This is a genomic window from Staphylococcus caeli (assembly GCF_900097965.1).
In the GTDB taxonomy this organism is placed as follows: domain Bacteria; phylum Bacillota; class Bacilli; order Staphylococcales; family Staphylococcaceae; genus Staphylococcus; species Staphylococcus caeli.
In genome coordinates this window covers 57,672-115,342 of record NZ_FMPG01000006.1, presented here as the reverse complement: position 1 = coordinate 115,342, position 57,671 = coordinate 57,672, and the positions used below count along the sequence as shown (strand labels likewise).

Genomic DNA, 57,671 nt, shown 5'->3' with positions numbered 1-57,671 from the left:
GTTTACGTTGGTAACTATGATTTTTGGTATCAATCTAGTCAATTAGCTATGAAAATGGCACAAGATCAAAATAAGAAAAAAGAAGAAAAGATCAAAGAATTACAAGACTTCGTCGCACGATTCTCTGCGAATGCTTCGAAATCCAAACAAGCAACAAGTCGTAAAAAGCAACTTGAAAAAATTGAGCTTGATGACATTCAGCCTTCTTCACGTCGTTACCCATTTGTTAAATTCACACCGGAACGTGAAATTGGTAATGATTTATTATTTGTAGAAAATGTATCTAAAACAATTGATGGTGTTAAAGTATTAGATAACATTTCATTTACTATGGATCCAAATGATAAAGCTGTATTAATTGGGGATAGTGAATTTGCAAAATCAACATTACTTAAAATTTTAGCTGGAGAAATGGAGCCAGATGAAGGTTCTGTAAGATGGGGTGTTACAACTTCACGTAGTTACTTCCCTAAAGATAACTCTGAATTTTTCGAAGGTGTAGATATGAACTTAGTAGATTGGTTACGCCAATATGCACCTGAAGATGAACAAACAGAGACATTCTTACGTGGTTTCTTAGGCCGTATGTTATTTAGTGGTGAAGAAGTTAAGAAAAAAGCAAGCGTCTTATCAGGTGGAGAAAAAGTACGTTGTATGTTAAGTAAAATGATGCTTTCTAGTGCGAATGTGTTATTACTTGATGAACCTACAAACCACTTAGACTTAGAAAGTATTACTGCAGTAAATGATGGCTTGAAAAACTTTAAAGGTTCAATCATCTTTACGTCATATGACTTCGAGTTTATCAATACTATTGCTAACCGTGTTATAGATTTAAACCCTGCTGGTGCTGTGTCTAAAGAAATTTCTTATGAGGCATATTTACAAGAGACAGGCGTTTTAACAAAATAATTAATATTTTGAACTGTGAGATTCTATATAGAGTCTCACAGTTTTTTATGCAATTTGATATGTGCGTTAATTTTATAAGTTATTTATTTTGAAAAGTATTTTTATAGCTATATAATCAAACTATGTAAAAATAGGAGGAATGATGAGAATGGATAATTTAAATATGATTGATGGCCAAGTACTACCCCAAATAGGATTTGGTACATATAAGTTAAATGGTGCCCATGGTGTACATGCAATTACAAATGCTTTGAATCAAGGATATCGTCTATTAGATACGGCGTATAATTACGAAAATGAAGGTACTGTTGGAAAAGCAATTGCAAATAGTCATGTAACGAGAGATCAAGTCATTGTGACATCTAAACTTCCTGGTCGCTATCACGATTATGATGCAGCTATGGTTGCAATTCAAGAATCTCTATATCGTTTAAATGTTGAATATATTGATTTATATTTAATTCACTGGCCGAACCCTCGACAAGGGAAATATGTTGAAGCATGGAGAGCTATGATTGATGCACAAAAAGCAGGTTTGATTAAATCAATTGGCGTGTGTAACTTCTTACCTGAACATATTGAAACATTAGAGAAAGAAACAGGAGTGTTACCCACTGTAAATCAAATCGAATTACACCCCTACTTTAACCAACAAGATATCATCAAATTTCATCAAGAAAAAGGTATCATCACTCAAGCATGGAGTCCTTTAGGTCGTGCTTCAGAAGTTATTAAAGACAAAGATGTTGCAGTCATTGCGGAAAAACATAATAAAACTATTCCACAAATTATATTAAAATGGCATGTACAAAATGATGTAGTCCCAATTCCTAAATCTACTTCTATTGCTAGACAAATTCAAAATAAAGATATTTTTGATTTTACATTAGAAGAACAAGATATGGATGCAATAAATCAGTTAACACAAAAAGATGGCAGATTAAAAGGTCAAGATCCAGCAATATACGAAGAGTTTTAAAACAAAATGAGAGTTATCGTGCGATATCTATATATACCGAAGTATAATATTTCAACATAATTAACAAAAGTATTTTTAAACTGTTGTATTTTTCAGTAAATTTAAAAAATTTCGCAAAATTGGTTTACAGGCCATGTATGCGTATGTATAATGTGAAACATAAACAAAAATTAAATAAGGTTTTGATGAGGCGCATCAATCATTAGTAAAAATTAGGAGAACCTGACTGCTAGCAGCTAATTTTGAAAGGGTGAGATGCCGAAACAGTTATAATAGCAGCTTATAACACGTTGGACTTTATGGTTAAGAGCTAATAGTCTGTCATTATTTTAAAATAATGGAGTGCATCACTTGTATATATATTTATAGAACAGGTTCGCATTCCGAACTTGTTCTTTTTTTATAATACTGTGATTCTCCCCTGTTTAATGAGGAGGATATGGAATTGGAAAAAAGTGTTTTGAAATTTGGCGGATCGTCTGTCAGTGATTTTACAAAGATAAAAAATATCGCCGAAATGTTGCGTACGAGAGTAATGCAAGGCGAACAACTCATCGTTGTCGTCAGTGCCATGGGAAAAATGACAGATGAACTTATGGCAAATGTATCAACATTAACGACAAGTCCGAAAGATCAAGAGCTTGCCCTTTTGCTAACTACAGGAGAACAACAAACGGTATCGTACCTATCAATGGTATTAAATGATATCGGAATAAACGCTAAAGCAATGACTGGTTATCAGGCTGGTATCAAAACAGTTGGCCATCATTTGAAAAGTCGCATCGCAGAAATTAATCCTGATACTTTTGAACAAGCATTTAATACAAACGATGTACTCGTGATAGCCGGTTTCCAAGGCATTAATGATGCTTTTGAGGTCACTACTTTAGGACGTGGCGGCTCTGATACGACCGCAGTAGCATTGGCAGCAAGCAATAATATACCTTGTGAAATATATACAGATGTTGATGGCATCTATGCTACAGATCCACGCGTGTATTCACATGCTAAACGTCTCGATTATGTATCATATGAAGAAATGATGGAAATGAGTGCGCTTGGTGCAGGTGTACTTGAAACCAGAAGTGTAGAGTTGGCAAATAACTATAATATCCCTCTATATTTAGGCAGAACTTTATCAAATGTGAAAGGAACATGGATTATGTCACAAACAGAAATATTAGAAAAGAAAGCTGTAACAGGCGTTGCGCTTGATACACATATGATGCATGTAACAATTAGTTATCCCCTTCCAGATAATCGTTTGTTAACAGAGCTTTTCAACAAATTAGAAGCGGGTGCTGTAAATGTAGATATGATCTCGCAAATTGTTAATTTAGAAGGTTTACAGATGTCATTTACAATTAAAGACACAGACGCTATACAAATTTCGTCCATTTTAGAAGCGTTAAAAGAAAACTTTAGCGCATTGGGATTCAAAATAAATGAGGAATATGTCAAAATTTCCTTGATTGGTTCAGGTATGAGAGATATGTCAGGCGTAGCTTCAAAAGCATTTATTACTTTAATTGAAAACAATATTGCATTTTATCAAACGACAACGTCAGAAATTAGTATTTCGTGTGTTATTGATGCTGAAAATGGTGAGCGCGCAGTTCAAACCTTATATCAAGCATTTGATATTTAAATATTGATGTCAGAATTTTCGGAAATATAGCTTGAGTAATATTAAATCGATTTACTACCATGAATAATAAATAGAGGAGTGTATATATATGACAAGATTAGCAATTGCAGGTGCAACAGGATTAGTTGGAAGAAAAATGTTAGAAACAATTGATAAAAGAGCAATCCCCTTTGATGAGTTAGTGCTATTTTCATCAGCAAGATCTGCGGGTGAACAAATTGAATTTCAAGGGCAATCGTATACAGTAAGAGACCTCACAGATGAAGCGGCGAGTGAAGCATTTGATTATGTATTGATGAGCGCTGGCGGTAGTACAAGTGAACATTTCTCCCCTATTTTTGAACAAGCAGGTGCTATTGTTATTGATAATTCAAGTCAATGGAGAATGACAGAGGGTATAGATTTAATTGTTCCTGAAGTGAATGATCCTGTATTGGATAGAAAAATTATTGCCAATCCCAACTGTTCAACGATTCAATCTGTAGTACCACTTAAAATAATGCAAGAAGCCTTTGGTTTGAACCGTGTTGCATATACAACATATCAAGCTGTATCAGGTTCTGGAGTTAAAGGTAGACAGGATTTAGCAGAAGGTGCAAATGGTAAGGCACCAGAAGCATATCCACATCCTATTTATAATAATGTATTACCACATATAGATATATTTCTTGAGGACGGGTATACAAAAGAAGAGCAAAAAATGATTGATGAAACACGAAAAATATTAAAAGATGATGCTTTAAAAGTCACAGCAACATGTGTACGTGTTCCAGTTCAAGATAGTCATAGTGTGCATATGAGTGTGACAGTGAATAAAGATACGACGGTGGAAGCAATTCAACAATTATTTGAAAATGATACACGTGTCGTTCTTGTAGACAATCCGCAAAATAATGAATACCCACTAGCGATTCATTCAACAGGAAAAGACGAGATATTTGTTGGACGTATTCGCCGTGATGATAGTTTAGACAATACGTTCCATGTATGGTGTACTTCTGACAATTTATTGAAAGGTGCTGCATTGAATGCAGTTCAAATACTTGAACAAGTTATGGATTTGAAAGGAGCAAAATAAAATGGGACATATTTTTGAAGGTGTAGGTGTCGCCCTAGCGACACCCTTCACACATAATGAAGTTGATTATGATGCATTAAGAAATCACGTAAACTATTTACTCGATAATAATGCTAAATCTATCGTAGTAAATGGTACAACAGCTGAGAATCCTACATTAACAGATGAAGAAAAAGATCATATATTAGAGGTTGTTGTAAATGTCGTTGATGGACGTGTACCTGTGGTTGCAGGCACAGGTACAAATAGTACACAAAAATCAATACAGGCGTCAGTACGTGCGAGAGAAATTGGTGCAGATGCTATTATGTTAATTACACCTTACTATAATAAGACGAACCAACGTGGTTTGATCGCCCATTTTACAACAATTGCAGATGCAGTTAAATTACCTGTGATTTTATATAACGTACCTTCGCGTACAAATATGACTATTGATGCAGAGACTGTTGCAACATTAAGTGAAAATGAATATATTGTCGCATTAAAAGATGCAACGAATGACTTTGATTATATGGAAGATTTGAAACAAAGACTGAATCTTGACTCATTCGCATTATACAGTGGTAATGATGATAATGTTGTGGAATATTTTGATAAAGGTGGACATGGTGTGATTTCTGTTGTCGCCAATGTGATTCCGAAAGCATTCCAAGCTTTATACGATGATAAACAACAAGGTGCACATATAGAAGCTCAATTCCAACCAATTCAAACATTATTAGATGCATTATCCATAGATGTTAACCCTATTCCTGTAAAAGTACTGATAGCCCTAGAAGGGTTTGGAAATTATGAGGTACGTCTACCGCTTGTGCCACTTGAAGATAATGATCGTCAAACATTAGAAGCAGCATATAAAGCATTTAAAGCAGGTGAAAATGTATGAACATACTCTTAATTGGTTATGGTGCCATGAATCAACGTGTCGCACGTTTAGCCGAAGCCAAAGGTCATGAAATTGTAGGAATTATTGTAAGGGATGCTACAAAGGGTTATCCTTATCCTACTTTTGAACGTATAGCAGATGCTGAAAATGCAGATGTTGCTATCGATTTTTCAAACCCTGAATTATTATTACCACTATTAGAAGAAGAATTTAACTTACCGCTTGTCATTGCTACAACTGGTGAAAAAGATGAAATCATTCACAAATTAAAAACACTCAGTGAGTGTATGCCAGTATTTTTCAGTGCCAATATGAGCTATGGCGTTCATGCGCTTACTAAAATTTTAGAAGCAGCAGTACCGCTATTGCAAGACTTTGACATCGAATTAACGGAAGCGCATCATAATAAAAAAGTGGATGCCCCTAGTGGTACACTTGTTAAATTATATGATGTTATTGAAGCATTACGTGACAAGACGACACCAGTTTATGACAGACATGAACATACTGAGAAACGTACTCAAGATGAAATTGGCATTCATGCTATTCGTGGAGGCACTATTGTCGGTGAGCATGAGGTATTATTTGCTGGTACAGATGAAACTATTGAAATCACTCATCGAGCACAATCAAAAGACATCTTTGCAAATGGAGCAATTGGCGCAGCAGAAAAACTAATAAATAAAACAAATGATTATTATACTTTTGATAATTTATAAACAATAAGGAGCGAATTTAATTATGGTACAACATTTAAGCGCAGAAGAAATTATTCAATATATAAGTGATGCAAAAAAGTCTACCCCACTTAAAATCTATATCAATGGTCGTTTTGATAACGTTACTTTTCCAGATAACTTCAAAGTATTCGGTTCAGCCGATTCAAAAGTAATTTTCTGTGAAGCAGATGAATGGAAACCATTTTACGATGAGCATCAATCAATTATTGAAGAAATTGAAATTGAAATGGATCGTCGTAATTCAGCAATCCCACTGAAAGATTTAACAAATACGAATGCGCGTATTGAACCAGGTGCATTTATACGTGAACAAGCAATTATTGAAGATGGTGCAGTTATTATGATGGGCGCAACTATTAATATTGGTGCTGTTGTAGGTGAAGGCACGATGGTTGATATGAATGCGACGCTTGGTGGTCGTGCAACGACTGGTAAAAATGTACATGTTGGTGCTGGATCTGTATTAGCGGGAGTAATTGAGCCGCCAAGTGCATCACCAGTTGTTATTGAGGATGATGTGTTAATTGGCGCAAACGCGGTTATACTTGAGGGTGTACGTGTTGGTGCTGGCGCTATAGTTGCAGCAGGTGCAATTGTAACACAAGATGTGCCTGCAGGAGCTGTTGTAGCAGGTACACCTGCTAAAGTGATTAAACAAACAAGTGAAGTTGAAGATTCTAAACGAGAAATCGTTTCAGCATTAAGAAAATTAAACGATTAAAAATATATTATCAAGAAGATAGTTAAATATTTATTTAAGACATTTTCAACAATAGTATTTGTGAAGGAGGTATGGACGATACAAAATTATAAATTTGTATCTTACCTCCTCATTTTTATAATTAATAACCCATACATAGGAGTCATTAGACTACAGAATTTAATGAATTTTACTCAAAGGATTTGATTAGGATGAATGAATTAGAATTTGTAACAAGACATAGACGTTATTTACATCAACACCCAGAATTAAGTTTACATGAATTTGAAACGACAGCTTATATTGCCGAGTATCTAGATACATTAAATATTAAATATGAACGTCCATTAGATACAGGATTAGTTGCTTATTTGCCTGGCAACAGTCATCATACGATTGCATATCGTGCAGATATAGATGCCCTACCTATTTTTGAAGAAAATGAAGTAGATTATAGAAGCGAAATAGATAACGTAATGCATGCTTGTGGGCATGATGGTCATACAACTGCATTAATGTTATTTGTTCACCGCTGCAAAATACTAGCAGAACAAGGCGCCCTACCACATAACATTGTGTTTATATTTCAACCAGCTGAAGAAACAGGTGGCGGTGCAAATCGTTTGATTCGCGCAGGTGCATTTGAAAAGTATCCTATTGAGGCTGTATTTGGTGTGCATGTAATGCCTTTTGAAGATGAAGGACGCGTAGTAATTAGAGATGAAGAAATAACGGCAAGTGCGACGGAGTATCGATTTTATTTAAATGGACTTTCTAGCCACGTTGCTGATAAGGAACAAGGTCATTCGTGTGGTGAAGCGTTGCAACATGTTTTAAGTCAGGTTGGACAAATCCAACAATATCATCTAAATGGTTTGAAACGAAATATTGTTCACATGGGACACTTTGAAGCGGGTGAAGCGATTAATACTGTGCCTAGTCATGGTTATTTAGAAGGCACAATTCGAACATATGATGTTAAAGACTTACAAATTGTGCAGCAACAAATGGCTAAGATTGCAGAAAGCGTTAAATTACTTTTCAATGTTTCCTGTGAGGTTAAGTTTGAAGAAGGATACCCACCTACTTACAATGATCCACAATTACGAAAACATGTTGAAAATGGTTTGGAAAAAGCAGAATTTGAAGTCATTGATAAACCAACACCCTACTTATTCGGCGAAGATTTTAGCTTTTATAGCCAACTAGCACCAAGTTATTTTGTATTTGTGGGTGTTCGAGATGAAGCTAAAGGCTATGTTACTGGTTTACATACGGCACATTTGAATTTTAATGAACATATGTTAATCCGTATTGCAGACTATTATGAACAAATATTAACAACATATAGTGAGGTGTCAAAATAATGACAGCCATTTGGTCAGTAGATACCGCAATGTTTTGTGAAAATGCTAAGCGAGTAAAACAAGATAATAATATTATGGCAGTTGTAAAAAATCATGCTTATCACTATGGTTTAGAATTTGCAATAGAACAATTTTCTAAAATTGGTATTGATACCTTTAGTACAACATCCTTAAAAGAAGCTATGTGCATTCGTAAACTTGCACCGAATGCAACTATCTTCTTAATGAACGCAGTTTATGATTTCGATTTGTTACGCGAATATCGTATTCAAATGACCTTGCCTTCCCTATCGTTTTATTACGAACACTTTAATGATCTTTATGATATTGCAATACATTTAGAATTTGAAAATTTATTGCATCGTTCTGGATTGAAATCTATTGATGAAATTAAGGAAGTGCTACAGCATCATCGTCAAAATCAACAATCACGCAAAATGCATATCACTGGTTTATGGACGCATTTTGGTTATGCTGATGAATTTGATGTTCCAGACTACCAAATTGAACGTGATGCATGGATTGAGATTGTTGATACATTGATCGCAGATGGATATACGTTTGATATGATTCATGCTCAAAATAGTGCAAGCTATTTTCGAGAAAATAGTGTTTTAAAGCATCATACACATGCCCGAGTTGGTATTGCCTTGTATGGTTCCAGACCCTATCAATCGATTACTGAAGAGAGTATACAACAATCCTTGACTGTTAAAGGTAATGTAATTCAAGTGCGTGAAGTAAATAAAGGTGATTATTGTGGCTATAGCTTTGCGTTTGAAGTGATTAAAGACCATACGAAATTAGCCGTTGTTGATATTGGATATGGGGATGGTATATTAAAATCTAGAGCAAAACATGAAGCTTTAATTAATGGTAAACGTTATCCAATTCGAGCGCTGATGATGAGTCACATGTTTGTAGAGGTAGATGACGGTATCCATGCACGTGATGAAGTTATATTATATAATAAGGATATACGCGTTGATGAATTTACATTTAAAGGCGTTGGCGCTAATTCTGAACAATTAAGTGCTATGAATCACCACTCATTAATAAAGGAGTACAGATAAATTATGGTAGTAGAATATAATAGTAATGGTGAGTTAACTATGGGCGGTACAAGTCTTAAAACAATTGCACAAAGTTTTGGTACCCCTACAATAGTTTATGATGAAGTACAAATTAGAAACCAAATGAGACGCTTTCATAAGGCTTTTCAAGAAAGTGGCTTAAATTATAATATATCCTATGCATCAAAGGCGTTTACTTGCTTACAAATGGTTAAATTGGTTCAAGAGGAAGGTTTAGAGCTAGATGTTGTTTCTGAAGGTGAATTATATACTGCATTAGAAGCTGGCTTTGATGCACAACACATTCATTTTCATGGGAATAATAAGACCAAGCATGAAATTAGATATGCATTAGAAAATAAAGTTGGTTACATCGTGGTTGACTCGCTTGAAGAAATTGATCTCATTGATCGTTATGCTAGCGATCAAGTTAAAGTGGTGTTACGTCTAAATCCAGGTGTTGAGGCACATACGCATGAATTTATTCAAACTGGTCAAGAAGATAGTAAATTCGGCTTATCTATTAAATATGGTTTGGCTATTCAAGGTGTTGAAAAAGTACAAGCATCTAAACATCTAGAGCTTAAAGGTGTGCATTTCCACGTTGGTTCTCAAATTGAAGGTACAGAAGCTATGATCGAGACTGCTAATATAGTGATAAAATGGCTCAAAACAAATGATATACAAATAGAACTAATGAATCTTGGTGGAGGATTTAGCATTAAATATGTTGAAGGAGATGTGAGTTTCCCTATCGAATCTGGAATAGCAGAAATCACATCTGCCATTAAAAATATTGCACAGGAGACGGGTTATCCTGTACCGGAAATTGGTATAGAGCCTGGCCGCTCTATTGTAGGTGAAGCGGGCATTACGTTATACGAGGTTGGTACCATCAAAGAAATTCCAGAAGTAAATAAATATGTTTCAATAGATGGCGGAATGAGTGATCATATCAGAACATCACTTTATGATGCGCAGTATGAAGCTTTACTTGTGAATAGAAATGATCCAAAAGATGAAACGGTTACGATTGCTGGTAAATTATGTGAATCAGGCGATATTATTATTAAAAATGCTAAATTGCCAAGCACAGTAAAACGTGGAGATTATTTAGCAATATTATCCACTGGTGCGTATCATTATTCTATGGCATCAAATTATAATCAGATGCAAAAACCATCCGTATTCTTCCTGAAAGACGGTAAAGCTAGAGAAGTTATTAAGCGTCAATCTCTACGTCAGTTAATTATTAACGATACAAAATAAAAAAATGGTTGTCTCCCCTTTTTTCGGGTGACAACCATTTTTTATGTGCAATTCATCAGTTACGATACATATGAAAGTACATATACTTATACCAATATTAAGCCTATTAAAAAAAGAACCTTTAACAAGGTTCTTTAGATAGTCAATATTGCAATCTATATTATAGTTTTACAACGTTTGCAGCTTGAGGACCGCGGTCGCCTTCAACTACTTCAAATTCAACTGATTGACCTTCTTCTAATGATTTGTAACCTTCTTGGTTAATTGCTGAGAAGTGTACGAACACGTCGTTTTCTCCTTCAACTTCGATAAATCCAAAACCTTTTTCAGCGTTAAACCATTTTACTGTACCTTGTTTCATAAATGTGAAACCTCCAAGACTAATATTCATTCAATATGCTTATTCGCATATTACAAAAAATACAATGAAACAGTGTAAAGCTGTTAGTACAATATTCTTTGCAATATGGAATAAAAACAATTGCTTGACTAACATTATAAAGGATTTCTCTTTAAATTGCAAGACTAATGTGAATAAACTGTTTATTCAATTATAGGTAAATTATAAAAAACTTCATTATTATTTAAAACAATATAACTATAGAAAATTTGTAAATCTTCATCACAATCCTCACAAAATCCTAAATCACAATTATTATAAAAAGCATGAATATTATATTTTCCCACTAAATAATTATCAAAATTTTTTTTACTATCCATGATTAAATTTTGATAAGTGTTTAACATATCTTCATATGTCTCAAAATCATATTGTTTTATAATTTGCTCAGGCCAATCACTAAATAGCCACCAGCCTTCGTAATCTGCTCTAATTTTTGCAACTGTCCACATGTAATTCCACCCTTTCACAGCACATCTAATCATAAAGGATGAATGATTTTCGCATTCAATGCTCAAGATTTAGATTTTTAGTACAAATTGGACAAAAGTATTTATATCATTTGGTACATATACAATAAATAAAAATTTCTCATGTTAATATCATACTATAAGATTAAGTTTAACATTATCTTATTTTGAATCCATACAATTTTACCTTTGTGTAATATTTTAACGCGTTAGAAGTCAAAATCAAGTTATCTGACTCATACTTTTGACCGATAGCTTAATGTTGTATAAACGTAAATATTAGTTTTGTAAAGCAAAATTTCGTATAATATAAGTTAAGAGGTGATTATATGCAACGCAAACATATTCAAGTATTTGGAATGGTACAAGGTGTAGGTTTTCGTTATTACACTGAAAAAATAGCACGTAAATATAATATTGTAGGTACTGTGCAAAACGTCGATAACTTCGTGGACATATATGCTCAAGGTGATGAACAGAACTTAACACAATTTATTAACGCAGTTACTGAAGGTGCCTCTCCAGCGTCTCACGTTGAAGATTTTGTGATAGAAGCGTTAGATCCTGATGAATCATTGAAAAAATTTAGAACGATATAAAGGAAGATGAAATTTGAGATATAATATTTCTCGTATTTTGGGTACAATGGTTGCATTACCAGTAGCAATCATCGCATGGATTGTTAGCATATTTGCTTTAGATATTTATTTCATTTTTGATTTACTCATATCTGTAGCAACATTTATCATCTTTTACTTCCCTACACAAAGATTGACATCAAGAAAGTATTTGAATGAAATTGGTTTAACTCGGCGTGACTATCATTTTGTTAATGGACAGTTAAATAATGCGCAAGATAAAATAAGAAGAATCTTTAAGACCTTTGTCAATGTAAGATCTATTAAAGATTTTAGGCAAGTCAATGAAATTTACCGGATATCCCGAGCTATCTATTTTGCAGTTAAACAGCAGCCGGGACAATTTTTTAAGGTGGAAAGTTTCTTCTATTCTCATATTGATAATGCATTGAATTTAATTGAAGCATATACAAGATTATCTAAATCACCAAAAAAATCTAAAGAAGAAAAACAAAAATTAGAACAAACGCGTATTACACTAGATGAAGTTAAAAGAACGCTAGAAGCAGATTTGCGTAGAATTAATGAAGAGGATTATAGCCGACTTGATATAGAGATGGAATTGAACAAATTAGAGCAAAAACGAAATAAATAATATCGACTTAAAAATGAAATGGAGCGGAATTTTATGGTTAGAGAACAAGATGCTATTAATTCACATCCATTGGATAAATACATTGATGAACATTCAGCAAATGAAACTGAAATTGTTAAAAATGCTACACAGTTTTCTCAAGAAGATCAACGTAAAATTGATCAAATCAGTGAGCAAATTAAGCCAATGGATCATGATGGTTTGTTGAATTACGGAACACAAGCACAATCAAATATGTCACAGTTTTCACATCGAATATTAAATGAAGTAAAAACGACTGATGTGGGCCCTGTTGGCGACTCGTTAAATGGATTAATGAGCAAACTAAAGTCTGTAAATCCGGATGAATTAAATCCTGAGAATCAATCTAGATTAAAACGTATTTTCAGACGGACCAAAGCTTCAGTCAATGAAATATTTTCGAAAATGCAGTCTGTAGGTTCACAAATAGATCGCATTTCAATAGAATTAGACAAACATAAAAACAATTTAAAAAAAGATATCGATATGTTAGATGAGTTGTATGACATGAACAAAGATTATTTTGATGAGCTATCAATATATATTGAAGCAGCCAAAAAGAAACAACTTCAATTACAACAAGAAGAAGTACCTAAACTGCGCAATCAAGCTAAGACGACAGGTAATCAAATGGATGTGCAAGCAGCTTCTGATATGGAACAATTCATCGATCGTTTAGATAAACGTATCTATGACTTGCAATTATCACGACAAATTGCGATTCAAACTGCACCCCAAATACGCATGATTCAAAATGTAAATCAGGCACTTGCAGAAAAAATACAAAGTTCTATTTTGACAAGTATTCCGTTATGGAAAAATCAAATGTCTATTGCAGTCACATTAATGCGACAACGTCATGCAGTGTCAGCGCAAAAAGCAGTTACAGATACTACGAATGATTTATTATTGAAAAACTCAGAGCTATTAAAAGAAAATGCAATCGCCACTGCTACAGAAAATGAGCGTGGTGTAGTAGATATAGAAACACTTAAAACAACACAAAATGATATTATCGAAACCATTGAACAAACGTTACAAATTCAAGAACAAGGTAGAACAAAACGTAAACAAGCTGAATCTGAATTAAATGAACTAGAATCAGAGTTACAAAATCATCTACTTGATATGAAATCTAATAAATCATAAAGTAAAGCCCCGTATTACTTATAATAGTAGACGGGGCCCTTTTATTAGAACTAGTGATTTGTTTTAGATGAAATTTCTTCTAAGACATTTGACTTATCTTTTTTCAATTTCGTGTCAGTAACAATTTTTTGTTCAACTGCTAATTTATGTGCAATTTTTGGTGCGGTCCAAACTGCTGGAAGCATTATGATTGATATGGGGACAGCTGTAATAATAATAAATGACTGTATAGCATTAATACTGCCTTCACCAATATTGATTAATATAATTGAAATAACACCCATAATCACTACCCAGAATAATCTAATCATTTTCGGCGGATCACCCTCACCCGTTACAGACATTGAAATTGAAAATGACATTGTATCTGCAGTGGTAATTACAAAAATTAATGTCAACAATAATAAAACAATGACAAGTACTGTACCTATTGGTAAATGAGAAGCGATAGAAATTACAGCGGCTGGCAATCCATTATCTGCTAAAGGATTACTAATTGCCCCACTATTTTTAGTTTCATAGAACAAACCACTACCACCTAAAATAGAAAACCAAATATGTGATACAACAGCTGCTACAATAGATACTAGTAAAAATATCTCTCTAATAGTACGACCCCTTGATACACGAGCCACTAACATACCCATTAATGGACCATAACCAATAAACCAACCAAAGAAAAAGAGCATCCATGCGCCTGCCCATTTGTCATTGCCTCTAAAGGTGCTGATTTCTAAAAAGTGTGTGATATAGACACCATAAGATGATATGAAAGTATCGATAATAAAGCGACCTGGACCTAATAATAATATAAATACTGCAAGTGCGATTGCAAGCCAGACATTTAATTTACTTAAAAACTGAATTCCTTTATCGATGCCTGTTGTTGCAGAAATAGACACGATTATCATTAATCCACCTACAGATAAAATTTGAGTAACTAGATTATCTGGAATACCGAATATACTATGTAACCAGTAACTGAATTGGAATCCAAAAAAGCCTATTGTCCCAATTGTCCCTGCAACTGCGCCTAAAATACAAAATACATCAATGATCCATCCAATTTTATTCTTCTCAATCTTACTACCGAATATTGGATATAAAAGTGTACGTGGGCGCATTTTCATATTTTTATTATAATGTGCATACATGATAATAATACCAGTAACAGCGCCATAGACAGCCCAAGCAGTGAAGCCCCATGATGTGAAACTCTGCGCCATAGCTGCAGGAATTGCTCGTGTACTACTATCTTTGATTGCAGGATCCATTGTTGGTGGAACATCAATAAAGTAATACATTGGCTCAGCAGCAGCCCAGAATATTGCTCCTGCGCCTAATCCAGATGTAATGACGATTGCCGCCCATCTGAAATAACCCATTTCAGGCTTTGATGCATTACCAAGTCGAACACGACCATATTTTGAAAATGCTAAAAAAGCACCAACAGCAAATGTAGCTAATAATAAAACTTGCCAAAATGCTCCGAAATAAGTAATAGAAAATTGAAACCCTTTTTGAACGAAAGTTGAAGTAGCTTTAGTAAATATGGACGACATCAATACAAATAGTACGAGTATACCCCCACTAATTAAGAATACCGGCCAATCTAATTTTTCTTTCCAATGTTTAGAATTAATGTTATTCGACTCCTCTATAGTACGTGTATTCAAAATGAAAGTAGCTGAAGATTAACGCAATGGCTTGAATATGCGCCTAGCCATGCTGTCGATTTATTTTGATAATACACTTAAAGTAAAGAGTATAGCCTAATTTTGAAAACTAAGCAATTGCGTTTTCAAAATACTTTCTTAAAAACACTATTATAATTGGAATAATTTTGCATATAAAAAAGAAGTGAGACAGAAACCTCACTTTTTTAAAGATTAGATTTCTAGTATCACCCTAGCAAAGTTGAATATTTTTTGACAGTTTCATCTGAACTTCAGTCATTTACAGGCTAATTAAAAAATCTGAGACATCTATCTATGTCTCAGACTCATACAAATACCTATTCTTTTTCATATACAATCGGTTTTTGATTTTTTACCATTGTAGCTACAATATAACCAATAATAGTTGTTACAACTGCAATTGGGAACCATTCAAGCGAATATGCTTTTAATGGTAGGCTATCGATGAAACTCAATTTCAACCATCCTTCAGTGTGAATAACACTTAATACGGATACGATTGAAACAATTGTAACTGGTATTTGTTGTGCAATTGGTTTTGTAGGTACAAATCGTGCGAGTAAGATTAATAACACAGAAGTAATCGCGACTGGATATACAATACTTAATACCGGTACAGACATTGAAATTACAGAGTTTAATCCTTGGTTCGCTAATATAAAACTAATTAATGTAAAGATAATTACATAGGCTTTGTAAGAAATTTTAGGGAAAATTTTGTGGAAATATTGTGATACTGCAACCACTAAACCACAAGCTGTTGTTAAACAAGCAAGAGCTACAATAATACCTAACAAGTATTTACCAAACGTACCAAAGCCAACGCTTGCCATTGTTGTTAATAAATAAGTACCAATATTTTGATCTTTTGCAGTTAGACTAGCAATCTTTTCTGGCGATACAGCCATGTGATTTCCGATAAATCCTAAAGAAATATAGATAAACATTAACGCGATTGCTGCAATTATACCGGCCATTAATGTTTGTTTGAAAATCTTGTTAGCATGTGTGATACCAGTAGATTTGACTGCATTCACAACAATCATTGAAAAAGCAATCGCTGCGATGGCATCCATTGTTAGATAACCATTAGTGAATCCTTGTGAGAATCCAGTTAAATTTGAAGTAAATGCTTCACCTGCTTGACTGTGGTCATTATTACCGTAGTCAACAAATCCTTTAACTATCATAGCTAAGATGGTAATTAATAATAATGGTGTTAATAGTGATCCGATACGGTCAACCATTTTACTCGGATTAATACATAAATATAATACAATAAGGAAATATATTACTGTAAAAATAAATAAAGCTAAATTACTATTAGTATGTGCAATTGGTGTTACAGTCATTTCAAATGAAGTAGATGCTGTACGTGGAATTGCAAATAAAGGACCAATTGTAAGATAGATGATGATTAAAAATACTATCGAAAATTTTGGTGAAATTTTATTTAATGAGCCAATATAACCTTGCTTGTCTAATGCACCTACAACGACTCCTAACAAAGGTAAACCAATACCTGTGAGTGTAAATGCTAAAATAGACGGCCAAAAGTATTGTCCGCTATCTAGACCTAAATTTGGTGGAAATATTAGGTTCCCTGCACCAAAAAACATTGCAAATAAAGTGAAACCTATAATCCATGTGTTTTTATTCATATGTTGTTCTCCTTCTAACCAATAAAATAATATTATTCATTCTATCACGTTTCATAAGATAGCGTCTATATAAATTTCAGAATATTTAAAAATATGATAGCTATTTTTGAGAAATTATTTTTCTAGAATGATTTTAATAATAATTTTTTCAATAATGGAGATAATTGAGCTGGTAAATGCTCAACGCCTTCAACGAATAAAGCATATTGGCCATAAATATTATGAATGGTTTGTTCAATATCCTCAGTTATCGGTTCTTGACTTAAAAAGACATTAAATACTTCAATCCCCATTTTTCTAGCAGTTTCAACCGCTTCATAGGTATCTAAAATACCATCCTGACTATAGTTGTATGCCGAAGGTTCACCATCAGAAAAAACGATTAAAAATCTTTGATTGTGCGCACGACGCATGAGGCGTTCACTACCAATACGAATAGCCACACCGTCTCTATTATCATCTTGTGGCTCTAAAGCCATAATTCGTGGACCTTCTTTATCGAACATTGAACGATCATAGGAAATGATTTCATCAATGATGTTCGGCTGTTTCGATTCATCAGCATCAAAGGCATCTTCGTTAAAAGCTAAAATTTCATGTTTAACTTGTAAAGATTTTAAAGTCTCGTGGAATAAGACGACCCCTTTCATAGTTTCATCCATTTTATCTTGCATACTTGCAGAAGCATCAACTAATAAAGTGAATGTCGCATCAAAAGATTGGCTTAAATCTTGTTTTTTATAAAACAATTTATATTGATCATCTATAAACCAGTTCAATAAATTTTTCTGTAATCGACCTTTTGTTAGGTTATGACGTTCATCTTGATATTCTCTGTCGATTGTTTTTTGAATAATTTGGATTAGATCTTTCGTTTCAAATTGTACCTCTGATTCAACATCTCTATATGTTTGAAGATATTCTGGTTTGATATCAGGTATATTCCATTTGACATCAACATTTTGATTAATGCCTTTAAGTGCAAATACTTCGTTATGTCCTACTGAACCACCTTCATCATTATCAATAGTATTGGTAGATCCTTTACCTTTTTTTGTTTGCATATCTGTCATATCATCACTTGCGTCACCTTCTCTAGCAGTGTTGTTATCTGACATGACATCACTGTTTTCACCTTCATGTAGTTCCATTTCAAGATAAGCCCCGCCTTCAGAAGCACTATCTTGGTTATTGGATTCCATTTTTTCAGTCACCGTATCATCATCACTTTGTTCGTCAGAGCTTCCATCAACGTTACTGGCATCTGTTCGTTTTAAATCTTCAAATTTTAGTGATTCAATGGACGCATATACTTTTTTAGGTAAATGGTAATATTCATTGAGCATATCTTCTTTTAAAATATCATCTATTTGATACATAATCCGTTCAGCTAAATACATGTTATCCTCAGATGAATTATTATAAAAAAAGTTTGGTAAATACAAATACATATTGTTTAAAATATCATCAAGTTGTGGATGTATTTGAGGTACGTCATAGAAATTTTCTGTTATAAATGACGCTTCCAAGTATAAAAAGAGTAAATCTGTAAATGTAGTTTTAGTTTGATAGACTTTGATTTGCGTTTTCGTATAATTAAGCCGTATGTTATTGCGCAATTGGATTGCGGACTGCATGGATGGGCGTTGTTTAGCTATAGTATTCAATACACGTTGATCTTCCAATAATTTAAATAATTGTTGGAAAAATTTTGTATGTTTAAACGTTTGATTGCGAATCACGGTATTGACAATAGTTTCATCCATCATTTGATATCCATATGCAGCTAACAAGATATCAGTTTTCAACCCAGTAATTTCAATATCCTCTCTTCTATGAGACCAAAAAGAGCTTGTGATTAAAGTATTATTAATTGGATCATAATAAGGGAATTTTTGAATTTTAACATGTGTTTGTGGGTTTTTTAGCAAAAGACGCGCTAAATCTTGTAACATCATGACTTTTTTGGCATCTAGCTGTTCATCATTAAATTTGATAAAACGATCACTCATGATTATCCCTCACTAAAAATTTAATTCCACTGCATTTAAAATGGCTTGTTGTTCACGTTCATCCTCTAATTTATCAATAATTGTACGTTGAATCGCACGGTGAATTGGCATAATTGTAGCTAAATCACTCAAATCGATTAATGCACGAATACTTGCCGCTTCTTCAGATATTTGTCCTTGTTGTGTCATCGTACGTAAATCTTCGTTAAATTTGATGATTTTTTTAATTAAGTCATCATCTTTTAATTGGCTTTGTTGTTTTATTACATCACTGAGAATATCCCCATCTATATAATCAACTTGAATAACGACGAAGCGATTTTTTAATGCTTCATTCATAGGTAAGGTACCTATATACCCCACATTGATTGCTGCAATAACATTGAAACCTGGCGCAGCATTGACAACTTCACCAGTAAATGGATTTGTCAGTTTACGACGATAGTCAAGCACCCCATTTAAAATAGGCAATGTTTCAGGCTTCGCCATATTAATTTCATCTATATATAAAATATGCCCCTCTTTCATTGCTTTGATGACAGGACCATCGATAAATACTATTTCTTGTGAGCCATTTTCGTTAGTTTGAATCGTTTTAAATCCTAGCAAACTTTCAGCATCTAAATCTACCGAACAGTTAACTTGATGCATTGGGCGTTGCATCGTTTCACTTAATGTTTCTGCTAGTTTCGTCTTCCCTGACCCTGTTGGCCCCTTAAGTAGAATATTTTTATTTAAATGCATTAATGATTGCGCATCATTAAATACAGTTTCATCTTTATTGATATAGTAGTTGCCAGTCATAGCGTATAGTTCTCCTTTATAGATATTAATCTTAATCTAATGTTTAAATATTAAAAATAGACTGGGGCATCAATACGAAAACATATTTTGCCCAAGCCTTATTTGAAAATTCTATCTCAGAAACATAACAGTTAATAATGGTTAAATTTCTTTGAAATATTCTTTGTAATAACCGCCTACAAGTCCGGAGTTGTCAATGATTTGATAATACTCTTCCGTCTCGTTAATAACGTCATATTGTTTACCGACAGTAAGCATATCAGATACTGTGAATTTCTTCGCATCTGTATGTATAACTTCGATTTTTTTTATAGGTGTACGTTCTTTCCATGTTTCGTGTAGCATTGTAAAACCTCGCTTTGTTATTTGATTTCAAGTGTAAGTATGAACGTGATACCACTGTTTTCAGTGATTCTCAGTGATTTTTCACCATCTTGATCTAATGTTTGGTAAGGTATGCCAATCGATTCAAGTTGTTGTAATGCATTTTGAAATTGAGCTTTCGATTCTGTAGCAAACTCGATTTGTTCTACTATACCTTGCTCAGGCATTTTCAATTCTTCAGTTGAAGCAAAGATATGAATCTCGCCACCTAGACCACCATCACCGATTCGAAAGACTTGTACTTTATAGTCTGAGTCAGGATGAGGTGTATATTCTGCAAAATGTGTGAGTCCAAATACATTAGTTAAAATGGATTGGGTTAATAATAATTCATTTACTTTGACTAATACAGGGCCTAAACCTTGAATTTGATGTAATGGATTCACTGTACTGTCAAAAGTTGGTGTGCCTAATGGTGCGCCTGTATTGTGTTCATTGGAATATAGGTGGAACGATTGACCGTTATGGTCTTTGAACTCGATATAAGCGTGACCATTTAAATCTGTAATCGCACTATGTTCTATTTGCTTTTGATCTAAAATTGAAATATATTCATCAAGCCCTTCATCTGAAGGAACTCTTAAACCGATATTGTCAATATGATTATCTTCATTTTGATAATTTGGTATTTCGACAAAATGGATGCGTGTGCCTGAGCTCAGTTCGGCATCACCAAAACGTAGCGCATTTCCTTTAGATTCAACACTTAAGCCAAGTGTATCTTTAAATAAAGTTTTAGTTTGTTCTAAATTGTTTGTCCCAGTCGTTACACTTCTTAGACCATTCATTATATTAACCCCTTTATTGATCACTTTTCAATTTATTATAACGTATTTTACAGATGATTTATATCATGAAGTTTACGCCTAGAGTATATATTGTAAAATTGTTACAGAATATACATTGGACGAATTGAAAAAATGTATTAATATGGATATATAACAAGTTTTAAATTTTTTTAATAGTAAATTAAAAAATAGAGATAGCGTATGAGAAGGAGGTTTTGAGATGTCTGGTATATGGTTTGTATTCGGTATAACGGTACTCATTGCAGTATATTCAGGTATTACATTCTTTAGTAATTTGAGTAATAAAGCTAAGCAAAAAAATGCGAAGAAGAATAACATATATGGCATAATCTTTTTAGTATTTCTAATTATTGCGCTTATAGAATTATTTGTCTATATTGCATAACAGTTGTAGACGAACAGGTCTCTAATCCTGTTGTTTAATTTAATAAAAGCCATCCTTAATGACATCAGTTAAGGGTGGTCTATTTTTGTTTAAGAAAAAGGTGGATAGTTAGTTTTAGTAATAAGCAATAGTATATTAGAATTAGCATACAGTACATTAAGAATTTGCCGTTATATAAAAGTAATGTACCACTATTTAACAATGACAGCAGTTCGCTTATTGGTGGCATAATCCAAACAAACCATTTTAGAAATGACATGGAATCAACCAATGTGACTTTAGTAAGTGTAATTATGATAACGAACACTGTAAATAGCCATCGATATGGTTTACTTGCAAGATTTGTATTGGATACAAATGCACCTAAAAGTATGCCAAAAATACTCAAAAGGACATGAACTATCAAACTAATTACTATGAAATTGACAGTTATTTTCTTATCAAAACTATTTATTATTAATGGATAAACTATAGATATTAAAATAAGCGGAAAACTCAATAATATTAAATTAATTAATTTAAAGGTTAAATATTTCAATTTAGATGATAAATGTATATACAAGATATCCCTCTCATTTATTGAATCATGCTTGAAGTTCATGATGGTTAACCAAGTCATAGTTAACAATAAAAAAATAGCAGTTGACCCATAACTAGAGAGTATTGGCAGATCTTTATATATGTAATTTGCAATAATACTTAATAAATATAAAAATATTGGTGCTATCATTTGATAAGAATTAAAAAATTTTGTGTTTTCATATTTTAAAAATGAAATTAACATTTGCTTATTCCTTTACTTCTAAAATTTCAATTTCATGATTGATTAGTGCTTTTAGGATTTCGTTTGCTTGTGATTTTGGAACTTGAATTGTTAATAAATCATTTGAAATATTTATATTTGAAGTATTTATTTGGTTTAGTATTTTTAATTCATTAATGTTAGACATGTATGGAACTGTTATAGTCCTGAGGCTTGGCACTGAATGTACTGACTTGTAGGTATTATCTTCTAAATTTAAAATATGTGTAGCAAAGTTTGGAATCACTTCAGCTTCATGGGATGTATAAATAATAGTTTTATTTGTTGACAGTTGTTGTAAGTGTTTAATTAATTGAATTTCAGACGATTTATCTAGACCAGAGAATGGTTCATCAAGTATTAATATTGATGCATTCTTTAATAGAGATTGGATAATATTTACTTTTTGTAAAGTCCCTTTTGAAAGATTCTGAAGTTTTAAATCTTTATATTGAGTAATATTAAACATTTCACTATATTTAAACCAATCATATGTGTTGTGTCTAGTTTTGTGTAAATCTTGAATACTTTGCAAAAACATACTTACAGTCATTTTTATGTTATCAGGCAATAAATCAGGAGCATAACCTATGTTTTCATTGACATGTAATTGACCACTACTAGGGCTAATTAACTCGGCCATTAACTTAAGCGTAGTACTTTTTCCAATACCATTAGATCCTATAACTCTAGTAATAGAGTGCTTAGGTATTTTGAAAGAAAGGTTGTTAATAACCGTTTGGTGACCTCTAGTCAGTGAGATATTTTGAGCTTTGACAGCTAGATTCAATGACCTCATCCTTTATAATTATTAAAATCGTGCTTTACCATAAATCAGTTGCACAACGCCGCTTTTATAAATATTTGTTTGCTTCAATGTTAAGTTTAATCGATCTTGCACATTCTCAAATAAGGGTTTTCCTTTGCCTAAGACCACAGGGTGTACAGACAACCTATACTCATCTATCAAATTGTGTTCAATAAATGACGTGATTATATCTGCCCCTCCATAAAGCCAAATATCTTGTTCACATTGACTTTTAATCTTATTAACAGTTGACATTAAATCAGTAGTATTGATGAAGTGTGCGTGGTTGGTATCGTTTATTGATTGACGTGTAAATACATATTTTGCTTTACTATGTATCTTCTCCCACATTGAATCATCACCGTGTTCATTGTTACCAAGTACTTGTGAATATTCTCCCCATAGATCGTAGCTCTTTCGACCATAAATAATAGCATCAATTTGGTTTAAAAAAGCATCAAAGTCCATTTCTGGATCCATGATGCACCAGTCAATTTCGCCGTTAATACCTTCTATAAAACCATCTAACGTGACGGCTAAATCTAAAATCACTTTAGAATGTTGTGTCATCGTGTCACCTCATTGTTATATTATTAAGTTAAGTGTATTGAAATCTAGATAAAATTACAAAGAATATAAATTATGTTGCGTTTAATATAAATAGAAAAAACTGTCGTTTATTGAGATAACTTAAACGACAGTTCTTGTGTATACCGACATAATTAAATATTTAGATACTATTAAATTGGATGGTTTTATTGGATTCAGAAGATTTTTGTATGGCATCAATCATAGCAATAGATGGTAATGCATCTTTAACATGAACGAAGTTATCGTAATCATGCAGTATGACTCATAGAATTGAGCAATCAGCTTACTATGACTTGGTCCATAGTATGATTTTGAGTTTTTCATTTTAGCATCTTCAATGATTTTGACCTTGTTACCTTGCTCATCTGTGCGTGTCAGCATGTTATCTTTAATTGTGAATTTTCCATTTTCTAAAATAACTTGTAATTCAATACTAGAATTTCCAAAATTAGCATTAGTCGCAAAAAACATGCCATTTGCATCATTTTCAAATTTAATATGAGCGGATGCTGTATCTTCAACTTCAATATCATAATCTAATAATTGGGAAACGGTCCCTTTTATGGTATTAATTTTACCGCATAAGAGTTGCATTAAATCTAGTGTGTGTATCGATTGATTAATCAACACGCCACCACCAGCAGTAGCTATTTTTCCGCGCCAAGTTTTTTTGTGTAATAAGATTCAGGTCTATACCAAGTCACTAAGCCTTTGATACCGATGATATTTCCGTACGATTTGCTTTTAACAATTCGCTTGAGCGTTTGGAAGGTGTCATTATAACGATTTTGAAAACAGATGCCAATTTTTATATTGGGATATTTATGTTGTAATTTAATGAGCTCCATCCCCTCTTTAGCATTATTTGCTAATGGTTTTTCTTGTAGTACATGCACACCATGTTCAACGCAAGTCTTCGTTGCCCATACATGTAGATAATGTGGTAAACATACATGTACACAATCCAACTTTTCTGAACGTAACATTTCTTCAAGATTCGAATAGAAGTGTACATTTGGAATTTTATCGCTATACGTTGGATCCACATCACATACAGCAACTAATTGTGCGTTTGAATTGTATTTAATGGCATGAATGTGCACTTGTGATATATCTCCTAATCCCACTATACCAATGTTAAGCATTCGATTACCTCCAGTAATTATATTGACTCACTACTGCTCTGCATTAATTTGTGCTTGTAATGAATTTTTAAATTCTGTTGGATCTACAGGTAAGGAAACAGCTTTACCTAACCAACTTGATAAATACATTGCATTTACAAAGTTAACGCCATGGATACCGTCACTACCTGGATACAATTAAGAGATATGGTTCGGTTATCGCAAGATTTATAGTGAATAATGTTAGTTTGCTAATTGCAATTTATAAATAATTATATTATCAATCAATGATTCACAGACAAATAGCGAAGTACAAAAGTGAATTGTGCCCCGCTATTAGATAGATTATATAATTTATAGTTAATGGAATATAATGCTGAATGCGACATAAACTAATAAACATGCCATGACAATATTAAATAAAAGCTCGTGCTTAGCGATCCAAACTTTAAATAATGAGCCTAGAGCTGCCCAACTTAAAGTGCCTAAAAAACCAATAAAAGCTAAAATTACGACTAATAGTAATTGTGTAATCCAATTTGTGTAAACGGGCGTTACAAAAGTAGAAATTACTGTTAAAGCATAAATCACACCTTTTGGATTTATGAATTGTAATATCGTCGCAAAGCGTACGCTACTAAATTTAGCATCGAATCCTTTTTTAGTCCCATTGATAGAACTCATGAATATTTTATAGGCTAGATACATTAAATAGATAAATGCAAAAATTTTCATGAATATTTCTATTTTAGGAAACGCACTATGTAGTGTTGTGTTAAATATTTGTGATAAACATAAAAGAATTAAGAAACCAACACCCACACCAATTGAAAAGCGAAACGCTTTTTTAAAACCTAAATTTTGTGAAAAGAATAAAGCCATAATATTATTAGGACCTGGAGTAAAGCTTGCTACAACAGCATAAATCAACATACTAATTATTGTCATGGTTACCCCCCTATCGCTTAAAACGGTATAAAGTATAAAAATACGTTTTAACGTTTGTACTTTAAAGTATATCCTTTGTACGTTATATTGTAAATAGAGGTGACTTCAATTGAAAGAAATCAATGACATAATTGCTGAAAACTTAAAATTATACCGGAAACAAAATGGTTACTCACTTGAACATTTGTCTTACCTAACAGAAGTTAGTAAAACAATGTTGGGTCAAATTGAACGTAAAGAATCGATACCTTCTATAACTACACTTTGGAAAATTGCCAATGGCTTAAAGGTATCTTTTACTGAACTTACTCAAGAAAATGATAATATTGTAAAAAAACAAACATTGAACGACGTACAACCCCTGATGTCAGATAACAATAAGTACCGTATTTATCCATTCTTTAAATTTGATATTGAAAAGAAATTTGAAAGTTATATGGTAGTCATTGAACCTGGTGGCAGTATGAAAGGCGAACCTCATGGCGCCGGTACTTATGAATATATAACGGTATATGATGGTACACTAACGCTTATATTGGAAAATGAAGCAATTTATATCAACAAAGATGAATCTATTAAATTTAATGCAAATACATTCCACAAATATTCAAATAATCATGATACAACTGTACGGTTAAATATGATTATTCATTATTAGTGTATTAGAATTTAAATTTTTAAATAAAAGCTAACACTGGACGTTACGAATCCGGTGTTGGCTTTTTATAGTATTATGAAGTGGAAAATTGGAGGTGAACAAATACGTTAATTTAGTCATAACGCAAATCTGCTTTTTGATATAGCCAATTCTGTACTCAAATATTTTTGTTTATAAGAAAAATACCACGTTATTTTAATTAATAACGTGGCTAAAACCTTCAAAACTATTGTATCACTTTCTTTTCATACTCTCTTTTCCTAATATAAAATATGATAATAATAAACTAATAATAACCCATATAGCTGAAAATACAATTTTGCCAATCATATTTTCGGGAATTGGAACAATGTAAAATGCTATACACATCGTTAAAGACATAAAAATAGTGAATATCAAAGCATTTTTAAAAGTCATAAAATACTGATTATCCCAGCCATATCCTTTTATTACATAGTTACCTGAAGCGTCTTTAACTGTAAAAATTTTTTAGATAAATTCCTTTGCTTGTAAGTATATCAATTTTTATTGTAATCATTTCTATTATTCCCTGAGTGTTTATTTTTGTTTCATAACTGATTTACAATTTTATGTACTGCGTTGAATCAAAATATAAATTTTTTGATTGGGAATATATAGATAAATATAAAAATACAACGACGTTAAACGCCGTTGTATTAGGGTTAGTAAACTATTTTGTGTGTGAATTAAGATTCTAATAGTAAATCTTCTGGATTTTCAATTAAATCTTTAATTGTTTTCAAGAATCCAACTGCTTCTTTGCCATCAATGATTCTGTGATCATAGCTTAATGCAATGTACATCATTGGACGGTTTTCAATTGTATCTGCATCAATCGCAATTGGACGCGTAATAATTGAATGCATACCTAGTATAGCTGCCTGGCTACCATTGATAATTGGTGTAGACATCATTGAACCGAAGATACCACCATTGGTAATCGTAAATGAACCATTGACCATATCATCTAAACCAAGTTTTTTATCACGTGCTTTTTTAGCTAAATTACCAATTTCGTCTTCAATTTCTGCGAAGTTTTTCTTATCACAGTCTCTAACGAATGGTACAAGTAAGCCGTCATCTGTAGAAACAGCAACACCAATATCATAGTATTGTTTAGTTATCATATCATCGCCATCAATTTCCGCATTTACTTCTGGGTATTTTTTCAATGCAGCAACTGCAGCTTTAGTGAAGAATGACATGAAACCAAGTTTAGTACCGTCATGATCTTTGATGAATTGTTCTTTCTTACGTTTACGTAAGTCCATAACGTTAGTCATATCGACTTCGTTAAAAGTAGTTAACATTGCTGTATTATTAGAGACTTCTAATAATTTTTTAGCAGCAGTTTTCTTACGACGAGACATTTTTTCTCTAATTACTGGTTTTGTTGGTTTTTGAGATGCAGCTGGTTTACTCTCTTCTTTAGCAGCTGGTTGAGATTGTTGTGTATTTGTTTGTTTTTGACTTTGATCAACATGTTCTTTTCTTACAACATCATTTGAAGCTGCAGCTACTTCAGATAAATCAATGCCTTTTTCACGTGCATATTTACGTGCAGATGGTGTTGCATTAACGCGTTGACCATTGTCTTGTGATTTATCTTCAGATTGATTATTATTTGATTCTGAAGATTTAGCTTGTGCTTCGTTTGGCTCTGAAGATTTTGCATCACCTTTAGATGAGTCTTCTTTGGCTGGAGCTTCAGAAGTAGCGTTGCCACTGCCTTCACCTACGACTGCAATAGCTTGTCCTACTTCAACAGTATCGCCTTCATTTGCTAGTAATTCTTGAAGTACACCTGCTTCTTCTGATACAACTTCAACATTGACTTTATCTGTTTCTAATTCAACGATAGCTTCACCTTTGTCTACACTATCACCGACTTGTTTTAACCATTCTGCAATGGTACCTTCTGTAATGGATTCTGCTAACTCTGGAACTTTTACCTCTGGCATGCTTTACTTCCCCCTAGTTAATGTTTGTACTTTGCTCTATTATCATATTTTGAACAAGCTTGTGAATTTCTCCATCGCCTTCAGCAGGTGCTGAACGTTGGATACGACCATGGTAGCTTAAATCATATTTGTCTGTTGTCAATTCTTTTAGATATGGATAAACGAATGACCATGAACCTTGATTTTTAGGTTCTTCTTGTACCCAAGCTACATTTTGTAAGTTAGGTAGTTCATTCAATAATGCTTCGACTTCTTCTGCAGGGAAAGGATAAAGTCTTTCAACTGCTACAATTAAGATAGAATCATCTGGATTTTTTGCCAAATATTCTTTTAAATCGATAAACATTTTTCCTGATGCTAAAATAACTTTTTTAACAGCATCTTTATCATGAGCTTCTGGTAAAATTGGTTCGAATTTACCAGTTGTAAATTTACTAATAGGATCTGCAACCGTCTTATTACGCAATAAACTTTTCGGTGACATAACTACAAGTGGTCTCATAGATTCTGTACCTAAGTTCGCTGCTTGTGCACGTAATAAGTGGAAGTAGTTACTTGAACTAGATAAGTTAACGATTGTTGAGTTATTTTCGCCAGCAAGTTGTAAGAATCTTTCTAAACGTGCTGAAGAATGCTCTGGTCCTTGGCCTTCGAAAGAATGTGGCAAGAACAATGTTAATCCAGAACGTTCTCCCCATTTAGCGCGTGCACTAAATAAGAAGTTATCAAAAATCATTTGTGCCATGTTTGAAAAGTCGCCATATTGCGCTTCCCAAATTGTCATACATGATTTATTTTGAACATTATAGCCATACTCAAAACCAACTACAGCTGCTTCTGATAATGGTGAATTACGCACTTCAAAAGTAGCTTTTTGATCAGGCACATTGTGTAGTGGAACAAACTTTTCGCCAGTATCTGGGTCGTGTAAAACAGCGTGACGATGACTGAATGTACCACGTTCACTGTCTTGACCTGTTAAACGAATTGGCGTGCCATTTTGTGTGATTGTAGCAAAGGCTAACTGTTCTGCTTGAGCCCAGTCAACTAATCCTTCTTCACTCTCAAATGGTTCTTTACGTTTTTCCAATACTTTATTAAGTTTTTTCAATACGTTGAAATCTGATGGGTATGTGAGCATAGCATCATTAATTTCTTTTAATTGTTCAAAACTGATTTCTGTATCTGTACCTTGAATTGGTTCAGCAAGACTATCAGGTTTTTGCATATCTGGATTGTCCATTTTATCGTTTTTATCAATTTTATCGTGGGCTGCACGTAACGTTTTTTGAACACCATCAATAATATCGTTCATTTGATCTTCTGTGATAATATTTTCTTCGACAAGTTGCTTGCCATATAATAATTCCACAGATTCATGTTTACGAATTTCATGATATTGTAGTGGGTTTGTAATTGATGGTTCATCCATTTCATTATGTCCATAACGACGGTAACCGACTAAATCAATTACGACATCTTTGTTAAATTCTTTTCTGAAATCCATAGCAATTTCAATTGCTTCGATAGTTGCCTCAACGTTATCAGCATTCACATGCATGATTGGTACGTCATAACCTTTAGCAACATCAGAAGAATAAGTCGTAGAACGGCCATCTTCAGGTTCGGTTGTAAACCCAATACGGTTGTTCGTAATGATATGCAGAGAACCGCCTGTAGAATAACCTTCTAAACTGCCTAAGTTCATTGCTTCAAAATTAATCCCTTGTCCAGGATATGCTGCGTCACCATGAATTAATATAGGCATAGATTTTTGGAATTCAGTTGTTACTTCACCAGCTTTATCTGTTGTATCCTGATTAGCGCGCGTTTTACCTAACACAACAGGTGCTACAATTTCCAAGTGACTTGGATTATTCGCTAATGAAATACGTTGTTCGATACCATATGATTGCGTAGTTTTAACGCCACCTAAGTGATACTTCACATCGCCTGTCCAACCTGAAGTAAGTTGTAAGCTACCATCAGATGGTAAGAATTTCATTGGATCTGTATGCATGAATTCTGAAATCATCATTTCATATGGCTTTTCTAATACGTGTGTTAAGACATTGAGTCTACCACGGTGTGCCATACCAATTTGAATATTTTGAATGCCTTCTTCACTAGCAATCTTCAATGTTTGTTGTAACATTGGTACAAGTGTATCTACACCTTCAATTGAGAAGCGTTTTGCGCCAACAAAGTTTTTGTGTAAATATTTTTCAAAGCCTTCAACGTGGGCTAATTTTTTAAATAGTTCAATTTTTTGATTATCGTTTAAAGTTGCTTTATATGGCGTTTCAATTCTACGTTTTAACCATACACGCTCTCTATTATTATTAATATGCGTATATTCAAAGGCAATTGGTCCTTTGTAACGTTTTTCCATACGCAAAATTGCCTCATAAGCATTGTCATAAATATCTTTGAAATGCTCAGATACAATACCGGCAGAAATGGATTCAAGTGTTTTTTGATCCAAATTAAAGTCTTCGATGTTTAACTTTGGTAAATGCTCTCTATGAGGTCTATTTACTGGATAAATATCAGCCAATAAATGCCCATATTGACGTATATTATCAATGAGGCGCATTACACGTTTAATCGTGCTATCACCTTTTGTTACACTACTTTGATTTTCAGAATTTGTTGCGATGTTAGCTTCACCGTTTTTAATAGTACTGAATAGGACTTGTAAATCTTCTGGAACTGCGCTTGGATTTTCTAGATATATATCATATAAATCTAAAACGTAACCAAGATTTGCTCCGAAATTTACAGGTGCCTCGGAAACCTGACTTTCGTTGCTCATATTACACCCTCCACAAAATAGTTGAAACGCTTACAAATCAATAATAGCATTAAATATATACAAATTAAAGTACCAATAACTCACTTAGATAAAAAAACAGAACCTTAAAATTTATTGGTTCTATGTCTAAGTTTTATATAATATAGCGTAACACATTTTAAAAATGCGAAACAGGAATCAAATGCTATGTAACCAATCTTTATTTACCCAACTTTTGAGAAATTTAATCTAGGTCAAGAATATAATTAAATTTAAATAGAACAGAAATCAAATGCTTCATTAAAAGTTTGATAGTTCTACCCTCTGTATGGATATTTAGGATTGAAAAAACATGATTTAATATCATTTTCAATGCAGTCATCAACAGCCAAATAAAAAATCTGAGACATCTATTTATGTCCCAGATTTATCTATATAAAGTATTTGTCGTAATAATTAAAATGTAATTTTAAATGTCGTATATTTACCTACTTCACTTTCTACGTGAATCGTACCATGATTTAACTCAATGATTTTTTTGGCAATGGACAATCCAAGGCCATTACCGCCGAGTTTACGAGAACGTGATTTATCAACTCTATAAAAGCGATCAAAAATAAAATCAATATCCTCTTTTGGAATGCCGACACCATGGTCCGTGATTTCTATAGATATTTGTTTGTTTCTCAAATTAGTTTGAATATGAATGTATTTATTGATTTGATCATATTTCATAGCATTATCTATGAAAATAATGAGCACTTGTTCTAATTGATAACGATCTATTTTGATGTTAAGTGGTTTCGGACAGGCATCGAATTCAAAAGTATAATCGTTATGCAATTGTTTTAATGATTTAATGCGCGATGTAATCTCTGCATTAATATCTACGTTTTCAATATCGCCAGCTCTGGAATTATTATTATCTTTAGTGAGTAATAAAAGTTCTTCTACTAACTTTGTAATCCTTGCCATTTCCTCTAATGAGATATCTAGTGACTCTTCTAGTATTGCGGCATCTTTCTTGCCCCAACGATTGATTAAATTTAAATGACCTTGGATGATTTGAAGTGGTGTGCGAAGTTCATGTGATGCATCTTCGACAAATTGCCGTTGTTGATTAAATGATTCTTCGAGTTGGAACATCATTTCATTAAATGTCACGATTAAATTATCTGTTTCTTCGTAGTTTGTTGTTAATTCTACTTTTTCTTGGAAACCATCACGACGAATCTGTTGCATTTTATTCGACATTAAGATTAAAGGCTTAGTGATTTGAGATGAGAAGAAATAGCTTATTATTGCCGTTATAAATGTGGCGATAATACCAAATATTAATGCTATAAAATATAAAGAACTTACTAGAGCATTATAATCATCTAATGAATGTACAATAACGCTATAGCCATGGAATTTGGGCGAGTCGATTTGATCTGTAATGATGAGATATTCTGTATTCTGATTGTTTCTAATTGCAATGTGATTAAGATTATTTGGAACAATGTTCGGTGAATATGTAATTGAGTTGTCATTCGATGTTTCTATAATCTTGTGTCCATCGTCATCAAACAGCATTACTTTTTGAAAATTACCTAAAGATGCATTTAAATCCAGTGGAGATACTCGATTGATGTTCTTGGATTCAAATAACTTTACGATGTCTTCGGAACTTCGTTCAGCTTCATTTAATTCATTATGTCTTAGTGATGTACTTAAAAAGTAAATGATAATAATGCTGAAAATAAAAATGGTCAAAAAAGTGATTGTTGTTGTAATCAGCATCCATTTTGTTTTTAATTTACGTTGCTTCATTGTCTTATCACGTATCCGACACCACGAACGGTCTCTATAGTTTTATCTTTTCCAAAAGGCTTCAGTTTGTTTCTTAAATAACGAATATAAACATCTACAACATTTGTTTCTACTTCCGTATCATATCCCCAAACATCAGTGATAATTTGTTCTCGTTGTAATACGTGATTCCTATTTTCTGCAAGTAAATATAATAGATCATATTCAGTTTTAGTTAAGTCAAGTCTTTGACCATCGACTGTGACTTTGAATGCGTCTTTATCTATAATAATACCATTGATATTTAAAATATTCTTTTGTGGTTGTCTACGTAACATCGCACGAATTCTTGCAAGTAATTCTTCAATATCAAATGGTTTTACGATATAGTCATCTGCACCATAATCTAAGCCAGCAACTTTATCATAGGTATCACTTTTAGCCGTGATAATAATGATTGGAGTTGTTTGATTTTGACGAATTTGGCGACATATTTCTAAACCATTAATATTAGGTAACATTAAATCTAATAAGATTAGATCATAGTCATTTGTTAATGCACGTTCCAAGCCTGGACGGCCATCATATTCGATATCAACTTCATAATTTTCATGCTCTAGTTCAAGCTCTATAAAACGTGCGAGATTTTGTTCGTCTTCCACTATTAAAATTTTTGTCATATTGCAGCACCTCATGTATATATTAAATGAAAATGACATTTGTAGAAAGTCATTATAAAAAATAAATGGGAAAGATTTTATTAAAGTAATTATCAGACTACGAAGTAAGTTGCATATACTTAGAAAGAACAAATTTAAAAATTTATAGATTTTTAATTGACAATCATTCTCAGTATTGTATAATGTAATTGAAAATGATTATCAATACCAAAGATAAGACATTCCCCCCACACATATTACGTTCTTATTTGGATTGATCATTTTCAAAAATATCCCCTTTTATATGCCCGTAAAAGACTAACGTTGCGAGACAACGTGAATATAGAAACCGGTTTTACTTAGTAAAATCGGTTTTTATAATAAATTTTGACACAATAAAGGCAGGTCGTTAAGTAATATATCTTAACGATCTGCCTTTTTTAAATACTAAAAAATTTATGTGAGTAACTTATGTCTTAAAATAAGCGTTGAAAGCACAATGCAGAACGCCCCGCCAATGATACCTGCAATGATATCAGTAGGATAATGAACGCCTAAATAGACACGTGAAGATGAAATCATAATAATAAATAATGCAGAAAGGCCTATCATAAACGCTTTTGCTTTACCATCCATCACGCGATTTGCAATATACATGGTACTACCAAAAAAGGCGGTAGAACCCATTGCATGTCCACTCGGAAAACTAAATCCAGAAATATCAATCAGTCTCAATAGAGTTGGGCGTTCTCTATCGAAAATATTTTTTAGAAGCGGATTTAACGTACTAGATAAGCTCATTGCAATTGCGAAAAATAATGCCTCGATATTTAAGCGTTTAAGCATTAAATAAGCTACAAGTAATAGTGATAAACATACCATTGCCCAAACTTCACCAACTTTAGTCACACCGAGGAAGATTGTTGTCGTGATAAAGCTCTCTGATGAATATATGAATTCATAGACTTCATTATCAATCCATTTTCCTAATCGTGATTCATGGAAGAATGCAATGATGCCAAATATTAATGTAAAAATAATGAGTAATGATATTCTTTTCCAATGACTCATTGCATAGAACCTCCTAATTAATTTAAAGCATCTTTAACAATTTTTTGGAATAAATCTTGTCTTGTATAACTTTCTTTATAAGCATCCATTTGCTTAATAATTGTATCACGGTTTGTTTCAATAGCGTTCAGTTCAGTAATCAATGCATTTTCAGTCAAGGTGTCTTCAGGTATCGTTTTACCAAAACCTTTAGATTCAAAATACTTTGCATTGTCGATTTGATCTCCTCGTGATTGATCTAAACCTAAGGGAATTAACAACATTGGTAGTCGTAATGCTAAAAATTCATAAATGGCATTAGACCCTGCACGACTAATTACTGTATCTGTAATTGCAAGTAAATCTGTGAGGTCATCTTTTACAAATTCAAACTGAACATAGTCAGGATGATTTTTGTAGGAGTCGTCTAGTAATCCTTTACCAGTTAGATGAATAATTTGGTAGTTCTTTTGCAATGAAGCAAGATTTTCTCTAATAATTGAGTTTAATTTTTTACTACCTAAACTACCACCCATGACTAACAATACTTTCTTGTTTTGATTAAATGCTGTTAATTGGTACCCTCTATGTTTATCGCCAGTTTTTAAATCTTCTCTCACTGTCGCACCAACAAAGTCTGCCTTATCTTGCGGCAGATATTTTAAAGTATCTTCGAATGTAGTATAGATTTTCTTGGCGAATTTTAATGAAATTTTATTGGCGAGACCAGGTGTTAAATCTGATTCATGAATAATGGTAGGTATTTTTAATGTTCTTGCTGCGATGACAACGGGAACAGATACAAATCCACCTTTTGAAAACAGGATATCTGGTTTTTCTTTTTTTAATATACGTCGTGCATCCAGAATACCTTTTAAGACTTTGAAAATATCTTTAATGTTATCCCATGAAATATATCGGCGTAGTTTGCCACTTGATATTGCATGGTATTTAATTGACGGTAATTGAGATTCAATCATTTCACGTTCAATCCCATTTTTAGAACCGATATAAAAGGCATCATACCCCTCTTCTATGGCTGTTGGAATTAAACTTAAATTTACAGAAACATGTCCAACGGTGCCGCCACCGGTAAATGCGATTTTCGTCATAGTATAACCTCTATTCTTCTAAATTTTTATAATAGGCATAAAATGGTTCCCCTTTATTATATGGGTGATAATCTATTTCTGCTTCGCCTACTTTAGTAAATCCAAATTTTTCAAACAGTCCTTGTGCACGTTTATTTAAAGCAAACGTGTCAGTGATTAAAACATGTATTTGATGCTCCAATGCCATATTAACAGCAAAATCAAATAACTGAGTCGCCGCCCCTTTGTATTCTGAAGAACCTGCAAGTCTATGAATCACGTATGCACCATTTCTGTTAACTGGCCATTCTATTTCATCATACCATTCTGACTGCTGTTGGTCGATAACTATAAATGCATAAATTTTAGAATCTTCTTCAAGTACAAAAAGTGTTTCTTTTTCGATATCTTGCTCAAAATGTTCTTCTAAAGGATAATATTCGTCCCACTGATCATTATTATCTTGCTTCATTATAGATTTTGCTTCTTCAACGATGCTTAAAATACTAGATAAATCATTCTTATTAGCTGTTCTAAATCATAAATGGATTACCCCTCTAAATTAATTTAATTTCTTCAATAATGTATTTAAAACAGTGTCTTTTTCATTTGCTTTATCAACGAGTTGTTGTGTGAATTTTTCATTCGTTTGTTTAGTGAATTTACCATCCACATTTAAGTTATTATCTCTTTGGAAGGATTTAATTACATTTTCTAAAGAATTATCAAAGTCGTTAGACTCATTATCTACTTTATAACCTAATGCAGTTAAACCTACTTTCATAGTTTTAACATGTTTACTATTGTCACCCAACTGATATGTTTTGTCGTTTGGAATGACATTAAGTGATTCATATGCAGGACTATCAATTTTCACGTCAGGTTTAATCCCTTTACCGTGTATATAATGAGCTTTTGGAGTAAGCCATTTCATGTTAGTGAATTTTAATAAGGAACCATCTTTAAACTCATGTGTTGTTTGTACAATACCTTTACCAAAAGTTTTGGAACCATATACTTTTGCTTTATTGTGGTCTTTCATTGCTCCTGTAAATACTTCTGATGCACTCGCTGATCCTTTATTTACAAGAATGGAAACATCCATATCTTTTGCTTCTTTTGATGCATCATTTGACGTCTTGATAGCTTCTTTGTCTTTGCCTTTTTCTAATTGGAGAACTGTTTCGCCTTTATCTATGAAGATATTCGCCATTTTAACTGCTTCATCCAATAATCCGCCTGGGTTATTACGTAAGTCTAAAACAATCTTGCGTACGCCTTCTTTGTGCGCTTTGATGATTGCAGATTTTAGTTCGGCTGATGTACTGCTTTGGAACTTGTTAATTGTAAAGACGCCTACATTTCCATGTTTTTTGTATTCTACACTTTTAACATGAATTTTATCTCGCTTAATTTTAATATCATGTGATTGCCCACCGCGTTCAATAGTTAATGTAACATTGGTGCCTTGTTTACCTCGCACTTTTTTTACTATGACTTCTAATGGTTGACCTTTAATAGATTTGCCATCAACTTTAGTTACGACATCTTTAGGCTTGAGACCGGCCTTTTCGGCTGGTGATTGTTTCATAGGACTGGTAATTTCAATTTTATCATTTTTCTTCTGCATTTCCGCTCCGATCCCAACAAAATCTCCAGAAACATCTTCATTAAAGGATTGTGTTTCATTCTTAGTCATATAGTCTGAATACGGATCATCCAATTCTTTTACCATACCGTCAATAGCAGCATTTGATAATTTTTCAGAGCTTTGATTTTTATAATATTCATTGTTCAGTGTTCGATAGACTTCTTCTATTTTTTTTACTTCTGATCTTTGGTCATTCGTCAAACCACTTTTCCAATGACTAATACCAATCGTCGCAAATACAGTAACTATGGCTGTAATTAGAATAGTTGCAATTAAGATCCATATTAACTTGGATTTTTTAAAATTTAAATATTTGGTTTGTTTTTCTTCTTCGTGTTGATTGTTTAATTCATTGGTGTCTTTACTATCTGACATGTAATCACTTCCAATACTTATGTAAAAATGAATGCTTTGAAATTTAATTTGAAATAAAATGAGCTGGGATTGAACCGATTAGTTTAATCCCAGCCTTTAATTGCTACTTAATATTTTAGTGGACACAGTCTTAAAATGACAAGTTTCAATAAATGAGACAAACATTAATTCATGCCAATAAAGACAACTGATGATTAACCTACTCTGATTTATGACTATCATAATGTCAGCGATTTGGTATTACTCCATTTAAGTCAAATATATATGATAAAAGTCATTATTAAATATAGAAATAAATACTAAGACATACATTTAATTATATAGAGTCTTCAGACATTCTTGATTTTAAAATTTAAGCCATTCAGTATATTCTTCATATAAATCATCAAATACTGATAAGGAAATCGTATAGTTGCCTTGTGTTTCAATATAATCTGATAATACATGAAAGTCTTTTTCATGCTTTGGAAAAGACAAATCATCAAATATAGCTTCTGCTAACTCACCTTTTTCATCTTTACGACCACGTGCCGTAAGTGCAAAATGGTAAAATGAATGATTTTTCATTAATTCATTGTCACATCAATAATTTTTGTTTCACCTTTTTTAACTGCAGCTACAGATTCAACTGAAATATCTGATGTATTATCAGAATTTGTAATGATGATTGGTGAAATTACTGATTTTGCGTTTGTTTTAATATAGTCTAAATCAAATTTTAATAATGGATCGCCAACGTTAATTGAATCCCCACTTTCAACTAAAACTTCGAAACCTTGTCCGTCAAGTTGGACTGTATCAAGGCCGATATGAACTAAAATTTCTAAACCATTTTCAGCTTTTAAGCCTATTGCATGTTTAGTTGGAAATACATTATCAACTTTACCTTCGATTGGTGATACAACTTCACCTTCAGTAGGATTAATCCCGAAACCTTCTCCCATCATCTTTTGCGCGAAAACAGGATCTGGTATATCTTCGATTTTTACATACTCACCTGTAATTGGTGCATAAATTGCACTTTCTTTGTTAACTTCTTTACCTTTACCGAATAATTTTTTAAACATAATATGTTCTCTCCTTATTTTTCAAAATGTGGTATTAAATCTTCATAACCAAGCTCTTCTAACTTTTCAAATGGAATAAATTGTACTGCTGCAGAATTTATACAATACCTTAAGCCACCAGTTTCTTTAGGACCATCATTAAACACATGACCTAAATGACTATTTGCATCTTCAGAACGTACTTCTGTGCGTACCATCCCAAATGTTTTATCAACGAGTTCAATAATTTCATCATCATCTAGTGCTTTAGAGAAACTTGGCCAACCACAATCTGATTCAAATTTTTCTTCAGAAGTAAATAATGGTTTGCCAGAAATTTTATCTACGTAGACACCTTTTTCAAAGTGATTCCAATATTCATTTTGAAAAGGTGGTTCTGTACCATTTTCTTGTGTAACTAAATATTCCATTTCATTTAAATCATTTTTATTCTTTTTAATCATGCTGTTTCCCCCAATGTTGTTCTATAAAGCCTTTACGTCCAGACCCACGTTGATATTGTTCGTAATGTAGTGGGTTTTTCTTATAATAATCTTGATGATAAGTTTCTGCTGGATAAAAGTTTTTATACGGTTTAATGGGCGTAATCACAGGCTTATCGAACACGTTTTGTTCATTTAATTGCTGTATTTTTGCTTCGGCTGCTTTTTTTTGATGTTCATCATGATAAAAGATAGCTGGCTCATAATGTTCACCGCGATCAAAAAATTGACCAGTATTATCTGTTGGGTCAAATGTTTTGAAGTATATATCTAAAATATTTTCGAAGGTAGTGATTTCAGAATTATATGTGATTTGTACTGCTTCAACATGTCCAGTTTGATTTGTGCTCACACTTTCGTATGTTGGGTTATCAGTATGACCGCCACTATAACCAGAGACAACATTTTCAATACCAGGGTAAGATGTAAATGGTTTAACTAAACACCAGAAACAACCACCAGCTAATGTCGCATAAGCCATATTATACCTCCTATATCTATTTTGTCATAAAATTACCATTATTTTAAGAAAAATGCTATGAAAATGATTATATATATATTAAGACTGATTAGCATATGAATTAAATAGCATATCGACTGTAATAAATTAGGATTTTAAGACAACTAAACCGATGGCGCCCTGGCCTGTATGTGTTGTGATTACCGGTGTGGTCACGTTAGTATCAAATTGACTGAAGTTAAATTCTTCAGAAAAATGTTTCTTAACCTTATCCACAAACTCGATAATATTTGCATGAGCAATACCTATAGACTTTATTTTTTTATCACCTATAAATGCACTTACTTCTTTTTTCAGAAATTGTACGCTTGCATTTTGGGTACGTGAATTGTGTATGAGTTCAATTTTTCCATTTTCAAGAGTGCCAATGGGTTTGATTTTCATCATATTGCCTATCAAGCCTTTAGTTTTACTGATACGACCACCTTTAATGAGTTGATTTAACTGGCCGATAACTACATAAAGTTTTATGTTATTTTGTAATTCTGATACTTTTGAGACGATTGTTTCAGTAGATAAACCTTCATTACACCAATCTACAATATGTTGAACTTGATAGCCTAAACCAAAAGATATTGACTTGGAATCAATGACAGTGACGTTACTCTCAGTCATCTCACTTGCTTGTAAAGCTGTTTGATAGGTACCACTTAATCCTGAAGTCATATGAATACTAATAATCTCAGAGCCATCTGCGCCAAGTTCATCATAGACTTCGATAAATTTCCCGATTGATGGTTGACTGGTTTTAACATCGGCATTATCTTGAATTTTTTCAATATAAGCTTCAGATGATATGTCTATTTGATCTACATATGATTCACCGTCAATAGTTAAATTCAAAGGTATAACATGGATATTATTTTCCGATAAATAGCTATGTGCTAAATCTGATGTTGAGTCGGTTACAATTTTCTTTTTCATCATATATGTCCTCCTATGAACTTGACTTACGCGTTAAATGTAAAAAAGTATGAGGTATCTTATTTTTATCATCTAATTTACCTTCAATGGATGAAGCGATATCCCACGTTTTAAATGTATAAGGTGGAAAGAAAGTGTCGCCATTAAATTTATCTTCAATGACGGTGATATACATATCATCTACGTTATCAATCATTGCCTCAAAAAGTGTTTGACCACCAAATATGAAGACATGACCAGGCAATTTATATATGTCTTCAATGGAATGAATGACGTCCACGCCTTCATGTTGAAATGATTTATTTCTAGTTAAGACAACATTTCGTCTATTAGGAAGCGGTTTCCCGATAGATTCAAATGTTGAGCGACCCATGACGAGTGTATGTCCAGTAGTCAAAGCTTTGACATGTTTTAAATCACTTGGTAAATGCCAGGGCAATTGATTGTTCACACCAATTACACGTTGCTGATCATGGGCTACAAGAATTGAAAGTGTCATATTGTTCCTCCAAATATTGAAATATAAGTTATATTTATAATTTTGACATGTTTTAAAAACTACTTATTCAAGTTTGTCATTCAATTATACAGCAATTGGTGCTTTAATTGCTGGATGCGATTGATAATTTACAATTTCAAGATCTTCAAAGTCTATATCAAAGATTGATGCGTCAGAATTGATTTTTAGTTGCGGAGGATTATAACTATTTCTAGCTAATTGCGTTTCGACCGCTTCCATATGATTTGAATAAATATGTGCATCTCCGAATGTATGCACAAATTCACCTACTTCAAGGCCGCATTCTTTTGCGATTAAATGAGTTAATAAACTGTAACTTGCAATATTAAATGGCACACCTAAAAAGATATCAGCGCTGCGTTGATATAATTGGCAGCTTAATTTGCCGTCCTGTACATAGAATTGAAACATTGTATGACACGGTGGCAACGCCATTGTATCAATTTCAGTCGGGTTCCATGCAGACACAATATGACGTCTTGAATTTGGGTTGTTTTTGATTTGATTAATGACAGTTTTCAATTGATCAAAGTGATTACCTTGAGCATCTTGCCAATCTCGCCATTGTTTACCGTAGACATTACCTAAATCTCCATATTTTTGAGCAAAATCATCATCATTTAGAATACGATCTTTAAATTTTTTCATTTCAGCTTTATAGCTTTCGTTAAATGCTACATCTACTTGAGCTCTATGTCCGAAGTCAGTCATATCTGGACCATCGTAATCAGATGACTGAATATAATTTTCAAACGCCCATTCATTCCAAATATTATTATTATATTGCAGTAAATATTTAATATTTGTATCACCTTTTATAAACCATAGTAATTCTGTAGCTACTAGTTTAAACGATACTTTTTTAGTTGTGAGTAAAGGAAAGCCTTTAGTTAAATCGAATCTGAGTTGGTGACCAAATTTCGAAATTGTTCCTGTGTTTGTGCGATCATCTTTTTGCTTACCAATCTCTAAAATTTCTTCGCACAAATCGTGATAAGCTTGGTCAAAAGAATTTAACATAACCATCTACTCCTTCCAATTTTAATTTTATTTAATCTTATTGGATTATAGAAATAAGATAAAGGATTTACCATTGATTGTGTAAAAGTAGTATATGTTGAGTAAATTATACATCATTTTGTGAAAACGTTATATACGATAAGTATAATTTAAAAAATTAATGCCAACTATCCATACTCAATAAATAAAGAGGGATGACATAAGTTGGCATCCGATGATTTATATTAATTATAGAAGCAAAGACTACAAAGACATCAATTTAATATTAATTAACTAAAGTCATTATAATCAAAAAGTATTACTCACAATGATCATCAAACGCATCTTTAATATCCATACATATATCTTGAATATCTCTACCTTCAATATGCTCGCGAGGAATAAAGTGTTTTAACGTTTGTCCTTTAAAGAGCGCGTATGATGGGCTTGATGGTGCTTGTTGAATGTATGCACGCATTGTTTCTGTTGCTTCTTTATCCTGACCAGCAAATACTGTAACTTTATTTGTTGGTTTTTTGTCATTTTGTTCAACAACTGTAACTGCAGCTGGTCTAGCTAACCCAGCTGCACAACCACATGTAGAATTAATAACTACAAAAGTGGTTTCGTCTTCTCCGACATTATTCATGAATTCTGATACTGCTTCTGCCGATTCTAGACTTTTAAAATCGCGGCCAGTAAGCTCACTACGCATTTGTGTTGCTAGTTCATTCATATATGCTTCGTATGCATTCATTATTATCTCTCCTTTGTCAATCCTAAGTATTGTGTATAAAACTTGTTTCTAGGACTTGTCTCTATTTGCAATTTGTTTCCAAACAGAACCTAATGCTTCATCTCCATTTTCAATTCTAGCAATGGCCATTTCAATTTGAAGTTTTACTTCATATGCAGAATCTTGTTCGTGAGCGCGTAGTGTTTCCAATTGTTCAGGTCCACCTTCGTCAAATAGGAACATAGCTGCACGCCATCTAACTATTTTATGTGGATCATCTAATGCTTTTTCCATTTCTGGAAGTGCTTGCTTAAAACCTAAATCACTTAAACAATCGCCTGCTGTTCTTCTAACCGCCGGGCTCTTGTCATGTAAACCTTTAAACAAGTATGGTAGTACGGCTTCGTCTTCAATCATACCAAGTAACACAATCGCTTCACGTCTTAAGGGTGTTTTTTCTTCATCACTAATCACATCACCTAAAAGCGGGAAGTCCTCCAATGTCGGTTTAGGAAATGATTTCAACATTCTTAAACGTTCTTTCCAGTCATCAGTTGCTTGATAAGTTTCTAGAGATACATGTTGATACTGTTTTTCTTGCATAATAACATCAGTATTTAAGGCATGTTCAACAAGTGTATTTAACTCACTTTCTGGATATAATGCTAATATTTCTTCAAAAACTTCACTCATGACGTCATCTATTTCTCCATAACGAACACCTAAATCTTCCCATTTTCTAAGAAATACGATATTATCGTCATCTTTTTGTGCAGCAAGCATACTATCAATGTAAATTTCAGGAAGTTGCTTACGTTTCTCTTCAGATTTAGTTGTAAGTTTAACTTGATAAGGTATATTTTTGAATTTTAATACTTCTGCGCTTACCTCACCATAGTGGTCATCTGGTAAATGATTGTTTAAATCGTTATTATCATTATTGAGTGAAGCGGTAATTTTTGGAAGTAGCGTTTCCCAATCATATTTCCCTTTTTTATCTATAGCAAGAAAGTCCATGACATAAAATATAGATTTCACACCTTCAATAGTGAGTATGTCATTAATGAACTGTGGTTGATCATCTTTTATTGTATTGTAAGTATTTGATTTATTATCATGTCTTTTTTCACTCAATACAATTTTCATTGTGTTTGGACTTGGTGTAGGTTCTACGCGTAGAATTTCCATAAAGAAACCTCCTTATTATATTTCGTTTAGGGTATCGGTTACTTTAGGTAGTAAATCATCCCATACAACATCGGATTTTTTATCCACAGATATAAAATTCATAGCCTGAAAAATAGAAGCTATACCGTCTATTTTTAAAATTTCATTAATGTAATCTGGCTGATCATCCTTTACCTTTGAATATGTGTTAGGTTTAAAATCATCACCTGACAACTGTAATACAATTTTCATTGTATTTGGATTTGGTGTTTGTGTAACTTCTTTAATTTCCATGAATGAGCCTCCTGTTTATTGTAATTCATTGCCTAATTGTTTAATTTCTTTCCCAATTGAACACTCACTGATACAAAAATGGTGAGCTTGTGTCTTGCCTTCAGTTTTTTTAATGTGTTGCTTAAGTAAACATTGATTACAATAGGTATTCATTAAATGATCTATTGTAGCAATAGCTTGTTTTTCCGAATACGTTAGAATAACATTCACGCTCCTATATTACTCAAAAATAACATCAGGCTACAGACAAATTTTGTGCATAGCCTGATTCTATCAATTAATTTTATAAACTGCCAATGGTAGCGGGATATAAATCTAACATTATAATTTCAATTCATAACCCTATTAAAACATTTTTAGTGACGTGCTTAAATAATTCTAAGAAAAAACATTATTTTAAAGTTCATCCTGTGATTAAATAAGTGATGTTTGAAGTAATTATAGCATTTGTATGGACTATTGTTTAATCATTAAATTCGCAATTTAGTTTATTACAAAATGTTGGTTGATTTATCACTAAACATACTTGTAATTTTAAAATTATCTGATAAAATTACTAGGTTGTTGTTTTGCGGTTTCTAAACACCCGCATAATCAAAATTTAGGAGGGAATTAAATTGTTTAATGAATTATTTGGTGTCGTCACTTTCATAGTGACCTTTTTACTTTTAGTCGCAATGTATCGTTGTTTTGGAAAACATGGGTTGATTGCTTGGATTGCCATAGGAACTATAATAGCGAATATTCAAGTTATCAAAACGATAGATATTTTTACGATTTCTGCAACTTTAGGAAATGTGATGTTTGCTTCCATTTATTTAGCAACAGACATTTTGAATGATATTTATGGTAGAAAAATAGCTAAGCGTGCTGTGTGGATTGGATTTAGTTCAACATTAGTAATGATAATTGTTATGCAGATGTCATTGCATTTTACGCCATCCCCTATAGATACATCACAACAAGCATTAGATTCGATATTTAACCTAGTACCTAGAATTGCTTTAGGTTCGGTAATTGCATATATAATTGGTCAACATTTAGATGTACTACTATTCTCGCTAATTAAAAAGGTATTTAGTTCTGATAAAACATTTATACTAAGAGCGTATGGAAGTACAATTATAAGTAATATTATTGATACTGCCTTATTCGTGTTGATAGCATTTTATGGATCAATGCCTAATGCAGCAGTGTTTGAAATTTTTATTACAACTTATCTATTGAAAATGATTTCAACGATATTTAATGTTCCATTCGGTTATTGGGCAAAATCAATGTACCGTAAAGGAAAAATTAGTAAGTTGGACGAAGGCTATTAAAAAAACTCTGGAATCGGTTATCTACCGATTTCAGAGTTTTTGTTTTGTATTGTTTTGAGTATTTGATCTTTTAAAAACTCGAATTTAGTATATCCATCACGATCTAGGAAATGTCCATTATGTTCAATCTGTTGTGTTGTAATGCCTAACGCTTTCGATAAACGCTTTGTTGCTTCTATGTCGACAATAGGATCTTGGTTCCCTCCGATAGAAATAATATGTTGTGCAAAAATGCTATTGTAATCGATTTGTGTTTGGGACAAATAATGATTTAATTCTGGTATATTATTTAATGGTTCGTTAAAACCAGAAACTAAAAAAAGACCTTTAATTTTTGGATAATCATGAAGTTGAGTTAAATAACTTAATACTGATACGACACCTAAGCTATGTGCAACAATTATTGTTTCTGCGTTTAAATTATTTTGCAGACGCGCTTGTATTGCATTAAACCACTGTTTGGCGTCAGGATTTTTAGAATTTGGCAAATATACAATGTCGACATAATAATCATATTTATTCATTTCTGAAGCTAACCATTCAAACCAATGGCTTTTTGTTGTGGCTTGATAGCCATGTATGATAAACATATTTTTCATAAATACTACCCTTCTTTCATGTTTAATTCCGACTTTAATAGTAAGAATATAATTAGAGTCTATCACATTTCATATTAATAGAACATCTTATTAGCATTGATTATAGAAATATAGTTTAATTGCTATTAATTTGTTAGTATAAATATAAATCTAGTTTATGAGGGTGAAGTTATGGCAAAGATATATTTCGATGCTGCAACATCTGGTAATCCAGGTGAAAGTGCTTGTGCTGTAGTACTGAAAACAGACAGTGAACAGATACATCATACGAAGCAATTGGGTATCATGGACAATCATAGTGCTGAATGGGCGTCTTTTGTATTTGCCTTAGAATGCGCATTGACGCATCAAATTACGACGGCCTTGGTTTATACAGATTCTAAATTAATTGAAGATAGTATCAATAGAGGAAATGTTAAAAATGAAAAATTTAAACCGTATTATCGACAAATTTTAGAATTGGAACAACAATTTGATTTACTTTTTGTGAGGTGGATACCAAGAAATCAAAACAAAGAAGCGAACCATCATGCTAAAAACGCCCTGTACAATATTATAAAACTAAACAAGAAATAACTTGTAACTATAGAAAAGCACCTGTTCGAACATATACGAACAGGTGCTTTTTGGTTAGTCATGTATTAATCGTTTGCATGGTTGTGGCTATATTTCTCCTACTGTTAACCAAAGTGTGTCGATAAATATTTTCTTGAGACATATAACTCGTGTTCTTGACATATCGTTAATATCTTAGAAAGCTCTGTCCCAAATTGCATGGACGTTAGCAGATCACCAGTATTTAATGGAACTTCTGTGTGTATTTCTGCCAGTGTTTTAGAAAGTTTCAAGTTATCTATGTTGGCTTCTATCTTAGTACGTTGACCAGGTGTTAATTGTTCCAGCGACTCTAAGACTGATTCGACAGAGCCATAATTTTGAATCAATTTAATTGCTGTTTTTTCACCGATACCTTTAACACCAGGGTATCCATCTGCTGTATCTCCCATAAATGCTTTAACATCAATGAGTTGTAGAGGCGTAAGTCCATATTCACTTTGGAAGCGGTCAAGTGTGTAACGGTTATAAATATTAAACCCTTTTTTGGTTAACCAGATTTCAACATTATTATTAATGCATTGTAATATATCTCTGTCACCAGTCACGACATAAACTTGATTTTCATCCGAATATTGTCGCGCAAGCGTACCAATGACATCATCTGCTTCATAATTTTGAACACCTATATTTACAAATCCAAATTGATTAGAGATTTCTTTAACGTAATCGAATTGTGGAATGAGTTCTTCAGGTGGTGCAGGTCTGTTTTGTTTGTATCCATCAAACATATCATTTCTAAAAGTTGATTTACCCATATCCCAACAAACTGCAACATGTGTTGGTTGAATTTCATTAATTGCTGTAAAAACATGGCGGACAAATCCTTGAACGCCATTTGTAGGTATACCAGATGAATTACGCATAAATTGTTTATGGAGACTTGTTGCAAAGAAATGGCGAAATAATAGTGCCATTCCATCAATTAATAATATTTTATTAGACATTTGTAGTACCTCTTTTTTCTTTACAATAAAGTTTTTAGTTGGGCATTCGTTTCTTGTAATTGCATGATCAATGCGTCATCAATGTCGAAGGCTAAGAGTTCATTAATTTGTTGATGTACATCTTGCTCAAAGTCATTGAATTTATCTTCTGCTAAACCGCTCATTTTAGCAACAATATCATTGAGAGCTTGTCTTAAATCAGCTATACATGAAGCTAATAATGTAATGGTTTCATACGTAATTTGTTCTTGTATAGAACTCTGTGTTTTTGGTTGCAAAATGTTCTTTTTAGTTAAAGTTTTTGGTAATGAATGAATCATTTTTTCCAAATCGATTTTTAAAAATGGTTCGTTGAGTTCTATTTGACTTTTTTTGAATTCTGGTTCAATAAATACATGTAATTGTTCTAACTTTTGTTTTAGTGGTGCAATTTCTGTATGCAGCTGTTGATGGAAATATTTTTTTACACGCTCTACCAGCAATGATTGTTCTAAATATAAACGTTGGTGTATTTGATCTAAGTATACTTTAGTTGATTGACGTTTTTCATCATTGAAATTATTGTTTTTAGTCATCTGTCCATTATAAATAGATTTAACTTCATCTTGTAGTTGCAGTTTTAATCGTTCATTCAAGTGATAAACTTGGTCTTCAACTTCATTGTAAGCACGTTGTTCAGCAATTTGAAGAATGTTACCACTGAATATGGTATTACTTTCATATTTTTTTAATTTTTGTTTGCGTTGTTCTATTTGTGATTTATTGTTTTTATATTCTTCAATCATTTGTTCATAAGCTTCTGAAATATGTGTCAGTTGGTTAAGCATTTGTTGCTGTAAAATTGTTTTAGATTCTATTTGTGTAAAACGTTGTATGCTAGATTGTAATTTAGTGATACCGTCATCATTTGATTTTAATGCTTCTCTACTAGATACAGCAAATATTTCTGAGTCCATATTTACTTGATTTAATGCGTCTTCGACATAATCGATAACAGCATTTAAATCTTCTTCTGTTTCTGCTAAATCTGTTGCATTGACAACCATTTTAAATGCTTGATTATCATTAAGTTGATTCATTTCTTTCATATGTTCAATGAAGCGTTTGTCATTATCAGTAAATGAATGGTTGAAATAGCTAACATAAAGTATTAAATCAGACGATGTAAGAATTTTTTCGGTTTCATTGGTATGACGTTGGTTATTTGAATGCAATCCAAGTGAATCGACGATAATTTTATCTTTTAACCAATCTAAAGGCAATTTCAAATGTACTGTATTTACAAAAGTTGCATATTCGTCTTCAGCACTCCACTTTCTAATTTCATCTTGTTCAATGGTATGTGTTTGACCTTCTGCTAACATCTTTTCATACATATCATAATGTTGCTCGACAGCATTAACAAATGCTAATTTATTTTTTTCTAAGTTTGCTTTTAGTTTATTTGTATTTTTATTTAAAAATGCCTCGATACTATCAAATGATTTATTTTCTACTTCAAACACATTATTAAGTTCTTCTAAAAGTTGTTCAGAAGATTTTAAGGTAATTTGGCTATCTTGACCGTATGTTAATTCAGTCATGGCAGCAGTTGTTGGATTTGGCGAGCTGACTAAATAGTGGTCGCCTAGTAGTGCATTGATTAAGCTACTCTTACCTGCACTAAATGTTCCAAATACCCCAATTTTAACTATCTTTTTATCTAATCTTGCTAATGTATCTTCAATATCTTGTTTTGTTTGATCAAACAATGGGACGTTTTTGATAATATCTAGTGCATTTTTAATATTTTGTGTACGGTCTTGAGAATCAGTATTTAAGCTTGCTTCATTTTTTTTGTGTTTTTGAGTTTCATTGGTTGTAGATTTTGGAGTGTAGCTAATTTCTTTTCTATCTATCAGTTTATCGAGCGAATCATCTATATGGATATAATAGTGTTTATAATTATGAGTTTCTAAAGATTCTCTTAAACTGCGCATTTCGATAAATTTTTCATAATCATTGTAATCATCCTCTTGCTCTGTGCCAATATCGTTAGCTTGTGCATGTTGAATGGCTTTTTTAAATAACGGATCCGACGCCTTAGCAATAAATTGTTTAATAGATTTCATCAAATCATCACAAAAAGTTAAGACATATTGGTTACTAATAGAAATCTGCATTTGATATAAATCAGTTATTAATTCAGGCGGTATTACATAATGTTGATTGAGAATTGCATCATTGATTTCAGAATCATTGATGAATCGAGTTAAAAATGACATGTCTTCTCTTAAGGGTTGACGTATTTCTTGATTTATTTTTTCTTGTAGTATCTCAAGTACATCATTCAAGCGTTGTTGTTGAGTTTCTTCTGTTTTCTTCTTCTTATTAAACAAGCCACCAACTGAGAAATCTTTGGTACGACTCTCTAAATAGATACGAATTGTTTCTCTCGTATCATGTGTCATAATATACGCATTTTCAATAATTGCTTTACGCTTTTGTTTTAAAAATTCGTATAATTGGTCTGGGTTATTTAATAATTTAGCTTCTTCACTCACTTCTTGATGCTGCTTGAAATTAAGATAGGCTTGGTCAAAATCAGCTTCATTAATATCTAATTTATCTAATAAATCTTGAATTTCATATTGGATGTAAGATAACTGTTCATCTGTTATAAAATTAACGATACGTTCAACATAAGATTCTATCGTTTCGCGTTGTTGATCTTTTTCAACTAGATAGGAAGAAAGTGCATCAATTTCATTGAATGGATGATCATATTTCGATACATAAAATGTACGGTCCAATCTGATTTCCCAATCTGTAATTGATTTTTCAACACGTGCTTTAAATGTGTCGAAAGTAATTTCATCTTCATTGTGTTTATCGATTTGATTAATGATAAATACGACAGGGACCCCTGCACGATTAAGCTGTTTCATAAATTGGAAATTCAAAGCAGATTGAACATGATTATAATCAACGGTATAAAACAGTATGTTACTTGTATACATGAACGTTTCAGTGCTTGATTGGTGTGTTGAAACATTCGAATCCACACCTGGCGTATCTTGTAATGTAAATCCTTTGGTGAACTTATCGGACGGGAATTTGATTTCTACAGACTCTACATCAAAATTTTCTCGATTCATCTGTTTGACTTCATCATAGTTATTTAAAATCGTGTATTGCTGATTATTTAAATTTGCGATGATTCCAGGTTGATCAGATACAGAAACGATTGCGGTATTACTAGTTGTAGGAACTGGTGAACTTGGTAATATTTGTTCTTCAAGTAATAAATTTATGAGTGTCGATTTCCCTGCAGAAAAATGACCAACAAACGTTGCGGTATATTGCTCTAAAAACACTTTTTTAATTACTTGATTAACAATGTGTACAAGATTGCTATTATTTGATTTTTCGACTTCTTTTTTTAATTTATATAAAATATCGAGTTGTTGCGTATTAGACATCTTTCGTATCCCCTTTATTACTTTTATGTAATTAATACTTATTGTATAACAAATGATTGCATGTCTAAAGGAAGTATTTGAATTTAATGTGTATTATAGCCTTTATTTTTGAATCTTCGTTAATATATTAAAAGCGATGAAAGCTGAGCCCATTGTCGTACTCACTTTTCATCGCTAACATATTTTATGTGATGTGTTTTTTTATTATCTGTTTTCTACAACTAATCAATGATGTGACGATTTAGGTTAATCACAGATTGTTTTATTGTAACGTGTTCTAATACCATCTTGGTTTTTTGAAATCAGTATTTGGTTTATGGATTCCGATATTATCTTTGAGATGTAATGTTGGATTTTTGGCAATTTGAACAGCTAGTGCTGCGACGCTTTTCCGAGATACTTCAGTACCTTTAAATGATTCATCTTTTTTTGTAATTTCGTAGTCTATTTCATTTGTATCAGTTAACCATGCGTGTCTAAATATTGTATATTCTAGGTTTGAATTTTCTATTATTTCTGCGGCCTGTCGATATGTTGATAAATAGTCATTTGTTTGTGCTTGTACCCGCGTACCAAAATAACCTGGAACTTCATTGTAAATACCAAGAGATGTGACAAATATTAAGCGTTTGACATTATTTTTTTGCATCGCGTCAACAGTAGTTCTTGCTGCTTCTGCCAAATCTCCTGACAATGCTGCGAATACGATATCTACATCTTCCATAGCTCGGGCTACAGCTTCAGGATTTGTAGCATCTCCTTCACGAACTCTGATTCGATCCGAAGCATAATCCGGTAAACGATTAGCATCTCTTAGAAATAAACGTAATGTATAAGATGTGTTTTCTAAAAATGAGTATATTGTTGCCTTTGAAATTGCACCATTTGCCCCGATAATTAAAACTCTAGTGATCTAAGCACTCCTATTTGATAGTATTGCTACAAACTTATATAAAACGTTATTTAGTAGTTAAAAATTTTAATAATCTCATTTATACAAATATCCATTTTTGAAAGTACTAAACGTATCTTGAAATCATCTAAATTTTCTTAAATAAAAACCCCTAATCCAAAATTTGATTAGAGGTTAAATTAAGGTGGTTATCTAATTACAGGGTTTTTATCTTTCTTGATTTTATAATACTGAGAAATACTATAAATGATAATTCCAATCCAAATAAATATAAATGTAATCAATTGGTCGATATCAAAAGGCTCTTTAAATAAGAATATTCCTAAAATAAACATAAGTGTAGGTCCGATATATTGTATAAATCCTGTCAATGATAATGGAATACGTCTTGCTCCAGCTGAAAATAATATTAATGGAATAGCAGTTACGATACCAGAGAAAATAAGCCAAAAAGAAGATAGATTTGCTCCAAATGACATGCCCCCACTGTGCCATATATACCAAAGATAGATAAAGCCAGCTGGTGCAGTAACAATACATTCAATAGTAATGCTACTAACTGCATCGATTGGAACCACTTTTTTAATTAAACCATAAATCCCAAAAGAGCCAGCAAGTAGTAAAGAAATTCCTGGGAAGACTCCAATTTTCACAGTCATATAAAGCACGCCAACTACAGCTAGAGCAATTGCAAGCCATTCAAGTTTATTAAAACGCTCTTTTAAAAATATGAACGCAAGTAAAATGCTGACTAAAGGATTAATATAATAACCTAAACTAGACTGTAATACGTGACCATTTGTTACGGCCCAAATAAAGGTTCCCCAATTTATAGTAATCACATATCCCGCTGCAATAATTGCAATTAATTGAATTGGATTTGCAAAAAGTTGGGTGACATCTCTTTTGAATGAAGATTTATATTTACTTGAGATAATGATTAGCAACATAAAAATCATTGATAAGACAATTCTAAAAGATAAGATTTCAAAAGCACCAATATTTTTAATTAAATCCCAATATATGGGTAAGATACCCCATAAAAAATATGCTCCAAATGCAAATATAATCCCTTTTTTAAATTCACTATTCACTTGTAACACCACTTTCCCTAATAAATCAAATGATTGTACTATTTACGTGGCTCTTTTTTGCCCCAGTATTGATAGTAAGTACATTCAATATAACCGTTAAATAATTTTCTACGTTTAGTTGCTTTTTTATTAGCTAAAAATTCAAACTCTGTATTACTCGTTAAAATATATGTTGATAACTGTGGATGTTGTTGCATTAATTGTCCTATATAACGATACATTTCTTCTACTTTATCTCTGTCCCCAATACGTTCACCATATGGTGGGTTACCGATTAATGCAACTGGTGTTGCTTCTTCGATAGTCAACGTATTAACATCCTGGACGCTAAAGTGGATAATATCTGCTAATCCGACTTCTTCAGCATTCCTTTTAGCAATCTCAATCATTTCAGGATCAATATCAGACGCATAAATTTCAAGTTTACGATCATAATTTGCAGCTTGGTCAGCTTCATCTCTCATTTCATCATATAAACGGTCTGGCATAATATCCCATTGTTCAGAAACGAAATCGCGGTTGAAACCAGGAGCAATATTTTGAGCAATTAAACAAGCTTCTATTGCAATTGTGCCTGAACCACAAAATGGATCAACTAATGGTGTATCCCCTGTCCAATTGGCTAATCGAATTAAACTCGCTGCAAGCGTTTCTTTAATTGGTGCTTCACCTTGTGCAATTCTATAGCCACGTTTATTAAGACCGGATCCTGAAGTATCAATAGTTAGAAGTGCCTGATCTTTTAGGATTGCAACCTCAACTGGATATTTTGCGCCTGTTTCATTTAACCAACCACGAGATTGGTATGCATGACGTAAGCGTTCGACAATTGCCTTTTTTACGATTGCTTGGCAATCAGGAACACTATATAATGTGGATTTGACACTTCGACCTTGTACTGGGAAGTTACCATTTTCTTCGATGAGTGTTTCCCATGGTAATGCTTTCGTTTTTTCAAAAAGCTCATCAAATGTCGTTGCTTTGAATTGACCAACTACAATTTTAATTCTATCGGCTGTTCGTAACCACAAATTACATTTTACAATCGCAGTTTCATCACCATCAAAAAAGATTTTGCCATTTTCGACAGTTGTTTCGTAACCAAGTTCTTGTACTTCCTTAGCTACAACTGCTTCTAATCCCATTGGACATACAGCTAATAATTGATACATTGTTTTGCTCCTTCTTAATTAAAGATTTGTTTTTATTTTATCAAAAGTTATTTTAAATAGATATGACATCGACTTAGGTTTCATTGAATATTATCTGCCAATATCATCTTCACAACAATGAAAAAAGCTCTCCGATTTGGGAGAGCTTGGGTCTAGTGATGATATTTCTATAAGCCATGTTTTGTACCATTGTACTGCTAACGTGTACTAGAGACACTCGTACGCAGGTGGTAACCATCTGTCTACACACTTTTTATAATAGTGTGTCTTACTTATACGTTGAATTCCGCTAAATAAGTGCTCCTACCTAATTTGGATTGCTCACTCGAGGGGTTTACCGCGTTCCACCTTTTATATTTCTATAAAAGCTACGTCACTGTGGCACTTTCAAACTATTCTAACCATATCTAGAGACTTAGGTTATTTCATTGCCGTCAACTTAATGCCTTGACTTATTGTTTCATCAAGCACGAACACTACAATCATCTCAGATTGTGTGAGCATGGACTTTCCTCTATATCACTATAGCGATTACCCGAAACACCATCTTTAGAATTATATCATTAATCATGCAGCTAAACAAACAAAAAATTAATTAGTCTGATTAACTGCAAATATAACTCATACATATACAATTATTGTATGAACGAATACAATAATTGTATATGTATTTGGACTTATAAATTTCATATTACAAATAAGAGTGGGACAGAAATCCATTTCTCTAATAAAGATTTCGTAGTCCCACCCCGGCAAGGATGACTAGTGTTGAAATGTTTACCTGAGCTGAAGCTCAGGCATAAGTCTCACTAACTTAATAAATTAAAGCAGTGAGACTTTATATTTTCAATTCAGTCATCTATTGCCTAATTTGATAAGAGCCTGAGACATCTATTTATGTCCCAGGCTCTAATTATAGACATACATTTAATGTGATTCAAAATGTAGCATATAAGTACTTTTATTTTCCGAATACAGCTTTTTCTAAGTTAGATATTCTTTTTAAAATATCGACATTGTTATTGTTGTTGCCACTGTTCGCATTAGTTGAACTATGACTTGAAGAGAAGTTTTTATTTTCCTGTGGTCTCGATGTAGCAACACGTAGTCTTAACTCTTCAAGTTCTTTCTTTAACTTATTATTTTCTTCAGATAATTTTACGACTTCATTATCTAAATCTGCCATTTTTTGATAATCAGCTATAATATCATCTAAGAAGGCATCAACTTCTTCCCTTCTGTAACCACGAGTCATTGTTTTTTCAAAATCTTTTTCGTAAATATCTTTTGCTGATAATTTTAATGAAACTTCTGACATTTTTTCTCCACCTCATTCGAAACTTTGTTCTTGAGACCACTGTAAGTCGTTGATAAATTCGGTTAATTCATCAAACGTCACAATATCACAAGTATAATTTGTTTTTTCCATAAAATCAACTAACATCTGCTTAAAGAACTTAGGACTTGCTTCTTGCTCTTCATCATAAATTAAAAGCGTTAAATCCGTATGATCTAGCATAAATTGATCGGTCTGCTTAAATTGATGTGGGCCCTCATATGGTGTGTGAAATACGCTATCTACATAGTCGGCTTGTTGAGCAATAGCATGATATTTTGCTTGGTTTTGTTCATTCCACCTATCTATATGTCCATAAAAAGGTGTGATTACACCTAATTTAAGTTCTGGATAAGTTGATTTCAACTCTAAAACAGTTTCAGCTGTCCATAGTTCTATACCCAACTGTCCTTGTATCAATACCCACTCTAAGCCTTCTTCAATCAATTGTTCTAATTTATGAGAAATAAAAGTTTTTAAATAGGAAACTTCGGGGGCGTCATCTTTGAAAATGTTCAATTCAAACGACTTGTAACCAGTTACAAAAATAGTTTTTACCATAATAAGGACTCATTTCTTAGAATATAGCTTAAATCATATTGGACAGCTTTTAATTTTTCAGTAAATAATTTTCTGCTTGTTCTTTTAAAATGACATTCGACTGATAGAGATTCAATATTTGAAACTAGTAAATCAAATTTTTGCTTATTCATATAACTCAGTTGAAGAATCTGAGTTTCTAATGAACAAAATTTTGATAATTGATGATCGATTTGTTGTGTGAATGGGACAACATCTGAATAAAAATCATAGTCCGTGTCGGATGATTTGACGTATTCAAATTTTTGTTGCATCTCTGAAACATCATTTAAAAGCTGAGTTAATAGTTGTTGCATGAGGGTTCCCTCCTACATATCAAATTTACCATAAAAGGCAATTGCCGTCATTTTTAAAGTGTCGTCTAACATTTATGTTAGATATGTATTTTATTTTGTTTCAAATATTGTTTAATTGGGCAAAGCACGTTAAAATGAGTGTGATGTATTCATTAATGCATTGTTTTATATTTCGTAGTTTGGAAAAATTTGTAAAAGTCATGTATAATGAAACAAGTTTTTGATTACCAAACTAAAGTGGTGAAAAACAAATGAATTACCCAAATGGAAAACCATTTAACACAAATAAGTCTCAGGTCGGACGAACTCATAAGGGACAAACGCATAGAATTGATTATGGTGGCAGAGGTATGTCACTTGAAAATGATATCGAACAGTCGAATACGTATTATTTGAATCATGGTATGGCAGTAATACATAAAAAACCCACACCAGTTCAAATTGTGAATGTTCATTATCCTATGAGAAGTAAGGCAGTTATAAATGAGGCTTATTTCAGAACGCCGTCGACAACTGATTATAATGGTATTTATAACGGTCGTTATTTAGATTTTGAGGCGAAAGAAACTAAAAATAAAACTTCATTTCCATTAAATAATATGC

The 57,671-nt window shown here is 32.6% G+C and carries 59 protein-coding genes, 1 other RNA gene, 1 pseudogene and 1 riboswitch (2 of these 62 cut by a window edge); of the genes and pseudogenes, 18 read left to right on the top strand and 43 right to left on the bottom strand.

The window, feature by feature from the left end:
- The 10 genes from BJS11_RS08340 to lysA form a co-directional block, all read left to right on the top strand.
- On the top strand, positions 1-912 hold the 3' portion of the coding sequence (locus BJS11_RS08340) for an ABC-F family ATP-binding cassette domain-containing protein (protein WP_069996505.1). Its footprint begins 693 nt before the window's first position; 912 of the gene's 1,605 nt are visible here — the last part of the coding sequence; its start codon lies beyond the left edge, outside the window; its stop codon occupies positions 910-912.
- Between the two features lie 148 nt (positions 913-1,060).
- Positions 1,061-1,891, top strand: coding sequence for an aldo/keto reductase (locus BJS11_RS08335; protein WP_069996506.1), 831 nt, complete (start codon positions 1,061-1,063; stop codon positions 1,889-1,891).
- Positions 1,892-2,068: 177 nt separating this feature from the next.
- Positions 2,069-2,247: riboswitch (Lysine riboswitch) on the top strand.
- Between the two features lie 83 nt (positions 2,248-2,330).
- Complete coding sequence (locus BJS11_RS08330; RefSeq protein WP_167351813.1) at positions 2,331-3,539, top strand: aspartate kinase; 1,209 nt, start codon at positions 2,331-2,333, stop codon at positions 3,537-3,539.
- Positions 3,540-3,627: 88 nt separating this feature from the next.
- Positions 3,628-4,617, top strand: coding sequence for an aspartate-semialdehyde dehydrogenase (locus BJS11_RS08325; RefSeq protein WP_069996508.1), 990 nt, complete (start codon positions 3,628-3,630; stop codon positions 4,615-4,617).
- 1 nt (position 4,618) lies between these two features.
- Positions 4,619-5,506: a 4-hydroxy-tetrahydrodipicolinate synthase gene (gene dapA, locus BJS11_RS08320; RefSeq protein ID WP_069996509.1), complete on the top strand. Its 888-nt coding sequence runs from the start codon at positions 4,619-4,621 to the stop codon at positions 5,504-5,506.
- On the top strand, positions 5,503-6,225 hold the full coding sequence (gene dapB, locus BJS11_RS08315) for a 4-hydroxy-tetrahydrodipicolinate reductase (RefSeq protein WP_069996510.1): 723 nt from the start codon (positions 5,503-5,505) through the stop codon (positions 6,223-6,225). The genes dapA and dapB overlap by 4 nt, the downstream gene beginning before the upstream one ends.
- Before the next feature lie 22 nt (positions 6,226-6,247).
- On the top strand, positions 6,248-6,967 hold the full coding sequence (gene dapD / locus BJS11_RS08310; RefSeq protein WP_069996511.1) for a 2,3,4,5-tetrahydropyridine-2,6-dicarboxylate N-acetyltransferase: 720 nt from the start codon (positions 6,248-6,250) through the stop codon (positions 6,965-6,967).
- 191 nt (positions 6,968-7,158) lie between these two features.
- Positions 7,159-8,313: a M20 metallopeptidase family protein gene (locus BJS11_RS08305; RefSeq protein WP_069996512.1), complete on the top strand. Its 1,155-nt coding sequence runs from the start codon at positions 7,159-7,161 to the stop codon at positions 8,311-8,313.
- Positions 8,313-9,386 (top strand): alanine racemase, encoded by a 1,074-nt coding sequence (locus tag BJS11_RS08300; RefSeq protein WP_069996513.1) that lies wholly within the window; start codon positions 8,313-8,315, stop codon positions 9,384-9,386. The genes BJS11_RS08305 and BJS11_RS08300 overlap by 1 nt, the downstream gene beginning before the upstream one ends.
- Before the next feature lie 3 nt (positions 9,387-9,389).
- Entirely contained in the window at positions 9,390-10,655 is a 1,266-nt protein-coding gene (gene lysA, locus BJS11_RS08295) for a diaminopimelate decarboxylase (protein WP_069996514.1), read from the top strand.
- Between the two features lie 160 nt (positions 10,656-10,815).
- Here the strand turns inward: lysA and cspA are convergent, their stop codons facing one another.
- A complete protein-coding gene (gene cspA, locus BJS11_RS08290) occupies positions 10,816-11,016 on the bottom strand; it encodes a cold shock protein CspA (protein WP_001831260.1) in 201 nt (66 codons plus the stop codon).
- Between the two features lie 182 nt (positions 11,017-11,198).
- Positions 11,199-11,507 (bottom strand): regulatory protein MsaA, encoded by a 309-nt coding sequence (gene msaA / locus BJS11_RS08285; RefSeq protein WP_069996515.1) that lies wholly within the window; start codon positions 11,505-11,507, stop codon positions 11,199-11,201.
- A gap of 347 nt (positions 11,508-11,854) precedes the next feature.
- On the opposite strand from msaA, the gene BJS11_RS08280 reads away from it, so the two are divergent.
- Genes BJS11_RS08280 through BJS11_RS08270 form a run of 3 tightly spaced genes read left to right on the top strand, consistent with a single transcriptional unit; the run spans position 11,855 to position 13,928 of the window.
- Positions 11,855-12,124 carry an acylphosphatase gene (locus BJS11_RS08280; protein ID WP_069996516.1) on the top strand — a complete coding sequence of 90 codons (270 nt, stop codon included), beginning with the start codon at positions 11,855-11,857 and terminating at the stop codon, positions 12,122-12,124.
- 13 nt (positions 12,125-12,137) lie between these two features.
- Complete coding sequence (locus BJS11_RS08275; protein WP_069996517.1) at positions 12,138-12,758, top strand: 5-bromo-4-chloroindolyl phosphate hydrolysis family protein; 621 nt, start codon at positions 12,138-12,140, stop codon at positions 12,756-12,758.
- Between the two features lie 33 nt (positions 12,759-12,791).
- A complete protein-coding gene (locus BJS11_RS08270; protein ID WP_069996518.1) occupies positions 12,792-13,928 on the top strand; it encodes a toxic anion resistance protein in 1,137 nt (378 codons plus the stop codon).
- Between the two features lie 50 nt (positions 13,929-13,978).
- On the opposite strand, the gene BJS11_RS08265 is transcribed toward BJS11_RS08270, so the two are convergent.
- The 6 genes from BJS11_RS08265 to BJS11_RS08240 all read right to left on the bottom strand — a co-directional run bounded on the left by BJS11_RS08265 (position 13,979) and on the right by BJS11_RS08240 (position 21,274).
- Complete coding sequence (locus tag BJS11_RS08265; RefSeq protein ID WP_245167117.1) at positions 13,979-15,490, bottom strand: BCCT family transporter; 1,512 nt, start codon at positions 15,488-15,490, stop codon at positions 13,979-13,981.
- A gap of 452 nt (positions 15,491-15,942) precedes the next feature.
- Positions 15,943-17,286, bottom strand: coding sequence for a branched-chain amino acid-like transporter carrier protein BrnQ3 (brnQ3, locus tag BJS11_RS08260; protein WP_069996520.1), 1,344 nt, complete (start codon positions 17,284-17,286; stop codon positions 15,943-15,945).
- A gap of 122 nt (positions 17,287-17,408) precedes the next feature.
- Positions 17,409-19,298, bottom strand: a complete 1,890-nt coding sequence (locus tag BJS11_RS08255) for a vWA domain-containing protein (protein WP_069996521.1) — start codon at positions 19,296-19,298, stop codon at positions 17,409-17,411.
- A gap of 12 nt (positions 19,299-19,310) precedes the next feature.
- Positions 19,311-20,102 (bottom strand): ATP-binding protein, encoded by a 792-nt coding sequence (locus BJS11_RS08250; protein ID WP_069996522.1) that lies wholly within the window; start codon positions 20,100-20,102, stop codon positions 19,311-19,313.
- Positions 20,103-20,243: 141 nt separating this feature from the next.
- Positions 20,244-20,447: a DUF6501 family protein gene (locus BJS11_RS08245; RefSeq protein WP_069996523.1), complete on the bottom strand. Its 204-nt coding sequence runs from the start codon at positions 20,445-20,447 to the stop codon at positions 20,244-20,246.
- 17 nt (positions 20,448-20,464) lie between these two features.
- A complete protein-coding gene (locus BJS11_RS08240; protein WP_069996524.1) occupies positions 20,465-21,274 on the bottom strand; it encodes a VOC family protein in 810 nt (269 codons plus the stop codon).
- Between the two features lie 220 nt (positions 21,275-21,494).
- On the opposite strand from BJS11_RS08240, the gene BJS11_RS08235 reads away from it, so the two are divergent.
- The gene (locus BJS11_RS08235) at positions 21,495-21,680 is read left to right on the top strand and encodes a Mid2-like cell wall stress sensor domain protein (RefSeq protein ID WP_069996525.1); all 186 of its coding nucleotides are present in this window, start codon (positions 21,495-21,497) and stop codon (positions 21,678-21,680) included.
- A 788-nt stretch (positions 21,681-22,468) separates the two neighbouring features.
- Here the strand turns inward: BJS11_RS08235 and BJS11_RS08225 are convergent.
- The 6 genes from BJS11_RS08225 to BJS11_RS08210 form a co-directional block, all read right to left on the bottom strand.
- Entirely contained in the window at positions 22,469-23,272 is an 804-nt protein-coding gene (locus BJS11_RS08225) for an ATP-binding cassette domain-containing protein (RefSeq protein ID WP_069996527.1), read from the bottom strand.
- Positions 23,273-23,293: 21 nt separating this feature from the next.
- Entirely contained in the window at positions 23,294-23,860 is a 567-nt protein-coding gene (locus BJS11_RS08220; protein ID WP_069996528.1) for a dihydrofolate reductase family protein, read from the bottom strand.
- A 219-nt stretch (positions 23,861-24,079) separates the two neighbouring features.
- Positions 24,080-24,508, bottom strand: coding sequence for a Gfo/Idh/MocA family protein (locus BJS11_RS14075; RefSeq protein ID WP_258953800.1), 429 nt, complete (start codon positions 24,506-24,508; stop codon positions 24,080-24,082).
- Positions 24,509-24,528: 20 nt separating this feature from the next.
- Positions 24,529-25,026: a Gfo/Idh/MocA family protein gene (locus BJS11_RS14070; RefSeq protein WP_342418084.1), complete on the bottom strand. Its 498-nt coding sequence runs from the start codon at positions 25,024-25,026 to the stop codon at positions 24,529-24,531.
- 30 nt (positions 25,027-25,056) lie between these two features.
- The gene (locus BJS11_RS13595) at positions 25,057-25,203 is read right to left on the bottom strand and encodes a hypothetical protein (protein WP_245167115.1); all 147 of its coding nucleotides are present in this window, start codon (positions 25,201-25,203) and stop codon (positions 25,057-25,059) included.
- 162 nt (positions 25,204-25,365) lie between these two features.
- A complete protein-coding gene (locus BJS11_RS08210; RefSeq protein ID WP_069996575.1) occupies positions 25,366-25,953 on the bottom strand; it encodes a LysE family translocator in 588 nt (195 codons plus the stop codon).
- A 109-nt stretch (positions 25,954-26,062) separates the two neighbouring features.
- Between BJS11_RS08210 and BJS11_RS08205 the strand changes: the two genes are divergently transcribed.
- Entirely contained in the window at positions 26,063-26,611 is a 549-nt protein-coding gene (locus tag BJS11_RS08205) for a helix-turn-helix domain-containing protein (protein ID WP_069996574.1), read from the top strand.
- Between the two features lie 707 nt (positions 26,612-27,318).
- Here BJS11_RS08205 and sucB read toward each other — a convergent pair.
- The 19 genes and pseudogenes from sucB to BJS11_RS08110 form a co-directional block, all read right to left on the bottom strand.
- The gene (gene sucB, locus BJS11_RS08200) at positions 27,319-28,593 is read right to left on the bottom strand and encodes a dihydrolipoyllysine-residue succinyltransferase (protein WP_069996573.1); all 1,275 of its coding nucleotides are present in this window, start codon (positions 28,591-28,593) and stop codon (positions 27,319-27,321) included.
- Positions 28,594-28,606: 13 nt separating this feature from the next.
- Positions 28,607-31,408, bottom strand: a complete 2,802-nt coding sequence (locus tag BJS11_RS08195; protein ID WP_069996572.1) for a 2-oxoglutarate dehydrogenase E1 component — start codon at positions 31,406-31,408, stop codon at positions 28,607-28,609.
- A gap of 435 nt (positions 31,409-31,843) precedes the next feature.
- Positions 31,844-33,199: a HAMP domain-containing sensor histidine kinase gene (locus tag BJS11_RS08190; protein WP_069996571.1), complete on the bottom strand. Its 1,356-nt coding sequence runs from the start codon at positions 33,197-33,199 to the stop codon at positions 31,844-31,846.
- Positions 33,196-33,858 carry a response regulator transcription factor gene (locus tag BJS11_RS08185; protein WP_069996570.1) on the bottom strand — a complete coding sequence of 221 codons (663 nt, stop codon included), beginning with the start codon at positions 33,856-33,858 and terminating at the stop codon, positions 33,196-33,198. The genes BJS11_RS08190 and BJS11_RS08185 overlap by 4 nt, the downstream gene beginning before the upstream one ends.
- Before the next feature lie 435 nt (positions 33,859-34,293).
- Positions 34,294-34,908, bottom strand: coding sequence for a phosphatase PAP2 family protein (locus tag BJS11_RS08180; RefSeq protein WP_069996569.1), 615 nt, complete (start codon positions 34,906-34,908; stop codon positions 34,294-34,296).
- A 17-nt stretch (positions 34,909-34,925) separates the two neighbouring features.
- Positions 34,926-35,999, bottom strand: coding sequence for an undecaprenyldiphospho-muramoylpentapeptide beta-N-acetylglucosaminyltransferase (murG, locus tag BJS11_RS08175; RefSeq protein ID WP_069996568.1), 1,074 nt, complete (start codon positions 35,997-35,999; stop codon positions 34,926-34,928).
- Positions 36,000-36,009: 10 nt separating this feature from the next.
- Positions 36,010-36,513 (bottom strand): annotated as a pseudogene (locus BJS11_RS08170) (GNAT family N-acetyltransferase); the annotation flags it as partial.
- 27 nt (positions 36,514-36,540) lie between these two features.
- A complete protein-coding gene (locus BJS11_RS08165; RefSeq protein WP_069996566.1) occupies positions 36,541-38,004 on the bottom strand; it encodes a S41 family peptidase in 1,464 nt (487 codons plus the stop codon).
- A gap of 345 nt (positions 38,005-38,349) precedes the next feature.
- Entirely contained in the window at positions 38,350-38,571 is a 222-nt protein-coding gene (locus tag BJS11_RS08160; protein WP_069996565.1) for a YozE family protein, read from the bottom strand.
- On the bottom strand, positions 38,571-39,071 hold the full coding sequence (locus tag BJS11_RS08155; protein WP_069996564.1) for a PTS sugar transporter subunit IIA: 501 nt from the start codon (positions 39,069-39,071) through the stop codon (positions 38,571-38,573). Before BJS11_RS08155 ends, BJS11_RS08160 begins: the two co-directional genes overlap by 1 nt.
- 14 nt (positions 39,072-39,085) lie before the next feature.
- A complete protein-coding gene (msrB, locus tag BJS11_RS08150; RefSeq protein WP_069996563.1) occupies positions 39,086-39,514 on the bottom strand; it encodes a peptide-methionine (R)-S-oxide reductase MsrB in 429 nt (142 codons plus the stop codon).
- Complete coding sequence (gene msrA, locus BJS11_RS08145; protein ID WP_069996562.1) at positions 39,507-40,034, bottom strand: peptide-methionine (S)-S-oxide reductase MsrA; 528 nt, start codon at positions 40,032-40,034, stop codon at positions 39,507-39,509. The genes msrB and msrA overlap by 8 nt, the downstream gene beginning before the upstream one ends.
- A gap of 126 nt (positions 40,035-40,160) precedes the next feature.
- The gene (locus BJS11_RS08140; RefSeq protein WP_069996561.1) at positions 40,161-41,000 is read right to left on the bottom strand and encodes a fatty acid kinase binding subunit FakB; all 840 of its coding nucleotides are present in this window, start codon (positions 40,998-41,000) and stop codon (positions 40,161-40,163) included.
- Positions 41,001-41,010: 10 nt separating this feature from the next.
- The gene (locus tag BJS11_RS08135) at positions 41,011-41,496 is read right to left on the bottom strand and encodes a dihydrofolate reductase (protein WP_069996560.1); all 486 of its coding nucleotides are present in this window, start codon (positions 41,494-41,496) and stop codon (positions 41,011-41,013) included.
- Positions 41,497-41,580: 84 nt separating this feature from the next.
- Complete coding sequence (locus tag BJS11_RS08130) at positions 41,581-42,537, bottom strand: thymidylate synthase (RefSeq protein WP_069996559.1); 957 nt, start codon at positions 42,535-42,537, stop codon at positions 41,581-41,583.
- Between the two features lie 298 nt (positions 42,538-42,835).
- Positions 42,836-43,273 carry a bacilliredoxin BrxA gene (gene brxA, locus BJS11_RS08125; protein ID WP_069996558.1) on the bottom strand — a complete coding sequence of 146 codons (438 nt, stop codon included), beginning with the start codon at positions 43,271-43,273 and terminating at the stop codon, positions 42,836-42,838.
- Between the two features lie 48 nt (positions 43,274-43,321).
- Positions 43,322-44,440 carry a conserved virulence factor C family protein gene (locus BJS11_RS08120; RefSeq protein ID WP_069996557.1) on the bottom strand — a complete coding sequence of 373 codons (1,119 nt, stop codon included), beginning with the start codon at positions 44,438-44,440 and terminating at the stop codon, positions 43,322-43,324.
- 15 nt (positions 44,441-44,455) lie between these two features.
- Positions 44,456-44,713, bottom strand: a complete 258-nt coding sequence (locus tag BJS11_RS08115) for a NifU N-terminal domain-containing protein (protein ID WP_069996556.1) — start codon at positions 44,711-44,713, stop codon at positions 44,456-44,458.
- 15 nt (positions 44,714-44,728) lie between these two features.
- A complete protein-coding gene (locus BJS11_RS08110) occupies positions 44,729-44,923 on the bottom strand; it encodes a zinc-finger domain-containing protein (protein WP_069996555.1) in 195 nt (64 codons plus the stop codon).
- 407 nt (positions 44,924-45,330) lie between these two features.
- Between BJS11_RS08110 and BJS11_RS08105 the strand changes: the two genes are divergently transcribed.
- Complete coding sequence (locus tag BJS11_RS08105) at positions 45,331-46,035, top strand: queuosine precursor transporter (protein ID WP_069996554.1); 705 nt, start codon at positions 45,331-45,333, stop codon at positions 46,033-46,035.
- 17 nt (positions 46,036-46,052) lie between these two features.
- On the opposite strand, the gene BJS11_RS08100 is transcribed toward BJS11_RS08105, so the two are convergent.
- Positions 46,053-46,634: an RBBP9/YdeN family alpha/beta hydrolase gene (locus BJS11_RS08100; protein WP_069996553.1), complete on the bottom strand. Its 582-nt coding sequence runs from the start codon at positions 46,632-46,634 to the stop codon at positions 46,053-46,055.
- A gap of 171 nt (positions 46,635-46,805) precedes the next feature.
- Here BJS11_RS08100 and BJS11_RS08095 point away from each other — a divergent pair, with 171 nt between their 5' ends.
- Positions 46,806-47,210 carry a ribonuclease HI family protein gene (locus BJS11_RS08095; RefSeq protein ID WP_069996552.1) on the top strand — a complete coding sequence of 135 codons (405 nt, stop codon included), beginning with the start codon at positions 46,806-46,808 and terminating at the stop codon, positions 47,208-47,210.
- Positions 47,211-47,314: 104 nt separating this feature from the next.
- Here BJS11_RS08095 and BJS11_RS08090 read toward each other — a convergent pair whose 3' ends face one another.
- From BJS11_RS08090 to BJS11_RS08050, 9 genes are all read right to left on the bottom strand, one after another.
- The gene (locus BJS11_RS08090; protein WP_070014073.1) at positions 47,315-48,196 is read right to left on the bottom strand and encodes a 5'-3' exonuclease; all 882 of its coding nucleotides are present in this window, start codon (positions 48,194-48,196) and stop codon (positions 47,315-47,317) included.
- 20 nt (positions 48,197-48,216) lie between these two features.
- Positions 48,217-51,657 carry a dynamin family protein gene (locus BJS11_RS08085; RefSeq protein WP_069996077.1) on the bottom strand — a complete coding sequence of 1,147 codons (3,441 nt, stop codon included), beginning with the start codon at positions 51,655-51,657 and terminating at the stop codon, positions 48,217-48,219.
- Between the two features lie 277 nt (positions 51,658-51,934).
- On the bottom strand, positions 51,935-52,570 hold the full coding sequence (locus tag BJS11_RS08080; RefSeq protein ID WP_069996076.1) for an NAD(P)H-binding protein: 636 nt from the start codon (positions 52,568-52,570) through the stop codon (positions 51,935-51,937).
- Between the two features lie 188 nt (positions 52,571-52,758).
- Positions 52,759-53,664, bottom strand: a complete 906-nt coding sequence (gene rarD, locus BJS11_RS08075) for an EamA family transporter RarD (RefSeq protein WP_069996075.1) — start codon at positions 53,662-53,664, stop codon at positions 52,759-52,761.
- Between the two features lie 38 nt (positions 53,665-53,702).
- Positions 53,703-54,836, bottom strand: a complete 1,134-nt coding sequence (locus BJS11_RS08070; protein ID WP_069996074.1) for a THUMP domain-containing class I SAM-dependent RNA methyltransferase — start codon at positions 54,834-54,836, stop codon at positions 53,703-53,705.
- 165 nt (positions 54,837-55,001) lie between these two features.
- Positions 55,002-55,379: RNase P RNA component class B (gene rnpB, locus BJS11_RS08065), an RNA gene on the bottom strand.
- A 418-nt stretch (positions 55,380-55,797) separates the two neighbouring features.
- Complete coding sequence (gene gpsB / locus BJS11_RS08060) at positions 55,798-56,154, bottom strand: cell division regulator GpsB (protein ID WP_069996073.1); 357 nt, start codon at positions 56,152-56,154, stop codon at positions 55,798-55,800.
- A gap of 12 nt (positions 56,155-56,166) precedes the next feature.
- Entirely contained in the window at positions 56,167-56,733 is a 567-nt protein-coding gene (locus tag BJS11_RS08055; protein WP_069996072.1) for an SLOG family protein, read from the bottom strand.
- Entirely contained in the window at positions 56,727-57,068 is a 342-nt protein-coding gene (locus BJS11_RS08050) for a DUF1798 family protein (RefSeq protein WP_069996071.1), read from the bottom strand. Before BJS11_RS08050 ends, BJS11_RS08055 begins: the two co-directional genes overlap by 7 nt.
- A gap of 251 nt (positions 57,069-57,319) precedes the next feature.
- Between BJS11_RS08050 and recU the strand changes: the two genes are divergently transcribed.
- A protein-coding gene (gene recU, locus BJS11_RS08045; protein WP_069996070.1) for a Holliday junction resolvase RecU crosses the window boundary here: on the top strand, positions 57,320-57,671 show its 5' portion. It continues 275 nt past the right edge of the window; the window shows 352 of its 627 coding nt (coding positions 1-352); the start codon lies at positions 57,320-57,322; its stop codon lies beyond the right edge, outside the window.

Excerpts from the sequence above, each read along its gene's own strand:
- BJS11_RS08335 (WP_069996506.1), top strand. The coding sequence starts at position 1,061 with ATGGATAATTTAAATATGATTGATGGCCAAGTACTACCCCAAATAGGA.
- BJS11_RS08330 (WP_167351813.1), top strand. The coding sequence starts at position 2,331 with ATGGAATTGGAAAAAAGTGTTTTGAAATTTGGCGGATCGTCTGTCAGT.
- BJS11_RS08325 (WP_069996508.1), top strand. The coding sequence starts at position 3,628 with ATGACAAGATTAGCAATTGCAGGTGCAACAGGATTAGTTGGAAGAAAA.
- dapA (WP_069996509.1), top strand. The coding sequence starts at position 4,619 with ATGGGACATATTTTTGAAGGTGTAGGTGTCGCCCTAGCGACACCCTTC.
- dapB (WP_069996510.1), top strand. The coding sequence starts at position 5,503 with ATGAACATACTCTTAATTGGTTATGGTGCCATGAATCAACGTGTCGCA.
- dapD (WP_069996511.1), top strand. The coding sequence starts at position 6,248 with ATGGTACAACATTTAAGCGCAGAAGAAATTATTCAATATATAAGTGAT.
- BJS11_RS08305 (WP_069996512.1), top strand. The coding sequence starts at position 7,159 with ATGAATGAATTAGAATTTGTAACAAGACATAGACGTTATTTACATCAA.
- BJS11_RS08300 (WP_069996513.1), top strand. The coding sequence starts at position 8,313 with ATGACAGCCATTTGGTCAGTAGATACCGCAATGTTTTGTGAAAATGCT.
- lysA (WP_069996514.1), top strand. The coding sequence starts at position 9,390 with ATGGTAGTAGAATATAATAGTAATGGTGAGTTAACTATGGGCGGTACA.
- cspA (WP_001831260.1), bottom strand. The coding sequence starts at position 11,016 with ATGAAACAAGGTACAGTAAAATGGTTTAACGCTGAAAAAGGTTTTGGA.
- msaA (WP_069996515.1), bottom strand. The coding sequence starts at position 11,507 with ATGTGGACAGTTGCAAAAATTAGAGCAGATTACGAAGGCTGGTGGCTA.
- BJS11_RS08280 (WP_069996516.1), top strand. The coding sequence starts at position 11,855 with ATGCAACGCAAACATATTCAAGTATTTGGAATGGTACAAGGTGTAGGT.
- BJS11_RS08270 (WP_069996518.1), top strand. The coding sequence starts at position 12,792 with ATGGTTAGAGAACAAGATGCTATTAATTCACATCCATTGGATAAATAC.
- BJS11_RS08265 (WP_245167117.1), bottom strand. The coding sequence starts at position 15,490 with ATGTCGTCCATATTTACTAAAGCTACTTCAACTTTCGTTCAAAAAGGG.
- brnQ3 (WP_069996520.1), bottom strand. The coding sequence starts at position 17,286 with ATGAATAAAAACACATGGATTATAGGTTTCACTTTATTTGCAATGTTT.
- BJS11_RS08255 (WP_069996521.1), bottom strand. The coding sequence starts at position 19,298 with ATGAGTGATCGTTTTATCAAATTTAATGATGAACAGCTAGATGCCAAA.
- BJS11_RS08250 (WP_069996522.1), bottom strand. The coding sequence starts at position 20,102 with ATGACTGGCAACTACTATATCAATAAAGATGAAACTGTATTTAATGAT.
- BJS11_RS08245 (WP_069996523.1), bottom strand. The coding sequence starts at position 20,447 with ATGCTACACGAAACATGGAAAGAACGTACACCTATAAAAAAAATCGAA.
- BJS11_RS08240 (WP_069996524.1), bottom strand. The coding sequence starts at position 21,274 with ATGAATGGTCTAAGAAGTGTAACGACTGGGACAAACAATTTAGAACAA.
- BJS11_RS08235 (WP_069996525.1), top strand. The coding sequence starts at position 21,495 with ATGTCTGGTATATGGTTTGTATTCGGTATAACGGTACTCATTGCAGTA.
- BJS11_RS08220 (WP_069996528.1), bottom strand. The coding sequence starts at position 23,860 with ATGACACAACATTCTAAAGTGATTTTAGATTTAGCCGTCACGTTAGAT.
- BJS11_RS14070 (WP_342418084.1), bottom strand. The coding sequence starts at position 25,026 with ATGCTTAACATTGGTATAGTGGGATTAGGAGATATATCACAAGTGCAC.
- BJS11_RS08210 (WP_069996575.1), bottom strand. The coding sequence starts at position 25,953 with ATGACAATAATTAGTATGTTGATTTATGCTGTTGTAGCAAGCTTTACT.
- sucB (WP_069996573.1), bottom strand. The coding sequence starts at position 28,593 with ATGCCAGAGGTAAAAGTTCCAGAGTTAGCAGAATCCATTACAGAAGGT.
- BJS11_RS08195 (WP_069996572.1), bottom strand. The coding sequence starts at position 31,408 with ATGAGCAACGAAAGTCAGGTTTCCGAGGCACCTGTAAATTTCGGAGCA.
- BJS11_RS08190 (WP_069996571.1), bottom strand. The coding sequence starts at position 33,199 with ATGAAGCAACGTAAATTAAAAACAAAATGGATGCTGATTACAACAACA.
- BJS11_RS08185 (WP_069996570.1), bottom strand. The coding sequence starts at position 33,858 with ATGACAAAAATTTTAATAGTGGAAGACGAACAAAATCTCGCACGTTTT.
- BJS11_RS08180 (WP_069996569.1), bottom strand. The coding sequence starts at position 34,908 with ATGAGTCATTGGAAAAGAATATCATTACTCATTATTTTTACATTAATA.
- murG (WP_069996568.1), bottom strand. The coding sequence starts at position 35,999 with ATGACGAAAATCGCATTTACCGGTGGCGGCACCGTTGGACATGTTTCT.
- BJS11_RS08165 (WP_069996566.1), bottom strand. The coding sequence starts at position 38,004 with ATGTCAGATAGTAAAGACACCAATGAATTAAACAATCAACACGAAGAA.
- BJS11_RS08160 (WP_069996565.1), bottom strand. The coding sequence starts at position 38,571 with ATGAAAAATCATTCATTTTACCATTTTGCACTTACGGCACGTGGTCGT.
- BJS11_RS08155 (WP_069996564.1), bottom strand. The coding sequence starts at position 39,071 with ATGTTTAAAAAATTATTCGGTAAAGGTAAAGAAGTTAACAAAGAAAGT.
- msrB (WP_069996563.1), bottom strand. The coding sequence starts at position 39,514 with ATGATTAAAAAGAATAAAAATGATTTAAATGAAATGGAATATTTAGTT.
- msrA (WP_069996562.1), bottom strand. The coding sequence starts at position 40,034 with ATGGCTTATGCGACATTAGCTGGTGGTTGTTTCTGGTGTTTAGTTAAA.
- BJS11_RS08140 (WP_069996561.1), bottom strand. The coding sequence starts at position 41,000 with ATGATGAAAAAGAAAATTGTAACCGACTCAACATCAGATTTAGCACAT.
- BJS11_RS08135 (WP_069996560.1), bottom strand. The coding sequence starts at position 41,496 with ATGACACTTTCAATTCTTGTAGCCCATGATCAGCAACGTGTAATTGGT.
- BJS11_RS08130 (WP_069996559.1), bottom strand. The coding sequence starts at position 42,537 with ATGTTAAATTCTTTTGACCAAGCTTATCACGATTTGTGCGAAGAAATT.
- brxA (WP_069996558.1), bottom strand. The coding sequence starts at position 43,273 with ATGAATGCATACGAAGCATATATGAATGAACTAGCAACACAAATGCGT.
- BJS11_RS08120 (WP_069996557.1), bottom strand. The coding sequence starts at position 44,440 with ATGGAAATTCTACGCGTAGAACCTACACCAAGTCCAAACACAATGAAA.
- BJS11_RS08115 (WP_069996556.1), bottom strand. The coding sequence starts at position 44,713 with ATGGAAATTAAAGAAGTTACACAAACACCAAATCCAAATACAATGAAA.
- BJS11_RS08100 (WP_069996553.1), bottom strand. The coding sequence starts at position 46,634 with ATGAAAAATATGTTTATCATACATGGCTATCAAGCCACAACAAAAAGC.
- BJS11_RS08095 (WP_069996552.1), top strand. The coding sequence starts at position 46,806 with ATGGCAAAGATATATTTCGATGCTGCAACATCTGGTAATCCAGGTGAA.
- BJS11_RS08090 (WP_070014073.1), bottom strand. The coding sequence starts at position 48,196 with ATGTCTAATAAAATATTATTAATTGATGGAATGGCACTATTATTTCGC.
- BJS11_RS08085 (WP_069996077.1), bottom strand. The coding sequence starts at position 51,657 with ATGTCTAATACGCAACAACTCGATATTTTATATAAATTAAAAAAAGAA.
- BJS11_RS08070 (WP_069996074.1), bottom strand. The coding sequence starts at position 54,836 with ATGTATCAATTATTAGCTGTATGTCCAATGGGATTAGAAGCAGTTGTA.
- gpsB (WP_069996073.1), bottom strand. The coding sequence starts at position 56,154 with ATGTCAGAAGTTTCATTAAAATTATCAGCAAAAGATATTTACGAAAAA.
- BJS11_RS08055 (WP_069996072.1), bottom strand. The coding sequence starts at position 56,733 with ATGGTAAAAACTATTTTTGTAACTGGTTACAAGTCGTTTGAATTGAAC.
- BJS11_RS08050 (WP_069996071.1), bottom strand. The coding sequence starts at position 57,068 with ATGCAACAACTATTAACTCAGCTTTTAAATGATGTTTCAGAGATGCAA.